Genomic DNA, 57,671 nt, shown 5'->3' with positions numbered 1-57,671 from the left:
TGCACGAGGACCCGTGGGAGCGTCTGGCGGCGCTGCGGGAGGCGATCCCGAACATCAACCTGCAGATGCTGCTGCGCGGACGCAACACGGTCGGCTACACCCCGTACCCGGAGATGGTCACCCGCGCGTTCGTGCGGGAGGCCACCGACACCGGCATCGACATCTTCCGCATCTTCGACGCGCTGAACAACGTCGACCAGATGCGGCCGGCGATCGACGCGGTCCGCGAGACCGGCACCGCCCTGGCCGAGGTCGCGATGTCCTACACCGGGGACCTGTCCGATCCCGGCGAGACGCTCTACACCCTCGACTACTACCTGCGCCTGGCGGAGCAGATCGTCGAGGCCGGCGCCCACGTGCTGGCGATCAAGGACATGGCCGGGCTGCTGCGCGCACCCGCGGCCGCCACCCTGGTCTCGGCGCTGCGCAGCAACTTCGACCTGCCGGTGCACGTGCACACGCACGACACCCCCGGCGGTCAGCTCGCGACGTACCTCGCGGCGTGGCAGGCCGGCGCCGACGCCGTCGACGGCGCCTCCGCCGCGCTGGCGGGCACCACCAGCCAGCCCGCGCTGTCGGCGATCGTCGCCGCGGCCGCGCACTCGGAGTACGACACCGGTCTGGACCTGCAGGCCGTGTGCGACCTCGAGCCGTACTGGGAGGCGCTGCGCAAGGTGTACGCGCCGTTCGAGTCGGGACTGCCCGCCCCCACGGGCCGCGTGTACACCCACGAGATCCCCGGCGGGCAGCTGTCGAACCTGCGGCAGCAGGCCATCGCACTGGGGCTGGGCGACCGGTTCGAGGAGGTCGAGGCCAAGTACGCCGCGGCCGACCGGATGCTCGGCCGGCTGGTCAAGGTCACCCCTTCGTCGAAGGTGGTCGGTGACCTCGCCCTGCACCTGGTGGGTTCCGGCGTCGGCAGCGACGAGTTCGCGGCCGACCCGGCCCGCTACGACATCCCGGACTCGGTGATCGGATTCCTGCGCGGCGAGCTCGGCACCCCGCCCGGCGGGTGGCCCGAGCCGTTCCGCTCCAAGGCCCTCGAGGGCCGCGGCGCTCCCAAGCCCGAGGTGCCGCTGACCTCCGAGGAGGAGAAGGCGCTCGACGACACCTCCAGCGAGCGGCGCACCACCTTGAACCGGCTGCTGTTCCCCGGCCCGACCCAGGCGTTCCTCGAGCACCGGGACCGCTACGGCGACACCTCGGAGCTGTCGGCCAACCAGTTCTTCTACGGTCTGCGCCGCGGTGAGGAACACCGGGTGCGCCTGGACAAGGGTGTCGAGCTGCTGATCGGGCTGGAGGCGATCTCCGAGCCGGACGAGCGCGGCTTCCGGACCGTGATGTGCATCCTCAACGGGCAGCTGCGCCCGGTGTCGGTGCGCGACAAGTCCGTCGCCAGCGAGGTTCCGGCCGCGGAGAAGGCCGACCGCAACAACCCCGGGCACGTCGCCGCGCCGTTCGCCGGCGCCGTGACCCTCCTCGTCGCCGAAGGCGACCGCGTCGCCGCCGGTGACACCGTCGCCACCATCGAGGCGATGAAGATGGAGGCCGCGATCACCGCTCCGCGTGGCGGCGTGGTCACCCGCGTCGCCCTCGCCGGCGTGTCCCAGGTGGAGGGCGGCGACCTGCTGGTCGTCGTGTCCACCGAGGAGAGCGCGGAGTGATCGGACGGTTCTCCGGGACGGTGCGATGACCCGGATCGTGGCCGGCCGGGCCGGGGGGCGGCGCCTGAAGGTGCCGCCCCGCGGGACCCGGCCCACCTCGGAGCGGGTCCGCGAGGCGCTGTTCAGTTCGCTCACGGCCCGGATGGAGCTCGACGGCGCGTCGGTACTGGACCTGTACGCCGGCTCCGGCGCGCTCGGGCTCGAGGCGCTGTCCCGGGGCGCCGCCCACGCCTTGCTCGTCGAGTCCGACGCGCAGGCCGCCGCCGTGATCCGCCGCAACATCACCGAACTCGGTCTGCCGGCGGTGCTGCGGGCTGCGCCGGTCGCCGCCGTGCTCGGCGGTGCCCCGGACCGGGTCTACGACCTCGTGGTCGCCGATCCGCCGTACGCGGTGACCGAGCAGGCGGTGTCCGCGATGCTCACCGCCCTCGTCGACGGGGGCTGGGTGGGGGAGGGGTCGGTGGTGGTGCTCGAACGCTCCTCCCGCTCGCCGGAGACGGCGTGGCCGCAGGCCCTCGAACCGGACCGCGTTCGCAAGTACGGCGAGACCCGGATCGAGATCGCTACCTGCTACGGTTCGGACTCATGAGCAGTGCGGTCTGCCCCGGTTCGTTCGATCCCGTGACCAACGGCCACCTCGACGTCATCTCTCGGACTGCCGTGCAGTTCGACGAAGTGACGGTGACCGTCGTGATCAACCCCAACAAGCAGGGAATGTTCTCGGTTCCCGAGCGCATCGAGATGCTCACCGAAGCCACCGCCCACCTGGGCAACGTGCGCGTCGACTCCTGGCAGGGCCTGCTGGTGGACTACGCACGTGCCCACGGCATCACGGCCATCGTCAAGGGCCTGCGCGGCGCCAACGACTTCGACTACGAGCTGCAGATGGCGCAGATGAACCACAAGCTCACCGGCGTCGACACCCTGTTCGTCGCGACCAACCCGGCCTTCAGCTACCTGTCGAGCTCTCTCGTCAAGGAGGTCGCCACCTACGGCGGCGACGTCGCCGACATGCTCCCGGCGACGGTGCACAAGCGGCTGCTCGCGCGGATCGCGGAGCGCACAGCGGCGAAGCGCTGATCCGGCACAGCGGCGAAGCGCTGATCCGGCACAGCGGCGAAGCGCTGATCCGGCACAGCGGCGAAGCGCTGATCCGGCACAGCGGCGAAGCGCTGATCCGGCACAGCGGCGAAGCGCTGATCCGGCTGATCCGGCACAGCGGCCAAGGCTGACCCCGCCTGTTCCATCGCCGACACACCGGGTCCGCGATGCGCGACTCCGGCGGCACCTGCGGCAGACTTGCATCCGGCGGCGGTCCACCGGCCGCGCCGGGACGACGATTGGGGTTGGGCGTGTACCGGGTATTCGAGGCACTCGACGAGCTGGTCGCGATCGTCGAGGAAGCACGCAGTGTCCCGATGACCGCGAGCTGCGTGGTCCCACGCGGCGACGTACTGGACCTGCTCGACGACGTCCGCGACGCGTTGCCGGCCGAACTGGACGACGCGCAGGACGTCCTGGATCATCGGGACAAGCTCATCGGCGACGCGCGGGCCCAGGCCGACAAGACCGTCGCGGACGCCGACGCGGAGGCCCGCGAGACCCTCGACAACGCCCGCGCCGACGCGGACCGCATGCTCGCCGACGCGAAGGCACAGGCGGACCGGATGGTGCAGGAGGCCCGCGCCCACGCCGACGATCTGCTGCGCGACGCCCAGGCCGAGGCCGACGACACGATCGCCGACGCCAAGGAGCAGTACGAGTCCGTGACGGCCCGTGCCCAGGCGGAGGCCGACCGCATGATCGAGGCGGGCAAGGCCTCGTACGAGCGGTCGGTCGCCGACGGCGAGGCCGAGCAGGCCCGTCTGGTGTCGCAGACGGAGGTCGTGCAGGCCGCCCACGCCGAATCGGCGCGGGTCATCGATGCCGCCCACGCCGAGTCGGATCGGCTGCGGTCGGAATGCGACGAGTACGTCGATTCCAAGCTCGCCGAGTTCGAAGACGTGCTCGGCACGACGTTGCGGTCGGTGGGTCGCGGCCGGCAGCAGTTGCGGACGGGCGCCGGTGTGCCCGACTACACGGAGGCCGAACGCCGGTCCGAGCGGCGCCGCTGACGCATCCGGCACCCCCACGCCGGGCGATTTCGCCGCGCCCGGGTCCGTCGCGTATCGTGGAGTGGTTGCCCAGTCGCCCCGTGGGGGCGACGCCCGTTACCTGGAAAGAGGAAGAAGCATTCCCGTGTCTGCCCGCCGTCACAGCTCCCAGCATCCCGACCGGGATTCGGGTCTCGTGCTGGACGTACTCTCGCTCGGACGCCGTCCGGGCTCCATGCGCACGGTCCACACGGTGGTACCTGCGCCGTTGCGGATCGGACTCGACGCGATCGCGATCGAGGAAGGCACGGATGTGGAACTCGATCTCCGGTTGGAAGCGGTGTCCGAGGGGGTCCTCGTCACCGGGACCGTGCGTGCCGATACAGTCGGCGAGTGCTCGCGCTGCCTCGAGCCCTTCGAGGACTCGGTGGAGCTGTACCTGACGGAGTTGTTCGCCTACCCGAACAGCGTCACGGAGCAGACCACCCACGAGGACGAGGTCTACCGCCTGGTGGACGACACGATCGACCTCGAGCCGGTCATCGTCGACACCGTCGGTCTGGAGCTTCCGCTGCGGCCGTTGTGTAGTGACGACTGCGCGGGACTGTGTCCCGAATGCGGCATTCGCCTGGCGATTGCGGAATCCGGGCACGGGCATGAGAGAATGGATCCTCGCTGGGCTGGGTTGGCAGCCGCTTTCGGCGCAGGCTCCGAAGAACCCAGCAGTGCATCCGACAGCAAGAACAACGAGGAGAAGTAGACGTGGCCGTCCCCAAGCGCAGAATGTCGCGTTCGAACACCCGGTCGCGGCGGAGCCAGTGGAACACCACTGCGCCGACGCTCGTCACCTGCCCGAACCGCGGCTGCGGCGAGAAGAAGCTGCCGCACGTGGCGTGCCCGTCGTGTGGCACCTACAACGGCCGTCAGGTGACCGCCGCCGTCTAGTTCTCGAATTCTGAGACATCGTGACGAGCGATTCGACCACCGCATCCGAGGGCGGCGAAGGGGAACACGCGTCCCTTCTCGCCGCCCTCGGTGTCGATGTGGATCGGGAGCTGCTGACGCTTGCGCTCACGCACCGCTCCTACGCGTACGAGAACGGCGGCCTGCCGACCAACGAGCGTCTCGAGTTCCTCGGCGACGCCGTCCTCGGCCTCACCGTCACCGAGAAGCTGTACCTGTCGCATCCGGACAAGTCCGAGGGTGAACTCGCGAAGATCCGGGCTTCGGTGGTGAACATGCACGCCCTCGCCGAGGTCGCGCGGTCCCTCGGTGACGGCGGCCTCGGCCCGCACCTGCTGCTCGGCAAAGGTGAGGAACTCACCGGTGGCCGCGACAAGCCCAGCATTCTCGCGGACGGCATGGAGTCGCTGCTCGGCGCCGTCCACCTGCAGCACGGTATCGACGTCGCACGCACCGTCGTGCTGCGCCTGTTCGCCGAACTCCTCGAGCGGGGTCCGCGCCTCGGCGCCGGTCTCGACTGGAAGACGAGCCTGCAGGAGCTGACCGCGGAGCGAGGCGTCGGCGTGCCGGCGTACGAGATCACCGCCACCGGCCCGGACCACGACAAGGAATTCACCGCGACCGTGATCGTCGCGGGCGACGCCCGCGGTGTCGGCGTGGGACGGACGAAGAAGGAAGCCGAGCAGAAGGCCGCCGCCGCGGCCTGGCAGAGCCTGTCCGACAGCGACGCCACCCCCACCGGCGCCGGCGCCGACCAGAACTGACCCGACGTGCCCGAACTGCCCGAGGTCGAGGTCGTCCGCCGCGGCCTGGACGCGCACGTCCGCGGCGCCACCATCGAGTCCGTCCAGGTGCTGCACCCGCGTGCGGTACGCCGTCACGAACCCGGCCCGCGGGATCTCGCGCTGCGGCTGACCGGGCAGACCGTGGCTGCGGTCCAGCGTCGCGGCAAATACCTGTGGCTCGTCTTGGGGCCCGCCGACGTCGCACTGGTCGTACATCTCGGGATGAGCGGGCAGATGCTGGTCCAGCCGCCGGCGGTGCCGGACGAGAAACACCTGCGCATCCGCGCCGTTCTCGACAACGGCGCCGACCTGCGGTTCGTGGACCAGCGCACCTTCGGGGGCTGGGCCCTCGCCCCGCTCGTCGAGGTCGACGGTGCCGTCCTGCCGGAGCCCGTCGCGCACATCGCCCGTGACCCCCTGGATCCGGCGTTCGACGCGGCCGCCGTGGTGAAGGTGCTGCGCGGCAAGCACACCGAGATCAAGCGCGTCCTCCTCGACCAGACCGTCGTGTCCGGCATCGGCAACATCTACGCCGACGAATCGCTGTGGCGGGCCGGCGTGCACGGCAACCGCGCGGCCGACCGGCTCGGGGGGCCGACCCTGCGGCGGCTGCTCGACGCGGCCCGCGACGTGATGGGCGAGGCGCTCGCCCAGGGCGGTACCTCGTTCGATGCCCTCTACGTCAACGTCAACGGCGAGTCCGGTTACTTCGACCGGTCGCTGAACGTCTACGGCCAGGAGAACCTGCCGTGCCCACGGTGCGGGACGCCGGTGCGGCGCGAGAAATTCATGAACCGTTCGTCGTTCAGCTGCCCCCGGTGCCAGCCGCCGCCACGGGGCGCGCGGCGAGCCTGACTTCGGCCGTCCTCCGCGTCCGTCGAAGCGGTGAATCCGCCCCGCGGTCCCTGCCGACCGTGCACAGTGGGAACGGCGGAGGAGGACGCACATGCGAACATCGAGGAGAGCCGTGCCGGCTGCCGCGGCGGCGCTGGTAGTGGCACTCGCGGTCGTCGGATGCGGCACAGACGACTCGTACCCCAGCGAGTCGGCGCAGACGACCACCGAGGCAGCCCGGGAAACGACCCGGCCGACCGGCACGGCCGAGTCCGAGCCCGGGCCGACGGGTACCGAGTCACAGGGCACCGAGACGACGGATGGAATCCCGGCCTATCAGCCGTCGACGCTCGTCAGCCGGGCGATCGGCTCGACCGTCCTGACGACGTCCGACCCGATCGAGCAGGTCAGCACCTTCTACCTCGACTTCGTGGACCGGGAGGGCTGGCAGACGATCTCCGAGAGCGTCACTCCCTACAGCACGAGTCTCACGATCAGGAAGCCGGGGGAGGGCGCCTCCATCTCGGTGTCCTCGGGCGGTGACGGGACGCTGGTCTCGATCAGCACCTATCCGTCACCCTGATCCGTCGCCCTGACGGGGCCGCCCGGCTGCCTCGGCTCGGATCCGGGCGCCGGGTGGGATACGGTGGAACCGGTGCGCCGGGAAGTCTGGTCGGCAGACGATGACTGCTGCCCGAAATCCGAGGACGATAGATGACGACACCCTTCTCCCGCCTGCCGTTGCTCTCCCGTGGATCGTGGGAGGAATCCAAGCGGGTGGCCGAGATTCTCCGCAAGGAGACCGTCGGTGGCGTCCTCCTGCTCATCGGCGCGCTTGCGGCCCTGGTCTGGGCCAACACCCCGTGGTCCGACGCCTATCACAGCCTTCGCGACACGACGGTGGGGCCGTCCGCGCTGCACCTGGACCTGTCGCTCGGGACATGGGCGGCCGACGGTCTGCTGGCCATCTTCTTCTTCGTCGTCGGCCTGGAACTCAAGCGTGAGTTCGTCGCCGGCGACCTGCGGGACCTGCGGCGCGCCGCCGTGCCGATCACCGCAGCGGTGGGGGGGATGGCGGTACCCGCGGCGGTGTTCGTCGCGGTGAACCTGCGCGGCGGAGCGGACGCGCTGACCGGATGGGCGGTGCCCACCGCCACCGACATCGCCTTCGCCGTGGCCATCCTGGCCGTCATCGGGACGCATCTCCCGGCGGCCCTGCGCACCTTCCTGCTCACGCTCGCCGTCGTCGACGACCTCCTCGCCGTCACCGTGATCGCGGTGTTCTACACCGACGATCTCGACCTGGCGTATCTCGGGCTCGCGATGCTCCCGCTGCTCGCGTTCGCTCTGGCGGTGCAGCGCGGCATCCGGGCCTGGTGGCTCCTGGTGCCGCTGGCGGTGCTCACGTGGTTCCTCGTCCACGAATCCGGTGTCCACGCCACCGTGGCCGGCGTCCTGCTCGGTTTCACCGTGCCCGTCGCCCGCAGGACGCGCACCGGCACGGAGGCCATGGCCGAGCAGTTCGAGCATCGGCTCCGGCCGCTGTCGGCCGGGGTGGCCGTGCCGATCTTCGCGTTCTTCGCCGCCGGCGTGACGATCGGTGGTCTCGACGGCCTGGGTGAGGCGCTGCGCGATCCGATCTCGGTCGGGGTCGTCGCGGGCCTCGTGCTCGGCAAGGTCGTCGGGATCTTCGGCGTCACCTACCTGATGGCCCGGTTCACCCGCGCCCACCTGGACGAGGGGCTGAGCTGGCTGGACGTGCTCGGCGTCGCGCTGCTCGGCGGCATCGGCTTCACCGTCTCCCTGCTGATCGGGGATCTCGCCTACGGTGCCGGCACCGTCGCGGCCGACCACGTCAAGGTCGCGGTCCTCGTCGGCTCCCTCACCGCGGCGCTCGCCGCCTCGGTGGTGCTCCGCTCCCGGAACCGCGCCTACCGCAGGATCGCGGAACTCGAATCCCTCGACGAGGATCAGGACGGCATCCCGGACGTCTACCAGCGCTGAACCCGGGCGCGGCCTGCACGATCCCGTTCTGCGCGGGAGGAATCTGCGCCGGTCGGCGATTCCCTGGGCGGAGTGATCTCCCCCACCTAGAATGGGTGGACGGACATCGCGGCCGCATCGTGTGGACTCCGCCCCGTCCACCGGCCGCCGCGGTATATGCGGGCGATCGGAGGTGGCCGTGCATCCCTCCGAACCAGGGCGGTTGCTGCCGCGCCGGGCGCATCGGGCGATCGTCGCCTTTCTGGTCCTCTTCGCTCTGCTCGTCGCCGGCCCTCGGCTGATCGCGGTGTACACCGATCGGCTGTGGTTCGGCGAGGTCGGCTACCAGGACGTGTGGGGCACCATCATCGTGACCCGGTTGGTGCTGTTCGCCGGGGTGACGCTGGTGGTGACCGGTCTGCTCTTCGGGGTGACGGCGTGGGCATACCGATCGCGACCGTTGTTCGCCGTCGGCCCGGACGATCCGATCGAGCGGTACCGGATCGTGGTGCTGAGGCGCCCGAAACTGTTCGCGATCGGTATCCCGTTGCTGCTGGGACTGTTCTTCGGCCTGAGCGCACAGAGTCAGTGGGCCAGAGTGCAGCTGTTCCTCCACGGCGGATCATTCGGTAGCGTCGACGCGGAGTTCGGGTACGACGTCGGGTTCTACGTCTTCGACCTGCCGTTCTACCGGCTCGTGCTGACGTGGTCGTTCCTCGCGCTGTTCCTGGCACTCGTGCTCTGCACGGCCACCCACTACCTTTTCGGTGGACTACGGCTGCCGTTCGCAACCGGCGCCGGGGACCGTCGTGGTGCCACCGGCGCGGCGGGTGCGACGACGCGCGCCGCCCGAATCCAGATCGCCGTGCTCGCCGGGAGTTTCGTCGCGCTCAAGGCGGTCGCGTACTGGTTCGACCGCTACCAGCTGCTGTGGAGCGGCCGGAAGGAACCGACGTTCACCGGGGCCGGATACACCGACATCAACGCGGTGCTGCCGGCGCGCCTGATCCTCGTGGCGATCGCCGTGCTCTGCGCGGCAGCGTTCTTCGCCTCGATACTGCTGGACGACCTGCGGGTGCCGTTGATGGCCACCGCGCTGTTGGTCCTGTCGTCGATCGTCGTCGGTGGGATCTTCCCGGCCCTCACGGAACAGTTCTCGGTGCGCCCGAACGCGGCCGATCGCGAGAGCCCGTACATCGAGCGCAACATCGCCGCGACCAGGCAGGCATACGGGATCGAGGCCGATCGCGTCGAGTACCGGGACTATCCCGGGGTCGGAACTCGGCCGCCACGCGAGATCCCGGCCGACATCACCACGATCGCCAACGCCCGGCTGCTGGACCCGAACGTGCTCTCCAGGACCTTCACCCAGCAACAGCAGCTGAAGAACTTCTACGGTTTCACTCCGCAACTGGACATCGACCGGTACACCATCGACGGGAAGGTCGGCGACTACATTGTCGCGGCCCGGGAACTGTCTCCGAAGAGCCTGAGCGGCAATCAGACCCAATGGATCAACCGGCACACCGTCTACACCCACGGCAACGGATTCGTGGCGGCGCCGGCGAACCGGGTCAACGCCGCCGTCCGGGACGCGGCCGCGGCCGGAAGCGGCAGCGACAGTGGATACCCCATTTACACGGTCAGCGACATCGCATCCCAGGGCTCCGGTCGGCAACTGATCCCGGTCGAGCAGCCGCGCATCTACTTCGGCGAGCTGATCGCCGCGTCGGACCCGGACTACGCGATTGTCGGCGGGTCCGCCGGTGCGGCGCCGCGCGAGTACGACACGGATACCTCGCAGTACACCTACTCCGGCAGCGGGGGAGTGCCGATCGGAAACTGGATCAACCGGCTGGCGTTCGCGGTCCGGTACGGCGAGCGCAACATCCTGTTCTCCGGCGCCATCGGAGCGGACTCGAAGATCATCTTCGATCGCGATCCGAAGACCCGCGTGGAACGGGTCGCGCCGTGGCTCCGCACCGACGGCAATCCGTACCCGGTGGTCGTGGACGGACGGATCGTCTGGATCGTCGACGGGTACACCACCCTGGCGCACTACCCGTACGCCCAGGCCGGTGTGCTGCCTGGGGCCGGCGTCAGCGAGACCGGCCGGCTGCTTCCGGGTCAGTCCGTCTCCTACATCAGGAACTCGGTCAAGGCCACCGTGGACGCCTACGACGGCACCGTCACCCTCTACCAGGTGGACACGAACGACCCGGTTCTCGAGGCGTGGATGGGGGCGTTTCCCGGCGCCGTACAACCGCCGGAGTCGATCACCCCGGAACTGCGCTCCCACTTCCGCTACCCGGAGGACCTCTTCGGTCTTCAACGGGACCGGCTCGCCAAGTACCACGTCGACGACCCGCGGGAGTTCTTCACCAACAACGCGTTCTGGTCCGTCCCCAGCGACCCGACCTCCGAGGCCGTGGGGTCGCAGCCGCCGTACTACGTGCTGGTCGGTGACCGGGAGGGCGCGGCACCGTCCTTCCGCCTCGCCAGTGCGATGGTCGGGTTCAACCGCGAGTTCCTCTCCGCCTACATCTCGGTGAACTCGGACCCGGACGGCTACGGCCGGATGGAGGTGCTGCAGCTGCCGACCGACACGCAGACCCAGGGGCCGCAGCAGACCCAGAATTCGATGATCTCCGACACCCGGGTGGCCTCCGAACGCACCCTGCTCGAGCGGTCGAACCGGATCCACTACGGCAATCTGCTGACGCTGCCGATCGCGGACGGCGGGGTTCTCTACGTCGAGCCTCTGTTCACCGAACGTCTCACCAACACCGCCGACGGTTCGACCTTCCCGCAACTGTCGCGGGTGCTGGTCAGCTACCGCGAGCCCAGCGCCGGTGGCGTCCGCGTCGGATACGCACCCACCCTCGCCGAGGCCCTCGACCAGGTCTTCGGTGCGGGGACGGGCCGAGCGGCGACCGCGCCCGGCGGTGATGCCGCGACCCCGCCACCCCCTGATCCTGCGGCGACCGCTCCGCCCCCCGAGGAGGGCGCCACGGTGCCGCCGCCCACCGCGCCGCCCGCAGAGCCGACCCCGGAGCAGCTCACCGCTGCGGTCCTCGAACTGAACAGCGCCCTGGCGGATCTGCGCGACGCCCAGCGCACCGGCGATTTCACGTCGTACGGCGCCGCACTCGACCGGCTCCAACGTGCCATCGATGACTTCCTGGCCGCAGGGGGCAGCCTCAACTGAGGTGTAGCTATCCGACGCTTCTAACGTGTCAAGCGGCCGCGGTGCGCCGTGAGTCGTCCGTGCGGTCGCTTCGTCGTAGATGGTGTGATGAGGTAGATGGTGTGGTGAGCAGGACAACCGTGGAGAATGCCGACGAGGCGGTTCGCCAAAGCACGATGTGGTGGGTGGCGCCGCCGGCACGGTGCCGGTCGTAATAGGCGCGGGCGCCCGGCAGAGGCCTTCAGTGCAGCGAAGGCCTGCTGATAGAGCGCACCAGCCAACCGTCGGTTCCGGGCGAGCACGACCCGTTTGATGCCGGAGACTCGGGTCACCGGCGCCATGGCTGTCGGCCGGCTCTGCGGAGCAGGGCTCTCGACTCGCGTGACGGTGAATGCGAGCCCCTGCTCCGGGCTGGGTGCGACGGACAGCACGGCGTGGGCGTCACGTCCGGCCAGGTCGTAGAAAGCAGCCACCGAGTACTCGCGCAGCATCGACCGGGTCATGGCCGTGTTGCGCCCCCGGGTCCAGATCGTCCCCCTCGGCGCCCCTCGGACTCGGACTATTGGCCAATCCGATGAGCACGAGACAAGTCCGAAACCACCCAGTTCGTGTTCCACCAAACGCCCCGGTTCCGGAATCGATCAGCGGACCGCCCATCCGGGATCGTTGCACGTCAGCGTTCCGGTCCGCGCCCGACTTCCAGGACCCTGGGAAAGGAGGGAGGGATCACCGTGCGATACGACGACTGGGGCGCCCGGTCGCCGCAGTGGGCGGGGTTGCGCAGCGTGTCGACGAGCGTGTGCGGCGTGCCCGTGCACTATGTCCGAGCGGAGCCCGCGTCGACCGCGCCTCCCGACGCGCCAGTTCACCTGCTGGTGCCCCCGATGACCGGTAGCGCGAGCATGTGGCTCGATCTCGTTCCTCCCCTGCGCCAGCTCGGGCCGGTGATTTCCGTCGACCTCCCGGGGACGATTGTCGGCCACACCGGTGATCCGTATCGGCATGGGCCACGCGCGGACCTGGACGCTCGCTTCGTGGCGGCCTTCGTCCGGCAGCTCCGCCTCGAGAGTCAGGTGCTGCTGCACGGCTGGTCGACGGGTGGCCCGGTGGCGGCGCTGGCCGCCACGATGATGCCGGAGAAGACTCGGGGAGTCGTCTTGGTGGCCCCGGCGCTGCCGTGGCGCCGGACGTCACCAGCTGAGGCGTTCGGGTGGCAGACGCTGGGACGTCTCGTCGTCGCAGCCGGCCCGCCCACGACACGCCTGGTGCTGCGACTGGCGGGCCGGCGCATACTGGACGCCAAGCGAACCGCGATCGAAGACGCGGGCTCCATCTCCGGTGGCCGGACCGACCCCCTCGGTGGAAACCCGGGCCGTGTCTCACGAGCGCAGGTCGACCTGTGGCTCGATGGCCTCGAGGCGGCCCGCGAGCACCCGGAACGGCTCGCGGGCACGGCCACGGCGTTCGCGTCGATCGTCAAAGCCATGTTCATCACGCAGAAGCTGACGAACGAGGCTCTCGATTCCGTGCAGATGCCCGTACTTGTGCTGTGGGGAAGGGACGATCACCTTGTCGACCCCACGTCGCTCATGCAGCACGCCCGACGGCCGGGCTGGACACCCCGCCCCATCGAGGACGTCGGCCACCTGCTTCCCGTCGAGGCGCCCGACCTCTACGCGCAGGCAGTCTGCCAATGGCTCTCCGACAGTTTCGAGATTCCCGGATTCGGGCGTCCTACGTAGATGGGTGTCTTCCCGACCCAGCAGTAGGGCACCGCGGAGACCAGTTCCTCACGGCTCGGGGATCGGCTTACGCGATAGCGGCCGGGCTGAGGATTCCGACAAGGTCGTGAGAATCAGGCACTGACACGACGTTGAGAACCCGCAGCTCGGAAGCACCAATAAGTGACACCGAGCAGTGGAATCTACATGAGGGCCCTGCCGTCATCCGGCCCGCGGCCCGCGCGTCGTTCGGCCGGAGCCGCGCCCCACAGCCGCCCTCCGCCCTCCGTCAGGCGGCCGCCCGACACGGTGGTCGCCGGGTACACCCGTTCGGCGAGGTCCGTCTTGCCCCGATGCAGGCGATGCACGTCCTCGACGGCGCACCCGCCGCCGCGCAGCGGCGCTCCGGGTGGTCACCGGAACGCGCAAGGTGCCGGTGAGATCCGGCCGCGATGAGCGACCCGTGCTTGTCAACCGTCCGGCTGCTCGTGGTCGGTGATACCGACAAGCCGGTCCAGTGTGTCGGTCGTGGTGGTGGCCGCCAGCGCGAACGGGTCGAGAACAAGGTCGGCGCCGGCGGTGAGGAGCCGTTCGGAGTCGTGGCTGCCGTGGGCGGTGACGGCGACCTTGCCGTGGAACCCGTGGTGACGCAGTCCGTGCAACAGCGCCAGAGTCGTGTCCGGGACAGGGATCGTGCTGATCACGTACCGCACCGTCGACAGTGGGAGGGTTTCGAGGAAGTGGGCGTCCTCGGCACTGCCGTAGACGGCCGTGATGCCGGGGCGACGGTTCGTCGACACGCGGTGCGGGTCGAAGTCCACCGCGAGCACGCGGTGACCGGTCTCGCTCAGCCGGTCGGCGAGGTGCCCACCGAAGCGGCCCAGACCGTAGATGATGCCGTCGACGTCGGCGTCGGGCCCGCCGAGGTCGACACGGCGGACGTCGGAACGCTCGAAGACGCGCAGGCCGCCCTTGATGCGCTCGTAGATCCGGTGCGAATACAGGATCAGGTAGGTGGACCCGCCGATCGTGACCACGCCGACGACGGTGATCAGGCTGACCGTTGCGTTGGTGATGTGCCCCAGGCTCAGCCCGAGCGCCGCCAGGATCAGGGAGAACTCGGAGATCTGCGCCACCGTGAGGCCGGCGAGGAAGCCCACCCGGACCGGATACCGCATGAAGGCCATGATCGCCACGACGATCAACGGGTTGCCCACCAGCACGAAGACCGAGAACACGATTGCCGGCACGATCTGTTGCCCGGCGTCCGTGAAGTCGAGCCGGGCGCCCAGATCGAGGAAGAAGAACAGCAGCAGGAAGTCCCGCAGGCTCACCATGCGGGCACCGAGGGCGTCGCGGTACGGCGTGCTCGCCAGCGACACACCGGCGAGGAAAGCGCCCACCTCCGAACTGAATCCCAGCCACTCGCTGAAGGCAGCTACCGAGACCGCGTAGGCGACACCGAAGAGCACCAGTAGTTCCTGGGAACGCGCGACGTGGCCGAGCAGCCACGGCAGGACATAGCGCATCAGCACGACGATGCCGGCGAGCAACCCGAGGCCCTTGACGAGCACGAGTGCAACCCCGACGGTCACGTGGCCGTCCGTCGGCTGCCCGAAGGCGGTGAGCGCGATCATCACCAGCACGACCACAATGTCCTGAACGATGAGGAAACCCACGGCGATGCGGCCGTGCAGCTGCTCGAGTTCGCGCTTGTCCGACAGCAGTTTGACGATGATGATCGTCGACGAGAAGGTGAGTGCGACGGCTACGTACATCGCCGATACCGAATCCATGCCGAGCGCCAGTGCGATGAGGTAACCGACCACCGACGTGAACAGGACCTGCCCGAGTCCGGTGGCGAGCGCGACGGGACCGGTGGTGCGAACGAGGTGCAGGTCGAGCTTGAGTCCCACCAGGAACAGCAGGATCGCGATTCCCATCCGGGCCAGCAGCTCGACGGTACTGTCCGCGACGACCCACCCCGTGCCGGTCGGACCTACGAGGATGCCGACGCCGATGAACGCGACGATCATCGGCTGCCGCAGCCGGGTCGCGAGCAAACCTGCCAGCGCAGCGAGGGCGAGAATCGCGGCGAGGAGCGGGAAGGAGTGCAATTCCACGGGGGTCACCTACTCACTATTCGTCCGGTGCGGCGAGGGACCCGGCCGCCGGCGAGGTCCCTCGTGTGGCCCGGGCGCGCAGGAACTTGTCGACGGCGACGACGAGCACCGCGAACGTGGCGAGGCCGACGATGCGCAACCATGCGCCGGCGTCGATCGGAGCGGTCTGGAAGAGGGTGTTCATGGCGGGCACGTAGGTGATGGCCAGCTGCGCGACCGTCTGGACGAGCACCCCGACGAGGATCCACCGGTTGCCGAAGAACCCGATCCGCCACACCGACGCCGTGAGCGAGCGGCAGCTGAAGAGGTAGAACAACTCCACCGCGACAACGAGATTGACGGCCGAGGTTCGTGCCTCGGCGAGGTCGGCACCGATACCGAGCTCCCACTCGAACAGCCACCACGCGCCGCCCACGATGAGGCCGGACACCAGCAGGATCCGGGTGACGAGCGCGCCGGTCAGCAGCGGCCGCGTGGGATCCCGTGGGGGCCGGGTCATCGTGTCGGGTTCCTTCGGCTCGAACGCCAGCATGAGACCCAGTGCGACGGCGGTGGTCATGTTGATCCACAGGATCTGGGTGGGCAGGATCGGCAGGGTCGTCCCGAAGACGATGGCGGCGAGGATGACCAGGCCCTGACCGAGGCTGGTGGGAAGCACCCACACGATGAACTTCGTGAGGTTGTCGAAGACGCCGCGGCCCTCCTCCACGGCGGCCTCGATGGTGGCGAAGTCGTCGTCGGTGAGCACCATGTCGGCGGCCTCCTTGGCCACTTCCGTTCCGCCGTGGCCCATGGCCACCCCGATGTCGGCCTGCCGCAGGGCGGGAGCGTCGTTGACGCCGTCGCCCGTCATGGCGACGACGTGGCCACGTTCCTGCAGGGCCCCGACCAACCGGAGCTTCTGTTCGGGGGAGACCCGTGCGAACACCCGGGCTCGGTCGACCGCGTCCGCGAGTTCCTCGGCCGGGATCACGTCGAGATCCTGCCCGGTGAGCACGAGTCCGTCGTCGGCCTCGCCGATCAACCCGAGCTGCCGGGCGATCGCCGCTGCGGTGGCCGCATGGTCGCCGGTGATCATCTTGACCGCGATGCCGGCGACGTGGCACGCACGTACGGCGTCCACGGCGGCCTGCCGGGGCGGATCGAGCATCGCGTGCAGGCCGGCGAACACCATCTCGCCGGAGACCACCGACAGGTCGAACTCCGCCTTCTCATCAATCGTGCGGACGGCCGTAGCCAGCACACGCAGCCCTTGCCGCGCCAGGTCCTCGGCGGCCCGGTGGACCGAGTCCCGGTCCAGGGGAAGGAGGCTGCCGTCGGAACCCATGCCGTAGCGGCAACGTTCGAGGATCCGCTCGACGGCACCCTTGGCAAGCACGACCCGCTCACCCGTGCGGGGCTCGACGTGCAGCGTCGCCATGAACTGGCGTTCGGAACTGAAGGGGATGGTGCCCATGCGGGGATGCCCGGCGCGGACGTCCTCGGGTGCTAGGCCGGCCTTGCCCGCGACGACGAGCATCGCGGCCTCGGTGGGATCACCGACGACGGACCACCGCCCCTCCCGCCGGTCGAGGTGTGCGTCGTTGCATCCGGCACCCGCCACGATCGTCCACCGCAGGGCCTCGTCCGAATCGGGCGCGGCCACGGCGCCGGCGGAATCGTGGACCACGCCCTCGGACGCGTATCCCGAACCGGTCACGGAATACAGGGAGTGCACCGTCCACAGGTGGCGCACCGTCATCTGGTTCGCGGTGAGTGTTCCGGTCTTGTCCGAACAGATGACGGTCGTGCTGCCGAGCGTCTCGACGGCGGGCAGCCGGCGGATCACCGCCCGGCGCCGGGCCATCCGGGCCACACCGATGGCCATCGTGATGGTGACGACCGCGGGAAGCCCTTCCGGGATCGCGCCGACCGCAAGCGCCACCGCGGCGGTGAACGTTTCCGGCGCGTCCTGACCGCGGACGAGACCGATCGCGAAGGTCGCCGCCGCCAGCACGACGATCGCCACGGTCAGAACCCTGCTGAACGAGGCCAGTTTGGCGGTGAGCGGCGTGGCCAGCACGTCCGCGGCCCCGACGAGGCGATGGATCTCCCCGAGTTCGGTCCGGTCGCCGGTCGCAACGGTGACCCCGGCGCCCGCCCCGGCCGTCACCAACGTGCCCGAGTGCACCATGTTGCGGCGATCCGCCACCGGCGTGGCAGGCGGCAGTACCACCTCGTCCTTGGCGACCGGAACAGACTCCCCGGTCAGTGCGGACTCGTCGATCTGCAGTTCGGCGACGCGGATCAGGCGCAGGTCCGCGGGAACCTTGTCGCCGGCCTCGAGGACGACGAGATCGCCGGGTACGAGGTCGTCCGACGGCAGGGTCTGCTGGCGGCCGCCACGGATCACGCGCGTCTGTGTGCGCACCATGGACCGGAGTGCGTCGAGCGCCGCTTCGGCCTTGGACTCCTGGACGAAGCCGACGGTGGCGTTGACCAGTACGACCGCGAGGATGACGGCCGAGTCGACGTATTCGTCCAGCCACAGCGTGATCGCCGCTGCGGACAGCAGCACATAGATGAGGGGATTGTGGAACTGGCGCAGAATCCGCCGCAGCAACCCGTGGCCCGAGGCCGCCAGCAGCACGTTGGGCCCGAATCGTTCCAGCCTGCGGGTGGCCTCGTCCACGTCGAGGCCGCGATGCGGATCGGTCTCGTGCAGGAGTACGACCTCGTGGACCGACAGGTCGTGGTGCGTATTGACGAGCGACGGATCGACGGGCAGGACCATGATGCGACCTCCGGCATCGGTTGCGGGCGCGACGGGAGCAGGAACGGGATCAGTCCGGCACGCGCCGGATGCAGAGCAGTCGGTCGTCGGCTCCGATGGTGGCGGCCTCCGGCGATCCGACGTGCAGCCGCCGGCCGTCACGGACGATCCCGAGCACGATGTCGGTCAGGTGGCGGGGGGATTCGCCGATCTCGGCGGCCTCGGCCGCCCGTTCGGTGATGGCGAACCCGGCCTCTGGGGTGAGCAGGTCTTCGACCATCTGCACCACGCCGGGTGTGGCCGTCGCGACGCCCAGCAGCCGGCCGGCGGTTTCGGAGGAGACGACCACGGTGTCGGCCCCGGACCGGCGGAGGACGTGGGTGTTCTCGGACTCGCGGACGGCGGCGACGATCCTTGCAGCGGGCGCGAGTTCGCGGGCGGTGAGGGTGACGAGCACTGCGGTGTCGTCGCGATTGGCGGCGACGACGATAGAGGTGCAGTGCGGAACCCCGGCCAGGCGCAGCACGTCCGATCTCGTGGCCGAGCCCTGCACCGTAACCAGACCCTGTCCGGCGGCGACCTCGAGCATCAGCGGGTCGGTGTCGACGACCACGATCTCGGACGGCGGGAGGCCGTCCCCGAGCATCGCGTCCACTGCGGCACGGCCCTTGGTGCCGTAACCCACGACGACCGTGTGGTTGCGCGCCCGGCGTCGCCACTGCTGGATACGGAACGCCTGCCGCGAGCTCTCGGTCAGAGCCGAGAGCGTGGTGCCGACCAGGACGATGAGGAAGAAGATCCGTAGCGGAGTGATGATCAGGATGTTGACCAGGCGAGCCTGTTCGGTGATCGGAGCGATGTCGCCGTAGCCGGTGGTCGACAGCGACACCGTCGCGTAGTAGATGCAGTCCAGCAGGGACAGCTCGTCGTCCTGGCTGTCGGTGTAGCCGTCGCGGTCCAGGTAGACGACGAGCACCACCAGGGCCAGGGCGATCAGGGCGTAGCCGATCCGGCGGACGATGGCCCGGCCGGGACTGGTCTGCAACTGCGGGACCCGCAGGACGCCCACCAGCGCGAAGCCCGGGCGTTCGGTGAGCACGTCGGCGCCCGTCAATCGAGCACGCCACCTAGCCGGCATCGTGAAACCTGTGCATGCGTGGCCGCGCGGTGTTCGATGTGCTCATCCGCCGAGTCCCCGGCCCGGAACCCCGACCTGCGAACGTCCCCTGGTCCACGGTGCCTCCCTGGTCGTGAAATGCGAACGTCACTCGCCGACCAGACTTCCCGGCACTCCGGGCATCACCCTATCGTGCGGGTGGTCCGGATCGAAGGGACTTCGGTCCCTTCGGGAGTCCTAGTGCACGAGGGTGAGCCGCCGCCACGACCACAGCGTCAGGCCCGACGAGACGGCAGGAACGACGAGGGCGAGCGCGAGTTGCGGACCGGTGACGGAACCGGCCTGCGGTCCCGCCGCCCACAGGCCCGGAGCCGAGAACGGGAACCAGCCGCCCGCTCCCGCCATGACCGCCATCTGGGCGACGACCACCACGGCGATGATCGTCCCGACCGCGGGCAGGTATCCCCGGGCCACGGTGGCAACCCAGGCGCAGGGGAATGCGAGCCCTGCGGTGAGCAGGGCGACGGCGAGGAATCTGCCCACGAGCGCAGGCGTCCCCGGGGCGAGGGGATCGTCGTCGACGAGCGTTCCCGCCACCACTACCAGTGCCGCGCCCAGTGCGAGGCTGGTGGCGACCGCCCACGACAGCAGGATCAGCAGCTTTGCGGCGGCAACGGCCGGGCGGGAGACCGGCGCGGCCCACAGACCGCTGATCGTTCCGTCGGTGAACTCGCGGCCGAAGACCCAGCCGATGACCACACCGAATCCGAGAAGTCCCCCCACCGAGACGATGGTGTCGGCTGCGGCGAACAGGCCCGCTCGGCCGCCGTCGCCGACGATGGTCTGCGCCTTACCCGCCATCACCGCGTTGGCGCCGCGCACGGACTGCAGGGTCAGCACGCACATGGCCACCACCCCCGTCGTGAGAAAGGCGGTGGTGACCCATACGGGGCGCGCCCGCCGGAACTTGGCCCACTCGACCGCCAGCGCGGCCCGGATCTGCTCGGATGTGGTCATCGTCGCGCCTCGCTGTCGCGGTACACCAGGTCGAAGAACTGCCGCTCGAGATCGATTCCGTCCGGATCGAGGGAGCCGACGACGCGTCCCTCGTTGACGGCTGTGATGCGGTCGGCCACGCGGGCGACCTCGTCGAGATGGTGGCTGGACACCAGCGTCGCCGCGCCGCGCTCCCGGCTGCGCTGCAGCAGGGTGCGCAGCAGCATGATCCCGGCCGGATCGAGCGCATTGGTCGGCTCGTCCAGGATCAGCACATCCGGGTCCGCGATCAGCGCCGCGGCCAGACCCAGCCGCTGCCGGTTGCCGAGGGAGAGCTTCCGTGCGCTGGTCCGCGCCCACCGGGACAGGACCAGTTCCTCGAGCCACCGGTCGGCCGCGGCCGTGGCGCCCGCCGCGGACAGGCCGGCGAGGCGGCCCGCGATGCGCAGGTTCTGCGCGACGGTCAGTTCGGGATAGGCCAGCGGTGTTTCGACAAGGTGCCCGACTCCCGTCCAGTGCCGCGCCGGCATGGTCGACGGCGGCAGGCCCCGGACGCGCACGATTCCGTCGTCGGGCTCGATCATGCCGAGGAACAGACGCATCAACGTCGTCTTCCCCGCCCCGTTGAGGCCCACGAACGCGTGCACCTCGCCCGCCCGCACCTCGGTGGTGACGTCCTCGAGTACCGGCGCGGAGCCGTAGCGTTTGCTCACGTTCCGGCACTCGAGCACGACCTCGCCGACCTCGGTCATGGCACCTCCCGTGGCTGCCGTGAGGGACTGGCCTCCGGTGCGAGCTGGTGCAGGGCCGACGCAATCCGGTTGCCGAGAGCCTCGTCGCCGGTCTCTGCCCAGTCCGTCAGCGCCGCCATGAGTGCGCCCATGCAGGCCCCGGCCGCCACTGCGGCCTCGAGTCGTCGTGTCCCCGGTTCGGCGAGCGCGGCCGCGACGGCCTCCTGGGTGCGCAGCGTGTTCTCCCACATCCGCGCGCGCAGCCGCGGATGCGCCGCGACGATCCGCAGGCGAGTGCGCACGTCCCCGAGGTCCGTCTCGGGAATCAGCGCCCAGGCGTCGAGGATCCCCCGGCACGCCCGTTCCAGCGGGCTCCGGTCCGCCGGCTGCGCGGCCACGGCCTCCGCAATGACAGGGTCGTAGGGATCATCAAGCAGGACAGCGTCTTTGGAGGGAAAATAGCGGAAGAACGTCATGTGCGACACCCCGGCGGCGGAGGCGATCCGGTCGACGGTGACGGCGTCGTAGCCGTCCTCGGTGAACAGCCGCACCGCCGTCGCCTGGATGCGCTGCCGGGTCCGCTCGGACTTGGACACCCCGTAATGTTAGCCACTAACAGTACGGGCGATCAAGGGGTGTGCCGCCGCTGCCCGGGCCACCCGGCGGGTTCTCACGCACTCACGACGTCGCGCTTCCGGAACGCGGCCAGCCCTGCCGCCGTGACGAGCGCGGCGAGAACGACGAGAGCGACGAAGGAACCCGCGGCGAACGGTTCGAGCGGCATCTGCCGGACATGGTTCAGCGGGGAGAGGACGCCGGCGCTGTCGGGCAGATCGAGGATCGGTCCGAAACTGCCCACCAGGTAGCCGTAGACGACCAGTACCCAGACCAGATCGAAGGCGCGGGGGGCGAGACCGAACAGCGCCGCTCCGATCGCCGCGATGCCGAGCACGGCGGGAAGGTAACCGAGATGCGCCCATACCGATGCGGGCACCCGAGTCGGCTCCCCGGTGGACGCCGCGGCCCCGAGCCCGGTCCCAAGGCCGGCGAGGGCGAGGAGCGCCACCACGCCCAGGGCGGTCACGGACAGCCCCGCTGCCATCCATCCGGCACGGCTCGTAGCGGTCGCCAAAACGGGTTCGATCCGGCCCGACTGCTCCTCGCCCCGCAAGCGGCGGACGGACAGGATCGCGAAGCAGGAGGCGAGGAAGGCCATCGTGTATCCGGTCAGGCCCAGGAAGCCGTCGACGAGATTCGCGGCCGAACCACCCATGAGCACAAGAATGTCCTCGGGCAGGTTCGCAAAGCTCTCGGCGATCGAGCCGGTCAGGGAGCCGTAGAACAACCCCATCAGCGCCAGGCCCGCGCCCCACCCGGCGATGCTGCCGCGCTGCAGCCGTAGCGCCAGGGCGAACGGGTTCGCCAGCGCCGGCGCCGCCTCGGCCCGGCCCGGCCGCGGCGGCACCAGTCCGGCGCCGAGGTCGCGACGGTCCACGACGCGGTACGCGGCCGCCGCGGCGACCGCCGCGAACCCGAACGACAGGGCCAGCGGGCCCCATCGCGGATCGACGAATGCTCGCGTCTGCTGCGACCAGGCGATGGGGGACAGCCAGGACACCGCGCTGCCGTGCCGCTCCAGGACGTCGCCGACGCCCCGCACGACGAAGGCCGTTCCCAGCGCCGCTGCGGCCAGTCCTGTGGCGGTGCGCCCGTGTTCGCACACCTGGCACACCAGGGCGGTGAGCGCGGCGAAGAACAGCCCCAGCGCCGCGAACCCGGCGGCGAACAGCACCGCCCCGCCGGCGTCCACCCCGGCGGCCGTCATTGCCGCGCCGCCCGCCACGACGAGGGCGGCGTTCGCGACGACTGCGGTCGCCAGGGCCGCGGTCAGCGGGGCGCGCCGCCCCACCGCGCCCGCCAGGACGAGTTCGGTGCGACCGTTCTCCTCCTCGCCCCGCGTGTGCCGGACGACGAGGAGAATGTTCATGAACGCGGCGGCGACCAGCAGGTACAGCCCGTACTGGTTCGCGACGAACGCCTCGAGCGTGGGGTCGTCCATGCCGTAGCCGGGACCCGACATCATCACCCCTGCCGGGTTGTCGGCGAAACCGGCCACGCTGCGGAGGTCCTCGGCGGCCGGGTACGCCAGCTGCAGGGCCGCGACGAAGTACGCCGCCAGGGCCGAGATGCCGATCACCCACAGCGGCAGCTTGATCCGGTCCCGGCGCAGGTCGAAGCGGACCAGGGACGCGGTCCCGGCGAAGGTGTTCATCGCCCGCCGCCCACGCCGGCGACCTGTCGATCGCTGCCGTAGTGGCGCAGGAACAGCTCCTCGAGCGACGGCGGTGCGCTCTCGAGGCTGCGGACGCCGTACTCCGCGAGCCGGCGGACCACCTCGTCGAGGTGGCCGTTGTCGACCTCGAACACGGTGTGCCCGTGCTCGTTTCGCAGCGCGTGCACGCCCTCGGCCTGCGCCAGGCCGGACGCGTCGAGGTCGGTGCGGACCGTGATCGTCGACCGGGTGAGATGCCGCAGCTGGGCCAGTGACCCGGATTCCACGGTACGGCCGTCCCGGATGATGGTCACGGTGTCGCAGAGCTTTTCCACCTCGGCGAGGATGTGACTCGACAGCAACACCGACGAGCCACGCCGCTTCGCTTCGGCAACACAGTCCTGAAACACCCGTTCCATCAACGGGTCGAGGCCGGACGTCGGTTCGTCGAGGACGAGGAGATCCACGTCCGACGCGAGTGCGGAGATCAGCGCCACCTTCTGGCGGTTGCCCTTGGAATAGGCGCGGCACTTCTTGCGAGGGTCGAGTTCGAAGCGTTCGACCAGCTCGGTGCGACGTGCACGGTCGGCCCCTCCCCGCAGGCGGCACAGGAGGTCGATGGCCTCGCCGCCGGTGAGCGACGGCCACAGGTTGACGTCGCCCGGGACGTACGCGAGGTGCCGGTGCACTTCGACGGCGTCGCGCCACGGATCGAACCCGAGCACGGATGCGGAGCCGCCGTCGGCGCGCAGAAGCCCGAGCAGGATCCGGATGGTCGTGGACTTGCCGGCACCGTTGGGGCCGAGGAAGCCGGCCACTTCACCGCGGCCGACCTGCAGGCTGAGACCGTCCAGCGCGGTCGTGGCGCCGAACGTCTTGGTGAGGTCGTGGACCTCGACGATCGTGTTCATGACTGTGTCCTGGGTAGGCGGATTCCGGATCAGGAAGGGGGAGCGGTGGATTCGCCGCCCCCGGCGCCCGCCGGCGGGTCCGGGACGTACATCAGGTAGTCGTCGAGCAGCTTGCGGCTGGTGAGCAGACCCTCGGAATACAGTTCGAGGGCCGGTGCGGTGACGGTGTCGGTCAGGTGCCGGAAGAACCCGGTGAAGTCCCCACCCCGCAGGAGTTCCGGGTGCAGGGACATCTGCAGCAGCATCGACCCCACGCTCATGCCGGTGAGCAGGCGGGCCCGGGCGCGGCTGTCCCGGGACGGCCGGATCAGCCCGTTGTGTTCGCCCTCTGCGAGGTAGTCGACCACGTCGTCGACCAGGTGATCGAAGAACTCCGCCGCGCTTTCGCCGCCGGCCTGGAAGGTGCGGGCGACGTAGACGGCGAGCGGAGCGTACTGCTCGGCCCGGCCGAGTTGCGCCAGCCACGGACCGGAGTCGCCGGTGGCGAGGGTCGTCCGCTTGGAATCGCGGATCTGTCCCAGGACCCACTCGTCGCACGCACGTCGCAGGTCCTTCTTGGACCCGAAATGGTGCACGATCAGCGCCCCGCTCACCCCCGCGTCCGCGGCGATGGTCCGCAGGCTCGCGTCGAAGCCGTCGCGAGCGAAACGGAGGATCGCGGCCTCCCGGATGCGCGCGGCGGACGTGAGGTCCCGGCGATCGGCTGCCGAGAGACGACCCGGCGTTGAACTCATGATCAGCATATTAACCGCGTGTTCAATCCTCGGCAAGAGCCGGGAGGACCCCCCACCCGATGCGCCTACGGCGGACCCTTCACACGGGCGTTGTCGAGCATGCGCATCACCCTCGTCGCGCTCACCCCGTGCACGAGGACGGACAGGACGACGGTGAAGGCGACGGCGGCCCACAGCTCCTGCTCCTGCGCGATGTCGAGCTCCGCCGCCGCGTACGCGAGGTAGTAGACGGAGCCGATCCCGCGCACGCCGAAGAAGGCCGTGACGCGGCGTTCGCGGACATCCATCTCGTCACAGCCCAGGAGCGAGAGCCAGCCGACCACCGGCCGGATCACGAGGACCAGGGCGGCGCCGACGAGAACCGAACCCCACGACAACTCGGCGAGCAGACCGGTGGTGAGGCCCGCCCCCAGCAGGAGCAGGACCGCGAGCGTAAGGACGTGCTCGAGCTGCTCGATCAGGCTGTGCATCTCGGCGTGGTACTCGTGTGCGCGTTCGATGCGCCGCATGGCCACGGCACACACGAAGACGGCCAGGAAGCCGTAGCCGCCGACCAGTTCGGCGATTCCGTACACCGCGAACGTGGCGGCGAGCGCGACGATCGGTTCGCCTCGGTCGGCCAGCCGGACGTGCTCGACGGGGAAGTGGAACACCGCCCGCCCGACGAGATGGCCCGCCAGCCCTCCCACCACGGCGCCCAGGACGATCTTGCCGAGCAGCTCCCACAGGACCCAGGAGGCGATCCAGTCCTCGATCGGTCCCTTCGTGAACATGAACAGCGCGAGGTAGACGAACGGGAACGCCAGCGCATCGTTGAGGCCGGCCTCGGAGGTGAGCGCGAACCGCACTTCGTCGTCTTCGCGGTGGGAACCCTCCCCGGAAGTGGGGCCCTCGACCTGCACGTCGGACGCCAGGACGGGATCGGTGGGGGCGAGGGCGGCCCCGAGCAGTACGGCGGCCGCGGGGGTGAGGGCCGCGGCCCACCAGCCCAGCACCGCGACGGCCCCGATGCCGAGGGGCATCGCGATCAGCAGCAGCCGCCGGGTGGACTTCCACGACCGCCACCCGAGGGGACGGTCGATCGCGAGGCCCACGCCCATGAGCGCGACGATCACGCAGACCTCGCTGAGGTACTCCGCCACGGCCGGGTGCCCGTCGGGGGTGAGAGCTTCGGCGTTGTCGAACAGCAGCCCCAGCACCGCGCCGGCCACCAGCACGATCATAGGTGCCGAGATCGCCCGGTTGTGGAACAGCCGCGGCACGGTGACGGCGAAAAGCAGCGCGAGCCCGGCGGAAACGTAGATGATCGCGGTGTCCAGTGCCGTGGCCTTCGTTCGCTGCGACGTGGTCGGCGCAAGGATGCCCAGGCGACCGCCGTCCGAAACGCGCGCCCCCGCGCCACCCGGCTCCCGGTCAGATGTCGAAGAACACGGTCTCGATCCCGCCTTCCGGGGTGTCCTGCAGGCGCACGTCGAAGGTGTAGACCACCTGGCCGTCGCGTTCGGAACGCTTCGCGATCAGCGTGTCGCGGCGGACCTCCCACTCGATCCCGTTGAGTACGGGGTCGGCGGCGTTGGCGTCGGCCTCGTCGTCGAAGTAGACCCGGGTGTGCAGGCCGATGTTGATGCCCCGTGCGAACAGCACCATGAGGATGTGCGGGGCCTGGATCCCGCCGTCGTTCGCCGGCACCGGTCCCGGCTTGACCGTCTCGAAGGTGTAGACGCCGGTGTCGAAGTCGCCGCCCGTGCGGCCCCAGCCGCGGAAGGTCGGATCGATCTCCCTGTCCTGGGTGTGGCCGTCCTGGGTGTCGCCGGGGTGGGCGTACCTGCCCGCGGCGTTGGCCTGCCAGATCTCGATCAGCACGTCGCGCACGGGGGTGCCGGTGCCGTCGAAGACGCGGCCCTCGAGGGTGATGTGCTCGCCCTTCGTCTCCGGGGCGGTCAGCACGTTGCCGAAGTTGTTGTCGAAGATGTCGAACCCGGCCTGCTGCGGTGCGAGCCCGATGTGGACGTACGGGCCGCCGGTCTGCGAGGGGGTCTCCGGGCGGCGCTCGATCATGCTGTGCGGGGAAAGGCTCATCGGGGGGCTCCGGGGAGGTTGACGTTGTCGAAGAAGGTGGCGCGGCGGCCGCGCAGGGTGAGGTCGAAGCGGTAGGTACGCGCGTCGAACGGGGCGTTGTTGGCGGGATCCTCCTGCGCGATCAGGCTGCGCAGCTGGTCCAGCGTCGGGATGGTCTTCGCGATGGGGCAGCGCTCGATGAGCGGGTCGCCCTCGAAGTACATCTGGGTGATCAAGCGTTGCGCCCAGCCGGTGCCGTTGATCGAGAAGTGGATGTGGGCGGGCCGCCAGGCGTTGGTGCTGTTGGCCCACGGGTACGGCCCGGGCTTGATGGTGCGGAAGAAGTAGTAGCCGTTGTCGTCGGTGATCATGCGGCCGCAACCGCCGAAATTCGGGTCGATCGGCGCGAGGTAGCGGTCCTTCTTGTGGCGGTAGCGGCCGCCGGCGTTGGCCTGCCACGCCTCGACCAGGGCGCCCTTCACCGGGTTGCCGAACTCGTCGCGGACGTAGCCGTGCACGATCAGGCGCTCGCCGATCGGCAGGCCGTCCTTGGCGAAGTTGAGGATGAGGTCGTTGTCCTTCTCGCCCAGCTCGCGACGGTCGAAGACCGGTCCGGTCGTCTCCGAGAGCGTGTTGCGCGGCGCGATCAGGGCATTGCGCGGGGAGCGCAGCACCGACGTGCGGTATCCGGGGGTGAGGGCGGGCGGGTGCTGAGTGTGGTCGCGTTCGACGAATTCGCCGGACGCGGCGCCGGGGGCGGCGATGATCATGAGGCGGTACTCCTGGGGACTGTCGCACTGCGACGGACTGGATGTGATCCACGTTATGGGTGAGCAGGAGTCATGTAAATTGACGGTTTCGGGGGAATTTCATAACCTTCAGTGATGGAACACGGTTTCGTGCCCCCGGTCGACCGGGTGTCGCGACTCCTGGATCGCATCCGGTTGCGCCACCTCACGTGCTTCGTCGCCGTCGCCCAGGAGGGCAACCTCGGCCGGGCCGCCGGCCGGCTGCACCTGAGTCAGCCGGCGGTCACCAAGACCCTCAACGAACTCGAATCCCTGGCCGGGCTGCGCCTGGTGGACCGCGGGCGGCACGGGGCCCGGCTCACCCCCGCCGGCGAGGAGTTCCTGAGCCACGCCGTCGAGGTCACCGACGCGCTGGCGTCCGCCGCCCGTGCCCTCTCCGGGACCGGGCAGCCGGCCGTGGCCCCGGTGCGGGTCGGCGCCCTGCCCACCGTCGCGAGCACCTTGCTGCCCGGTGCGGTCACCCGGCTGCGGGACCGGCGTCCGCACGTCGGTGTGCAGATCCGCACGGCCCCGAACACCGCACTTCTGGGCGCGGTGCGCGCCGGCGAGCTCGACTTCGTCCTCGGCCGGATGGCCGACCCGGAGACCATGCAAGGGCTCTCGTTCGAACTGCTGTACGCCGAGTCGCTGGCCCTGATCGTGCGCCCGGGGCATCCGCTGGCCGGGGGTCCGGTGTCGGTGCCGGCGGTGCTGAACCATCCCCTCGTCGTCGCCACCGCCGGTACCGTGCCGCGGCACCACACCGAGGGCTTCCTCGCCCGGCACGGCCTGCGGCTGCCGTCCGGCAGCGTCGAGACCCTCGACGTCTCGGTTGCGCGCGGGCTGGTGCGCGCCGGCGACGCGGTGTGGCTGACACCCGAGCGGGTGCCGCAGGACGACCTCGACGACGGCACGCTCGTGCGGCTGCCGGTACCGACCCCGGGCACCGCCGAACCCGTCGGACTGCTGCGCCGCAGCAGCGCGGACACCCCCGTCGTCGCGGACGAGCTCATCGGGATCCTGCGCGAACTGGCCGTCGGGTGATCATGGCAGGATCTCCCGCATGGCTGAACAGACTTCCGACACGCCGACGACCGAACTGTGGGTCGAGCGCACCGGCACCCGCCGCTACACGGGCCGCAGCTCCCGAGGTGCCGAGGTCCTGATCGGGTCGGAGACCGTCGAGGGTGTCTTCACCCCCGGCGAGCTGTTGAAGATCGCGCTGGCGGCCTGTTCGGGGATGAGCTCGGACTTCCCGCTGTCGCGCCGGCTCGGCGACACCTACGACGTCACGATCCGTGTCTCCGGCGCCGCTGACCGGGAGAACGAGGTGTACCCGCACCTCGTCGAGGAGATGGCGCTGGACCTGAGCGAACTCGACGAGGAGGCGCAGCGGCGCCTCGTCGCGCTCGTCGAGCGATCCGTCGACAAGGTGTGCACCGTCGGCCGTACCCTCGAGGCCGGCACCGAGGTGACGCTGAAGATCGTTCCGGACGCGTGAGCGGCGGACCTCGGCAGGGAGGGCGGATGATTCGTACAGCGGCCGGACTCGCGCTCGCCGTCGGGTTCCTGGCGGGCGGGGCGCCGGCGACGGCCGCGCCCGCCCCGGCGGACTGCGCGCCGTGGCGGGTGGACGTCGTCGCGTCCGGGCTCGGCGTGCTCGAGAATCTCGCGTTCGACGGTCGCGGCCGGCTGCTGGCCTCGGCGTCCACCCCGGCCGGCGGCGGGTCGCTGCTGGCCCTCACGCCCGAGGGGCGGGCCGACACCGTGGTGGCCGAGGTCCCGGCGCCCGGCGGCATCGTCGTCGACGACGGCACGGCGTACTTCACGACCGGCAACGGCACCGTCTCCGGGCTGCTCGGCCGCACCGACGGCACCCTGGAGGCCGTCGATCTGGACACCGGGACGCGGCGCACCGTCGCGTCGGGTCTGACCATGCCCAACGGTCTCGTCCGCCTGCCCGACGGGGACTTCCTCGTCAGCCGGAACCTGGGCAGCCCCCCGGGCCTGACGCGCGTGCCGGTCGAGGGTGGGGCTCCGGAAACGATCCGCACCGACCTCGGCTCCGTCAACGGACTCGCCGTCGACGACGAAACCGTTTATGCGGCTACGACTTTCGATCCGACCACCCGGATTCACGCGTTGAATGCCGGCGACCTGTCCGGTCCGGTCCGGACCCTGGACCCGTCCGGGCCCGGGCCCCTCGAGACCGCCGACGATCTCGACGTCGGACCCGACGGGGCGTTGTACGTCCCGCTCAACGTCGCCGGGAAGATCCTGCGGGTCGACCCGGTCACCGGCGCCGGCTGCACGGTCGCCACGGGGGTGCCCTTCGTCTCCGCGGTCGCGTTCGGCGAGGGTCCCGGCTGGGACCCGGACGTCCTCTACACCACCGGCTTCGACGGCGCCGTCCACGCCGTCCGTCCGGTCCGCAGTTCGGGGGAGCAGCCGTGACGCAGTCGCCGCCGGACGCCGTCCGGCTCACCGCCTGGGTGCACGGGCGCGTGCAGGGTGTGGGGTTCCGCTGGTGGACGCGGTCGCGAGCCCTCGAACTCGGCCTCGTCGGTCACGCCACCAACCATCCCGACGGGCGCGTGCTCGTCATCGCCGAGGGCCCCCGCGACGCCCTCGAGCGCCTCCTCGCCGCGCTGCGCTCGGGCGAGACCCCGGGAGAGGTGCGGCTGGTGGTGGAGAGCTGGGAGCCGACGCGCGGTGACCTGACCGGCTTCGTCGAGCGGTGACGGCCCGCCGGTAAGGTTTTCGCACATGTATTTGAAGGGTCTGACGCTCAAGGGCTTCAAGTCTTTCGCGTCCGCGACGACTCTGCGGTTCGAACCGGGGATCACGTGTGTCGTGGGGCCGAACGGTTCCGGCAAGTCCAACGTCGTCGACGCCCTCACCTGGGTGATGGGGGAGCAGGGCGCCAAGGCGCTGCGCGGCGGCAAGATGCAGGACGTCATCTTCGCCGGGACCGCCGGCCGGCAACCCCTCGGCCGTGCCGAGGTCACCCTCACCATCGACAACTCGGACGGCGCGCTGCCCATCGAATACTCCGAGGTGTCCATCACCCGGCGGATGTTCCGCGACGGCGCCGGCGAATACGAGATCAACGGGAACTCGTGCCGGCTGATGGACGTGCAGGAACTGCTGTCCGACTCCGGCATCGGCCGCGAGATGCACGTCATCGTCGGTCAGGGCCGCCTCTCCGCCATCCTCGAGTCCCGGCCGGAGGACCGCCGCGCATTCATCGAGGAGGCCGCCGGAGTCCTCAAGCACCGCAAGCGCAAGGAGAAGGCGGTCCGCAAGCTCGACGCGATGCAGGCCAACCTCGCGCGCCTGACCGACCTCACCGCCGAGCTGCGCCGGCAGCTCAAGCCGCTCGGCCGCCAGGCCGAGGTGGCGCGCCGCGCCCAGACCATCCAGGCCGACCTGCGCGACGCCCGACTGCGGCTCGCCGCCGACGACCTCGTGACCCGGCGCTCCGAGTTCGCCGACCAGGACGAGCAGGAACGCGTCCTGCGCGAGCGACTCGACCACGTCTCCGCCGAGCTCGACGACGCCAACGCCGAACTCGCCCGCCACGAGGAAGCGGTCGCGCGACTCACCCCCGGCGCCGAGGCCGCGTCGCAGACCTGGTTCCGGCTCTCCGCGCTCGCCGAACGCCTCGGCGCCACCGTGCGCATCGCCCAGGAACGCGCCCGCCACCTCGACACCGCCCCGGCGGTCCGCGACGGCCAGGACCCGGACGAGATGGAGGCCCGCGCCGACCGCATCGCCGAAGAGGAGGCCGAACTCCTCGAGGCCGTCGAGATCGCCCACGGCACCCTCGAGGCCGCGAAGGAGCAGCTCGCCGTCCAGGAGGAGGCCGCCGCGGCCGCCGAGCGGGCGCACCTGGCCGCCGTGCGGGCCGTCGCCGATCGGCGGGAGGGACTCGCTCGCCTGGCCGGACAGGTCGACACCGTGCGCACCCGCGCCGAGTCCATCGACGCGGAGGTGGCCCGGCTGACCGTCGCCATCGAAGAGGCCCGGCTGCGCGGTGTCGCCGCCCAGGCCGAGTTCGAGACGGCCCAGGCCCGCATCGACGACCTCGACGCCGGCGAGATCGACGCCGACGCCCAGCACGAACGTGCCCTCGAGGCGCTGCGGCTCGCCGACGCCCGCCTGAAGGAACTGCAGGACGCCGAGCGCGCGGCCGGCAAGGAGGTCGCGTCCCTCGGGGCGCGCATCGAGGCGCTGTCGATGGGTCTCGAGCGCAAGGACGGCGCCGCCTGGCTTCTCGAGCACCGCCCCGATCTGGGACTGTCGGGTCCCCTCGCGGAACGCGTCCGGGTCGAGGCCGGTTACGAGGTTGCCGTCGCAGCGGCGATGGGCCCGGCCGCGGACGCGCTGGCCGCGGACTCGGTCCCGGCGGCCGCCGCGGCCGTCGCCGCGCTGGTGGACGCCGATCAGGGCCGGGTCGCGTTCGTCGCCGGGGGCACCACCGCGCCGGCCGAGCCGGTGAGGCTGCCCGACGGGACGCGCTGGGTGCGGGACGTGATCGACTGCCCGCCGGAACTGCGCGGCGGACTCGACGCGCTGCTGGCGCGCACCGTCGTCGTGGACGACCTGCCCTCTGCGATCGAACTGTGCCACGTGCGCCCCGAGCTGCGGGCCGTGACCCGGAGCGGTGATCTCGCCGGCTCGGGCTGGGTCGTCGGGGGATCCGGGCGCGCGCCGAGCACCCTCGAGGTCCAGGCCGCGATCGACGCGTCCCGCGCCGACCTCGACCGCGCGGTGCGGCGCTCCGAAGAACTCTCGGCGGCCCTCGCCGGCGCCCTGGCCGAACAGGCGGCCCGCGCCGAGGTGGCCGAACAGACCCTCGCGGCCCTCAACGAGTCCGACGCCGCGATGTCGGCAGTGTACGAGCAGCTCGGCCGGCTCGGGCAGGCCGCGCGCGCCGCCCACGCCGAGTCCGAGCGGCTCGCGGCGCAGCGCACCAAGGCCGAGACGGAGCGTGACACGGCCCGCCGCGAGGTCGTCGAGCTCGAGGAGCGGCTGCGGCTGGCCGAGCAGGAACAGAGCGACGCGGGCGCCGATCCGGGCACCGACTCGACGGCCGTCGACCGGGAGGTCGCCGCCGCAGCCCTCGCCGAGGTCCGCGCCGTCGAGATGGAGGCGAGGCTCGCGGCCCGCACCGCGGAGGAGCGCGCCCAGGCGCTGCGCGGCAAGGCGGACTCGCTGCGCCGCGCAGCCCAGGCCGAGCGCGAGGCGCGGGCCCGGGCCGAACGGGCGCAGCGCGCCCGCAAGCAGGCCGCGGCCGTCGCCGCGGCCGTTGCCGAGTCCGGTGCCCGGGTGGCGGCCCACCTGGACGAGGTGGTCGCCGCGGCCTCCGCCCACCGCGACGAGCTGACCCGTCAGCGCGCCGAGCGGGCCGAACAGCTCGACAAGGTCAAGGAGCGGGTGCGCGACCTCTCCGCGCAGCGGGCCCAGCTCACCGACGCAGTGCACCGGGACGAGGTCGCCCGCGCCCAGGCGGCGCTGCGGATCGAGCAACTCGAGCAGGCCGTCGTCGAGCAGTACGCCATCGCTCCCGACGATCTGCTCGCCGAGTACGGCCCCGAGGTGCCGCTGCCGCCGTCCGAACTCGAGATCGCCGAGTTCGAACAGGCGCGGGAACGCGGAGAACAGGTCGTCGCGCCGCAGCCGCAGCCGTACGACCGCGCCACCCAGGAGCGGCGCGCCAAGCGCGCGGAGAAGGACCTGACGACCCTCGGCAAGGTCAATCCGCTGGCGCTCGAGGAGTTCGCCGCGCTCGAGGAGCGGTACAACTTCCTCGCCACGCAACTCGAGGACGTCAAGAACGCCCGCAAGGACCTGCTCGGCGTGGTCGCCGACGTCGACGCCCGCATCCTGCAGGTGTTCACCGAGGCGTACGCGGACGTCGAGCGCGAGTTCGAGCAGGTGTTCGCCAAGCTCTTCCCCGGCGGCGACGGTCGCCTCGTGCTGACCGATCCGTCGGACATGCTCACCACAGGAATCGAGGTCGAGGCCCGGCCGCCGGGCAAGAAGGTCAAGCGGCTGTCGCTGCTCTCCGGCGGCGAGAAGTCGCTGACGGCGGTGGCCATGCTCGTCGCGATCTTCCGGGCCCGGCCGTCCCCGTTCTACGTCATGGACGAGGTGGAGGCCGCTCTCGACGACACCAACCTGCGCCGGCTCATCGGTCTGTTCGAGCAGCTTCGGGAGAAGTCCCAGCTCATCGTCATCACCCACCAGAAGCCGACGATGGAGATTGCCGACGCCCTGTACGGGGTCAGCATGCGCGGCGACGGCATCACCCGCGTCATCTCGCAGCGGATGCGTGGTCAGGATCTTTCTCGCCCAGAGCTGAGCGCGGCCGTTGCGCCTGACAGTATGGGGGCGTGAGTACCGGAGCCTGGATAGCCATCGCGGCGGCACTTGCCGTCCTCCTCGTCGCGCTCGTCGTCGGCCTGACCCTGTACCGGAGACGGCAGGTGTCGCTGACGGCCGAGCAGACGCCGGAGCTCGGCACCGCCGAGCAGAAGGACCGTTCCGGCGGTTACAAGGCCGCGGGCGGCTTCAGCTTCACCCAGGGGGCGACCGCGACGGCGCCGCCCCAGCCGGTCGAGCGGCCGGCCCCGAGACCGCCGGTGGTCCCGGAACCGCCGGCGTCCCCCAAGCCGCCGGTCGCTCCGGAATCGACGGTGGTGCCGGAACCGAAGGTCGTGCCGGAACCGAAGGTCGTGCCGGAACCGAAGGTCGTGCCGGAACCGAAGGTCGTGCCGGAACCGAAGGTCGTGCCGGAACCGAAGGTCGTGCCACTGCCCAAGGAGGTATCGGAGGCTCCGGCGCCGACGGTCGAGCCCCGGGTGGAGCCCGAGCGGGCACCGGAGGCCGGCGCCGCGCCCACCGTGGAACCGGCCCCCAGGGTCGAGCCCGTCCCGGGCGTCGAGCCGGAGACCGCCCCGGCGCCGTCCGAGGTCGTCCCGCCGTCCGAGGTCGTCCCGCCGGTCGAGGAAGCTGCGCCGGTCGAGGAAGCTGCGCCGGCACCCGCCGTCGAGGTGGCCCCGCCGCCGACCGTCGAACCCGAGGTTGCGGCTGTCCCGCTCGTTCCCCCGATCGAGGAGATCGCCCCGACCGAGGGCCGGCTGGACCGCTTGCGCGGCCGTCTCGCCCGGTCGCAGTCGGCGGTGGGCAAGAGCCTGCTCGGCCTGCTCGGCGGCGGCGACCTCGACGAGGACTCGTGGGAGGAGATCGAGGACACCCTGCTGATCGCCGACCTCGGTGCCGCCACCACCACCCAGATCGTCGAGCGGCTGCGGGTGCAGATGGCCGCCCGCAGTGTGCGCACCGAGGCCGAGGCCAGGGCCGTCCTGCGGGACGTGCTGGTCGAGGCGCTGCACCCGGAGCTGGACCGGTCGATCAGGGCGCTGCCGCACCAGGATCACCCGGCGGTGCTGCTCGTCGTCGGGGTCAACGGCACCGGTAAGACCACCACCACCGGCAAGCTCGCCCGGGTCCTCGTCGCCGACGGCCGCCGCGTCCTGCTGGGCGCCGCCGACACCTTCCGTGCGGCCGCCGCCGACCAGTTGCAGACGTGGGCCGAGCGGGTCGGCGCCGAGGTCGTGCGCGGCAAGGAGGGAGGCGACCCGGCCGCGATCGCCTTCGACGCCGTCGCCAGGGGCACCGACCAGGGTGTGGACGCCGTGCTCATCGACACCGCCGGCCGGCTGCACACCAAGACCGGTCTGATGGACGAGCTCGGCAAGGTCAAGCGGGTCGTGGAGAAGAAGGCCGCGGTCGACGAGGTGCTGCTCGTGCTCGACGCGACGATCGGGCAGAACGGCCTGATGCAGGCGCGCGTGTTCGCCGAGGTCGTGGACATCACCGGCGTGGTGCTGACCAAGCTCGACGGCACCGCCAAGGGCGGGATCGTCTTCCAGGTCCAGCACGAGCTCGGGGTCCCCGTGAAACTCGTCGGTCTCGGTGAGGGCGCGGACGACCTCGCGCCGTTCGAGCCGGGCGCATTCGTCGACGCGCTGCTGGGCTGACCTTCCGCCACCGCACTACCGCCAGCTCACCACCGACACCGGCCACCCGGCCTCCGACCGGGTGGCCGGTTTTGGTCACGGAAAGGTCACAAATCGTCACTCGGTTCCCATCTGCCACTCCGGTTCGGTAGAAACAGGTGCCGGACGGATCCCGCGGGGCGGGTGGCGACGGGGAAGCAGCGACGAGAGGCTCCTGCGGGAGCTCGCCGCGCTGGCCACCCGGCTCCGCCGGGTCCGTCCCGGCTCGGGTCGCGATCCACCCCGATCCACCCCGATCCACCCCCTCCCGGCTCTCCGCGAGCACCGCCGCGAAACGCCGTGCGACGGACCCGGTTCGGCGGCCGGCGCCGGTGGATGAGCCACGAAACAGGAACGAAACACATGTCCGATTTGCGTTCACTCCGCTGAAACAGCGCGGCGCTCCGGCCGAAACATCACCACAGCATTCTTCTCTCGACGACGCGCTGACCGGCGCGGCCAACAGGGAGGTTGCAAGTGGAGGAAGTGGTGAACACCGGCGACGCGGCATGGATGCTGATATCGGCGTCCCTGGTGCTGTTGATGACGCCCGGTCTGGCGTTCTTCTACGGCGGCATGTCGCGCACCAAGGCCGTCCTGAACATGATGATGATGTCCTTCGGGGCAATGGCGGTCATCGCGGTGATCTACGTGCTGTGGGGCTGGTCGATGTCCTACGGCACCGAGGACATCGGGGGCATCTTCGCCAACCCGTTCCAGATGTTCGGTCTACAGGGCGCCATCTACGACGACGCCGGTGAGTTCCTGCCCGGCCTCGGCGACTACCCGCAGATCATCGACATCGGCTTCCAGGTCACGTTCGCGGTCATCACCACCGCTCTCATCAGCGGTGCCCTCTCCGAACGCGTGAAGTTCGGCACCTGGCTGGCCTTCGCCGGAATCTGGGTCACCCTCGCGTACTTCCCCCTCGCCCACATGGTGTGGGGCGGCGGCCTGCTCTCCGGCTCCGAGGACGGCCTCGCCGCCAAGATCTTCGGCACCTCCGACGACGGAGAAGGCGGGCTCGTCGCGACCGTCGCGCCCATCGACTTCGCCGGCGGCACCGTCGTGCACATCAACGCCGGCATCGCCGCGCTCGTCCTGGCGCTGATCATCGGCAAGCGCGCGGGCTTCGGTCGCACCGCCTTCCGCCCGCACAACCTGCCGTTCGTCATGCTCGGTGCCGCCCTGCTGTGGTTCGGCTGGTTCGGCTTCAACGCCGGTTCCGCGTTCGCCGCCGACGGTGTGGCCGGCCTGGCCTGGGTCAACACCACCACCGCCGCGGCCGCCGCGATCCTCGGCTGGCTCCTCACCGAGCGCATCCGCGACGGCAAGGGCACCAGCCTCGGTGCCGCCTCGGGTGCCGTCGCCGGCCTCGTCGCCATCACCCCGGCCGCCGGTGCGCTCAGCCCGGTCGGTTCGATCGTGCTCGGCGCGATCGCCGGCGTCCTGTCCGCCCTGGCAGTCGGCCTGAAATACAAGTTCGGCTACGACGACTCGCTCGACGTCGTCGGCGTGCACCTCGTCGCAGGCCTGTGGGGCACCATCGCGATCGGGTTCCTCGGCACCGAGACGGGCCTGTTCTACGGCGGCGACTACAAGCAGCTCGTGATCCAGATCGTCATCGCAGTCTCCGCCCTGGTCTACACCGGCATCATCACCGTGATCGTCGCCTTCGCGCTCAAGCCACTCGGCTGGCGGGTGTCGGAGGAGGAAGAGGCACGCGGCATCGACGAGGCCGAGCATGCGGAGTCGGCATACGACTTCGCCGCCGCCCTCAAGTGATAAGAAGACATCAGGGCACTGGAGACTGGGAAGGGATGAGGATATGAAGCTGATCACGGCAATTGTCAAGCCGTTCACCCTCGAGGACGTCAAGGCAGGCCTCGAGCAGGCGGGTGTGCTTGGCATGACCGTCAGCGAGGTGCAGGGATACGGTCGCCAGAAGGGCCACACCGAGGTCTACCGCGGAGCCGAGTACTCCGTCGACTTCGTTCCCAAGGTCCGCGTCGAGGTCGTCGTCGACGACGCCGCCGTCGACAAGGTGGTCGAGACCATCGTCGAGGCCTCCCGCACCGGCAAGATCGGCGACGGCAAGGTGTGGGTCACCCCGGTCGAAACGGTCGTCCGAGTGCGCACCGGTGAACGAGGCGCCGATGCACTCTGACCCGAAGGGGTCCGGAACTCGCGGCCCTGGTCCCGCTGCCTCCGCAGCGGGATCGGGGCCGCCGGTGTCTCCGGGGCCGGCCGGAGCCGGCACCGCCGCCACCGACCTCGCCCGGGCTCGTACCCAGTTGCTCGCCGGCGGCACCCGCAACCGCCGGCTCGACGCCCCCGCCCTCCGCCACGCCCTCGTCGATCTCCACGAGTTCTGGCTCGTCACCAAGGGAACCGAACTCGGTATCAAGCCCGACTGCGGCTTCGCCATCGTCGCCGTCGGCGGCCTCGGCCGCCGCGAGATGCTTCCCTACTCCGACCTGGATCTGGTCCTGCTCCACGACGACATGGACCCCGCTGTCGTGTCCCGGGTCGCCGACCGGCTCTGGTATCCGCTGTGGGACGCGCACATCAAGCTCGACCACAGCGTCCGGACCGTCCCGCAGGCCCTGCAGGTCGCCGCGTCCGACCTGACCGCCGCGCTCGGCATGCTCGAAGCCCGGCACATCGCCGGCGACCTCGAACTGAGCAACCTGCTGATCGGCGGCGTGCGGCGGCAGTGGCGCACCGGCATCCGCAGCCGGTTCGACGAGCTCATCGCCCTGACCGAGGCCCGGTGGGAGCGCAGCGGGCAGATCGCGCACCGGGCCGAACCCGACCTCAAGAGCGGCCGCGGCGGGCTGCGGGACGTGCAGCTGCTCAACGCACTGTCCGTCGCGCAGCTCACCGACGGCATGCCCGGGCTCGGGCCCGACGTTCCCGGCGGCGGGCTCGCCGCCGCGCACCGCCGCCTGCTGGACGTGCGCACCGAGCTGCACCGCGTCGCCGGCCGGGCCCGCGACCAGCTGCGCGCCCAGGATGCCGACGAGATCGGCGCCGCCCTGCGCATCGGGGACCGATTCGACCTGGCCCGGGTGCTGACCGAGGCGGCCCGGACCGTGAGCTACTCGGTGGAGGTCGGGGTACGCACGGCAGGAAACTCGCTGCCCCGCAAGGGCCTGTCCCGGCTGCGCCGCGTCCCCGTCCGGCGCCCGCTCGACGAGGGTGTCGTGGAACACGGCGGCGAAGTCACGCTGGCCCGCGACGCGCACCCGCGCAAGGACCCCGGCCTGATCACGCGGGTCGCCGCGGCCGCAGCGCAGCACGACCTGCCGATCTCCGCGTCCACCCTCGGCCGCCTGGCCGACAGCGCCCCGGAACTGCGGGAACCGTGGCCGCGCACCGCGCTGAACGACCTGCTCGTGCTGCTCGGCTCGGGAACCCGCGCGATCGACCCGATCGAGGCGCTCGACCGGACGGGACTGTGGGGCCGGCTGCTCCCCGAATGGGGAGCGGTGCGGGATCTGCCCCCGCGCGATGCCGTGCACACCTGGACGGTGGACCGGCACCTGGTGGAGACCGCGGTCTACGCCGGCGGTCTGACCACCCGCGTCGCGCGTCCCGACCTGCTGGTGCTCGGGGCGTTGCTGCACGACATCGGCAAGGGTCGCGGCGGCGACCACAGCGTCGTCGGCGCGGAACTCGCTACCCAGATCGGCCGCCGGATGGGCCTGTGGCCGTCCGACGTCGCCGTGCTGTCCGCGCTGGTCCGCCACCATCTGCTGCTTCCGCACACCGCGACCCGCCGTGATCTCGACGACCCCGCCACGGTGGAGTCCGTCGTCGAGGCCATCGACGGCGACCCGGTGCTGCTCGAGCTGCTGCACGCCCTCGCCGAGGCGGACTCGCTCGCGACGGGCCCGGGGGTGTGGGGCGACTGGAAGGCGGCGCTCATCCGGGAGCTGGTCCGGCGCTGCCGGCTGGTGATGGCGGGGGAGGAGCTGCCGAGACCCGACCCGATCGACCCCCAGCTCGCCGAACAGGCGGAACAGGGCGGCATCCACGTCGAGCTCCAACCCGGCGAGAACCCGCACGCCTACACGGTGACGGTGGTCGCGCCCGACGAGCCGGGCCTGCTGTCCGACGCCGCCGGGGTGCTGGCCCTGCACGGCCTGCGTGTGCTGTCCGCCTCGGTCGGCAGCCACGCCGGTAGTGCGGTCAACAGCTTCGCCGTCGCGCCGCTGTTCGGGGCCCCGCCGCCGGCGGGTCTGCTACGGCAGGAACTCATCCGGGCTCGCGCTGGGGACCTCGACCTGCTCGCCACGCTCGACGCGAAGGAGCAGGCGGCGCGGGAGGCGCAGCTGCCCGAACGCCCGGAGCGGGCCGTGCCGGGCACCTACGCGCAGGCGCCGCCGCATCTGATCTGGATCGACGCCCCGGATCCGGGGCAGGCGATCCTCGAGCTGCGCGCCGAGGACCGGCTGGGCATGTTGTGCCGGCTCGCGGACGCGTTCGAACGGTGCGGCACCGACGTGCGCTGGGCCCGGGTTTCCACCCTCGGCCGCACCGTCGTGGACGCGTTCTGTATCGACCTGGGAGGTTCCGACACCCGGGGGAACCGGGAGCGGGTCGAGCGGGCGGTGCTCGCCGTGGTGCCCGCTCCGGAGCCGAAGAAACCCGAGGACAACGGCTGAGGGCGGGGTGGCCGCTCGTGCACGTGCGAGAACTCGTCCCGCGAGCGGCTACCCTGGAACGCAGAACTGTCCGCATCTTCGCCAGACCCAGGAGCGCATTCGGTGTTCGAATCCCTTTCCGACAGGTTGACCGGAGCCCTCAAGGACCTGCGCGGCAAGGGGCGCCTCTCCGACGCCGACATCGACGCGACCGCCCGGGAGATCCGCCTGGCGCTGCTCGAGGCCGACGTTGCCCTGCCCGTGGTGCGCTCGTTCATCGCCAAGATCAAGGAACGAGCCAAGGGCGCCGAGGTGCACGGCGCGCTGAACCCCGCCCAGCAGGTCGTCAAGATCGTCAACGAGGAGCTCGTCGGGATCCTCGGCGGCGAGACCCGGCGGCTGCAGTTCGCCAAGACCCCGCCCACGGTGATCATGCTCGCCGGTCTGCAGGGTTCCGGTAAGACCACCCTCGCCGGCAAGCTCGCCAAGTGGCTCAAGGACCAGGGTCACACCCCGCTGCTCGTCGCCTGTGACCTGCAGCGGCCCGGCGCGGTCACCCAGCTGCAGATCGTCGGTGAACGCGCCGGTGCGTCCGTGTTCGCCCCGCACCCCGGCACCTCCATCGGCGGCGGCGAGAACCCGCTCGGCATCACCGCCGCCGACCCGGTGAAGGTCGCCCGCGACGGCGTCGCGGAGGCCCGCGCCAAGCACTACGACGTGGTCATCGTCGACACCGCCGGCCGCCTCGGCATCGACGAGGAGCTGATGGCCCAGGCCGCCGGCATCCGCGACGCCGTGCAGCCCGACGAGACGCTGTTCGTGCTCGACGCGATGATCGGCCAGGACGCCGTGAGCACCGCCGAGGCGTTCCGCGCCGGTGTCGGCTTCACCGGCGTGGTGCTCACCAAGCTCGACGGCGACGCCCGCGGCGGTGCCGCGCTCAGCGTCCGCGAGCTGACCGGTCAGCCGATCCTGTTCGCGTCGACCGGCGAGAAGCTCGAGGACTTCGACGTCTTCCACCCCGAGCGCATGGCCAGCCGCATCCTCGGCATGGGCGACGTGCTCACCCTCATCGAGCAGGCCGAGCAGGTCTTCGACGCCGAGCAGGCCGAGGCCACCGCCGCGAAGATCGGTTCCGGTGAACTCACCCTCGAGGACTTCCTCGAGCAGATGATGGCCGTGCGGAAGATGGGCCCGATCGCGAACCTGCTCGGCATGCTGCCGGGTGCGGGACAGATGAAGGACGCCCTCGCGAACGTCGACGAGAAGCAGCTCGACCGGATCCAGGCGATCATCCGCGGCATGACGCCGGCGGAACGCGCCAACCCGAAGATCATCAACGCCTCCCGGCGGCTGCGCATCGCCAACGGCTCCGGCGTCAAGGTCTCCGACGTCAACCAGCTCGTCGACCGGTTCTTCGAAGCCCGCAAGATGATGGCCGCGATGGCCGGGCGCATGGGCATGCCCGGGTCCCGCAAGCCGCAGCGCGCGAAGAAGGGCAAGAAGGGCAAGAAGGGCGGCCGCGGACCGACCCCGCCGAAGATCAAGGGCGGATTCCCCGGCGGCATGCCCGCCGGCATGCCCGGCATGGGTGGGATGCCCGCCGGGTTCCCGGACCTGTCGAAGATGCCGAAGGGCCTCGACGAGCTGCCGCCCGGTCTCGAGAACTTCGACCTCTCGCAGCTGAAGTTGCCGAAGAAGTAGTCCGCCGTGGCGTTCACCCTGCGCGGACGGTCCCTGCCGGACGGCGAACCGATCGAGCTGTGGATCGGCGACGACGGCACGTTCGCCGCCGAGCCGATCCCCGGGGCCGAGCTGCTCACCGCCGAGGGCTGGATCCTGCCCGGTCTCGTCGACGCCCACTGCCACGTCGGGATCCGCTTCGGCGGCGGCGCGGAGGACTCGGACGGGCTGATCGCGCAGGCCGTCACCGAGCGCGATGCCGGGGTGCTGCTGCTGCGCGACGCGGGATCCCCGGTCGACACCCGGCACCTCGACGAGCGGGCCGACCTGCCGCGGATCGTGCGCGCGGGACGGCACATCGCCGCCCCCAAGCGCTACATCCGCGGGCTGCCCGTCGACCTCGAAGACGAATCGCAGCTGCCGGACGAAGTGGTTCGCCAGGCCCGCGCGGGCGACGGCTGGGTCAAGCTCATCGGCGACTGGATCGACCGCGGTACCGGCGATCTCGCACCGCTGTGGTCGGACGGGATCCTCGTCGAGGCGATCGCCGCGGCCCACCGCGCGGGAGCGCGCGTGACCGCCCATGTGTTCGGGGAGGACGCGCTGCCCGGCCTGCTCGCCGCCGGCATCGACTGCCTCGAACACGGCACCGGGCTGACCGACGACACCATCGCCACCATGGCCGCGCAGGGCACGGTCCTCGTGCCGACCCTGGTCAACATCGAGAACTTCCCGGAGATCGCCGACTCGGCCACCCGGTTCCCGGTCTATGCGGCGCACATGCGGGACCTGCACGCCCGTGTCGCGGACACCGTCGGCGCCGCCCACGACGCCGGGGTCCCGATCTACGCCGGCACCGATGCCGGCGGCTCGGTGCGGCACGGTCGCATCGCAGACGAGGTCGCCGCCCTCGGCAAGGTGGGGCTGACCCCGACCGAGGCGCTCGGCGCCGCCAGCTGGACGGCCCGTGCCTGGCTGGGGCATCCGAGCCTCGAGCCGGGCGCCCCCGCCGACCTGACGGTGTACGAGGTGGATCCGCGGACCGGGCCGGACGTGCTGGCCCGGCCGGGCCTGGTGATGCTCCGGGGTGCCGTCGTCACCCGCCGCGCCGCCTTCGCATGACCGTCCCCGAGCCACCCGACCCGGAGACCGCCGCGGCCCCGCCCCCGCCCGCGCCGTCGCGGCCCGCGCACCGGTGGGGCATCCCGGCTGCGCTGGTGGTGCTGGCCGTGAACCTCGCCGGCTTCACGCTGGGACCGGTCCTGGCCGGGGAGGGCTTCGTCGCCGAGACATACGTGCTCGCCATCATGGCCCCCACCCTGCTCGCGGGGGCGGCGGCCGTGGCGTTCAGCGTGTGGCGTGGCTGCGGACCCGTCGCCGACTTCGGACTGCCGCGGTCGTGGCCCGAGTTCCGCAACCAGCTCGGAATCGGCCTGCTCGGCGGGGGAATCGCGCTGCTCGGCGCGCTGATCCTGGCAGCTATCCTCGTCGTCGCCCTCGGCATCGACGCCGCCGATTCCCCGCTCACCGCCCTGGTCGGGTTGCCCACGGTGTGGAAACTGCTGCTCGTGGCCTGGGTGTGGTTCGGCGCCCCGCTCGGCGAGGAGCTGATGTTCCGCGGCATGCTCTGGGGGGCGCTCGAACGCCGGCCCGAGCGATGGTGGGGACGCCCGATCGGCGTCCTGACGATCACCACCGTCGTGTTCGCCATGTGGCATCAGGAGTGGTGGCGGCTGCCGGTCCTGTTGTGGGGCGGAGCGGCGATGGGGTTCGCGCGGCTGCGCGGCGGGTCGGTGTTCTCCTCCTGGGTGGCGCACTCGCTCAACAACACCCTGCCTGCGCTGAGCCTGCTGTTTCTGCTCTGACCTCCCGTTTTCGTCCCGGCGGGCGGATCTGGCAGAATAGATCGCTGTCGTCGCATCCGGTTACGTACCGCGCGGCGGTCACAGGATAGAGGCAAAACCGGGCGTGCCAGAAGGGCGCGTCGTCCGAATTGCACGTGACAGGCGTATTTCGCATGCGCCGAAGGAGATTCACAGCAGTGGCTGTCAAGATCAAGCTCACCCGTCTCGGCAAGATCCGCAACCCGCAGTACCGCATCGTGGTTGCCGACTCGCGCACCCGCCGCAACGGCCGCGCCATCGAGACCATCGGCAAGTACCACCCGAAGGAAGAGCCCTCGCTGATCGAGATCGACTCGGAGCGGGCCCAGTACTGGCTCGGAGTCGGTGCGCAGCCGACCGAGCCGGTCGAGAACCTCCTCAAGATCACCGGCGACTGGCAGAAGTACAAGGGCCTCCCCGGCACCGAGGGCACCCTGCGTAAGGCCGAGCCCAAGCCGTCCAAGCTCGAGCTGTTCCAGGCCGCCCTCGCGCAGGCCGAGAACGCGCCGGCTGCCGAGGCCGTCACGCCCAAGAAGAAGAAGGCCGCCAAGGAAGACACCGCGGAGGAGTCCTCCGTGTCCACCGAGGCTGCCGAGTAATGAGCACCGTTGTCGCCGATGCCGTCGAGCATCTCGTCCGTGGGATCGTCGCCAACCCCGACGACGTGCGTGTCGAGCTGATCACGGGCCGTCGGGGGCGCACCGTCGAGGTGCACGTGCACCCCGACGATCTCGGCAAGGTCATCGGCCGCGGCGGCCGCACCGCGACCGCCCTGCGGACCCTCGTCTCCGGTATCGGTGGCCGCGGGATCCGCGTCGACGTCGTCGACACCGACCAGTAGGCGCGCCGCGGTGGAGCTCGTGGTGGGCCGTGTCGCCAAGTCGCACGGCATCAAGGGTGAGGTGGTCGTCGAGGTTCGTACCGACGAACCCGAGGAGCGCTTCGCCGTCGGCGCCGTGCTGCACGGCCGCAAGCCCCGCGAGCAGAACCTGCAGACGTACACGGTGGAAGCCGCCCGGGAACACTCCGGGCGGCTTCTGCTGCGCCTGCGGGGGATCGCCGACCGCAGGGCCGCCGACGCCCTGCGCGGCACCCTGTTCCTCGTCGACAGCGCCGATCTGCCGCCGTCCGACGACCCGGACGAGTTCTACGACCACGAACTCGAGGGCCTGGCCGTACGCATCGTCGCGGGCCGGCCCGACGCCGGCACCGAGATCGGCACCGTTCGCGAGGTGCTGCACACTGCCGCCGGCGAACTGCTCGCCGTCCGTCCGGCCGGCGACGAACGGCGCGAACTGCTGATCCCGTTCGTCACCGCGATCGTGCCGACGGTGTCGCTCGCGGACGGCGTCATCGAGATCGATCCGCCGGAGGGTCTGCTCGACCCCGACTTCGGCTCGGAGACATAATCTCCCGTGCGATTCGACGTCGTCACCATCTTCCCCGAATACCTCGAGCCGCTGCGCGTTGCGCTGCTCGGCAAGGCCATCGACAAGGGCCTCGTCTCCGTCGGGATCCACAACCTGCGGGACTGGACCCACGACGTGCACAAGGCCGTCGACGACTCCCCGTACGGCGGGGGACCGGGCATGGTCATGAAGCCCACGGTGTGGGGGCCCGCCCTCGACGACGTGCTCGCCGGCCCCGACGGCGAACCCGACCCCGACGTGCTGCTCGTCGTCCCCACCCCGGCCGGCGTGCCGTTCGACCAGGCCACCGCGCAGCGCTGGGCCGGCGAGAAGCGCATCGTGTTCGCCTGCGGCCGCTACGAGGGCATCGACCAGCGCGTCTTCGACGACGCCGCCCGCCGGGTCCGGGTCGAAGAGGTCAGCATCGGCGACTACGTCCTCATCGGCGGCGAGGTCGCCGTCCTCGTCATGACCGAGGCCGTCGTGCGGCTGCTGCCCGGCGTCCTCGGCAATCAGCAGTCCCACCAGGAGGACTCCTTCTCCGACGGCCTCCTCGAGGGGCCCAGTTACACCCGCCCCGTCAGCTGGCGCGGCCTCGACGTGCCGCCGGTGCTGCTGTCCGGGGACCACGCCAAGATCGCCGCATGGCGCCGGGAGCGGGCGCTCGAGCGCACCCGCGAACGCCGACCCGACCTGCTCGCCGACTGACCGACCACGGTCAGTGCGCGCCGGCGCCGCCGAACACCGTGCGGACCACCTCGGTGACCGTGTCCCGCGCGTGCTGCGCGCTCGCATCCCCGGTCACGTCGAACAGTGCCGTGTCCGGCAGATCGGCCCACCGGTCGTCGCCGTCGTCGTAATGCACGAGTTCGCGGGCGAGCACCACCAGCACATACCGCTCGTCCTCGCCGACGAACCCCGTGGACAGGTGGATCCAGCGCCCGTCGAGGCAGCACATCCAGCCCTGCTTCACGCCGAGTCCCGTCGTGTCGGCCAGCCCGTCCGGCAACCCGAAATGCTGGTCGTACCCGTCGGTGCCGACAGGAGCGGCGGCACGCAGGTGCCCGACGATCGTCGCGCGGCCCCACTCGTCCAGCCCGCCCGTGCCGTCGAGCAGGTCCGCGTACCAGGTGATCAGGTCCGACGCGGTGGTGACGGTGTTCCACCACAGCCCGTCCGCGGGCGCGACGGTGCCGGTGAGCGCGTGCCGCGCGGCGGTGCGCTCGACGATCTCCGAGTCGCCGTGCCGGAACCACAGGTCGTTCGCCGCCGAGTCGTCCGACGACTCGAGCATCGCGGTGATCCGGTCGTAGTCACTGCCGCCGAGCGGCAATTCGCCGGTCGCCGCCCGGTACAGCAGGTCGTCGGCGATGAACAGCTTGGCCACCGACGCGGTCTCGATCGGCACGTCGACGCCCCCGACGACCCGGCGCCCGGTCCGACGATCGAGCGCGGCGAGCGTCACGTCGGCGCCGCGTCCGGCGGCGGTCGCCGCCGCGGCCGTCATCCGGTCGGGCAGCGAACCGAGCGGTTCCAGCGGGCCCGGGGACTCGACGGCGGCGGCCGGCAGGGCGACCGGCGACACGACCGGCTCCGGGCCGCACCCACCCACCGTCGCTGCCGTCAGCAACGACAGCGCCAGCACCGCCCAGCGGCCGCCGCGCACCCGGGACATTCCCACGCTCCTGTAGTCGATTGTCGGGCGAACTCGCCCCACCGTCCACCTCGGAGGCGGGCGCGCCCACGCGCGTCACCGAGGGCGGAGGAAGGATAACGGTAGGGTCGACCGCTGTGACGACCGCTCTCAAGACCGTGAATCAGCGCATCGCCGAGGAACTCGACGTCCGGGAAGGTCAGGTCGCCGCGGCGGTCGACCTGCTCGACGGCGGCGCAACGGTGCCGTTCATCGCGCGCTACCGCAAGGAGGTCACCGGCGCGCTCGACGACGCCCAGCTCCGGCAGCTCGAGGAACGCCTGCGATACCTGCGAGAGCTCGACGAGCGCCGCACCGCGGTGCTCGAATCCATCGAGTCGCAGGGCAAGCTCGACGACGAGCTGCGCACGCAGATCCTCCTCGCCGACACCAAGGCCCGGCTCGAGGACATCTACCTGCCGTTCAAGCCGAAGCGGCGCACCAAGGCGCAGATCGCGCGGGAGGCGGGCCACGAGCCTGTCGCCGACGCCCTCATCGGCGACCCCGCCACCGATCCCGCGCAGTACAGCGCCGAACAGCTCGACGGCGCCCGCGCCATCCTCGTCGAACGCTTCGCCTAGGACGCCGACCTCGTCGGCGAACTGCGTGACGCGATGTGGACCCGCGGACAGCTGAAGTCCACCGTGCGTCCCGGCAAGGAAACCGAGGGCGCCAAGTTCGCCGACTACTTCGGCTTCTCCGAGCCCTTCACCGACCTGCCCTCGCACCGCATCCTCGCGGTGCTGCGCGGCGAGAAGGAAGAGGTGCTCAGCCTGTCGCTCGAGCCGGACGCCGAGGAACCCGAGCCCGGGCAGCGCACCTACTTCGAAGGCCGCATCGCCGCCCGCTTCGGCATCGCCGACGAGGGCCGGCCCGCCGACAAGTGGCTCCTCGACACCGTCCGCTGGGCGTGGCGCACCAAGCTGCTGGTCTCCCTGGCCCTCGACACCCGCATGCGGCTGCGGCAGTCCGCCGAGAAGGACGCCGTCGACGTGTTCGCCGCCAACCTGCGCGACCTGCTGCTCGCGGCCCCCGCCGGCACCCGGCCGACGATGGGACTCGACCCCGGCTTCCGCACCGGCACCAAGGTCGCCGTCGTCGACGCCACCGGTAAGGTCGTCGCGCACGACACCATCTACCCGCACCAGCCGCACAACAAGTGGGACCAGGCCCTGGCCACCCTCGCGCGGCTCGTCGCGCAGCACGGGGTGGAACTGATCGCGATCGGGAACGGCACCGCCTCCCGCGAAACCGACGCCCTCGCCACCGAGCTGATCGCCAAGTCCGGCGCCACGAATCTCACCAAGATCGTGGTGTCCGAGGCCGGCGCGTCCGTGTACTCGGCGTCGGCGTACGCGTCGAAGGAACTGCCGGACCTCGACGTGTCGATCCGCGGTGCGGTGTCCATCGCCCGGCGCCTGCAGGACCCGCTCGCCGAGCTCGTCAAGATCGATCCCAAGTCCATCGGCGTCGGCCAGTACCAGCACGACGTGTCCGAGACGATGCTCGCCCGCTCCCTCGGCGCGGTCGTCGAGGACGCGGTGAACGCCGTCGGCGTGGACGTCAACACCGCCTCGGTGCCGTTGCTCGCCCGGGTGTCGGGCATCGCGTCGTCCCTCGCGGAGAGCATCGTCGCCCATCGAGATCAGCACGGCCCGTTCCGCACCCGCAAGGCCCTCACGGACGTGCCGCGCCTCGGCCCGAAGGCGTTCGAGCAGTGCGCCGGCTTCCTGCGGATTCCCAACGGCGACGACCCGCTCGACACCTCGAGCGTGCACCCCGAGGCGTACCCGGTGGTGCGGCGCATCGTCGAACGGAACGGCGGCGACGTGCGCGAGCTCATCGGCAACACCGCGGTGCTGCGCCGGCTGCGGCCGGCGGAGTTCGTCGACGACCGCTTCGGCCTGCCCACCGTCACCGACATCATCGCCGAGCTCGAGAAGCCGGGCCGTGACCCGCGCCCGGAGTTCAAGACCGCGACGTTCGCCGCCGGCGTGGAAAAGGTCGCCGACCTGAAGCCCGGCATGGTGCTCGAGGGTGTGGTCACCAACGTCGCGGCGTTCGGCGCGTTCGTCGACGTCGGGGTGCATCAGGACGGCCTCGTGCACGTGTCCGCGATGTCCCGCAGCTTCGTCCAGGACCCGCACGACGTCGTCAAGTCCGGCGAGGTGGTCAAGGTCAAGGTGCTCGACGTGGACGTGCCCCGGCAGCGGATCAGCCTGACGCTGCGCCTCGACGACGAGATCCCCGCCCCCGATGCCCCCGCCGGCGGTGCCGACCCGCGCGGTCCGCAGGACCGCGGCGGGCGCCGGCCCGGCGGCCAGCGGCAGGGTGGGAAGCGGCAGGGCGGACAGGGACAGGGCGGACAGGGGCAGGGCGGCCGTCGCGGCGACCGTCGCCAGGACGCCGCGCCCGCCGCCGGATCGATGGCGGACGCGCTGCGGCGCGCCGGATTCGGCAAGTAGATGCTCCCCGGGCCGCGCCGACTACCGGCGCGGCCCGCTTCCTGACATCCTCGGGAGCATGCAGCCCACGGTGACGACCGGCCGCGCGCCGAAGGACCCGCTCCGCCTCGTCGACGGCGTTCCGAGGGCGATCACGCGGTGACTGCGGTGACCGAGTGGCTGCAGCGCGAGATCATCGAGCGCGGGCGGCTGCCGCTGCTGTTCTTCCTGCTCGGCTTCCTCCTCGCGTTCCTCTTCATCCGGTTCAGTGTCCGCATGATCCGCGCCCAGGTGCGCTGGTGGCCCGGCAATGTCACCCCCGGCGGGCACCACGTGCACCACGTGGTGTTCGGCGTGGTCACCATGGTGATCGCGGGCGGGTCCCTGATCGCGGTCTACGAGGACGGCACGCAGACCACCGGAGCCGCCCTGGCCACGCTCTTCGGCATCGGGACCGCGCTCGTGCTCGACGAGTTCGCCCTGATCTTCTATCTCAACGACGTGTACTGGGAGCAGGAGGGACGCGTCTCGGTGGATGCGGTCTTCGTCGCGATCGCCGTCACCGGCCTGGTGCTGCTCGGCCTGCAGCCCCTCGAATTCGCCGACGTCACCAACTTCCGGGAGGACCCGTCGTGGGTCACCCGCACGCTGATCGCCCTTTCCGCGCTCGCAAATCTCGCCCTCGCGGCGGTCGTGCTGGCCAAGGGCAAGATCTGGACGGGCCTGATCGGCCTGTTCGTCTTCCCGCTGCTGCTGATCGGTGCGGTGCGCCTGTCGCGGCCCGGTGCCCCCTGGGCGCGGTGGCGCTACAGCGGCAAGGTCCGCAAGATGCGCCGCGCGATCGAACGCGAGAGGCGCTATCGGCGCCCGGTGATCCGGGCGAAGATCTTCGTACAGGACCTCGTCGCGGGCAAACCGACGATGGACACCGTGCACGGGGCCGTCGAGCACTCCCGCGTCGCCGCCGAAGCCGAACTGGCCCGCACGGTGCACGCCGCGCCCCCGCCGATTTCCGCCACCCCGGCACCGTCTGGCACAATTGACGGGTTGCCCGGCTCGGGCACGCATACCTGACCTGGGCACGAACCAGTCGAGCACCGCCTTCCGGCGGATGCCGCTCGGTTCCTCTGCTCATGCGAACAAGCGAGGATGACAACCGATGAACACCCTGGACTTCCTGGACGCCAAGTCCCTGCGCGACGACATTCCGGACTTCCGTGCCGGCGACACCCTGAACGTGCACGTGAAGGTCATCGAGGGCTCCAAGGAGCGCGTGCAGGTCTTCAAGGGCGTCGTGATCCGTCGCCAGAACGGTGGCATCCGCGAGACCTTCACCGTGCGCAAGGTGTCGTTCGGCGTCGGCGTCGAGCGGACCTTCCCGGTGCACAGCCCCAACCTCGCGAAGATCGAGGTCGTCACCCGCGGTGACGTGCGTCGCGCCAAGCTGTACTACCTGCGTGAGCTGCGTGGCAAGGCCGCCAAGATCAAGGAAAAGCGCTGACCTCGTCGCGCTGACCGCCAGGCCCCGAGTAGCCCGGTCCGGATTCGTTCCGGGCCGGGCTACTCTGATTCGGTGGCAGATTCATCGCGAGACCCGGCCGTGCCGGAGATGCAGCAGCGCAGCACCGACGACACGCCCGAACGCGATCGGAAACAGGACAAGAAGGAGAAGTCGTTCCTGCGGGAACTGCCCGTCCTGATCCTCGTCGCACTTGTGCTGAGCTTCCTGCTCCAGACCTTCGTCGCGCGGGTCTACCTCATCCCCTCGGAATCGATGGAACCCACGCTGCACGGCTGCCCCGGCTGCACCGGCGACCGGATCGTCGTCGAGAAGATCGGCTATCGCTTCGGCGACCCCCGGCCCGGCGACGTCGTGGTCTTCCGTGGCCCCGACTCCTGGTCCACCGGCTACGTCTCCACCCGCTCCGACAACGTCGTGATCCGCGGCGTGCAGGAGGTCGGATCCCTCGTCGGACTCGTCCCGCCCGACGAGAACGACCTCGTCAAGCGTGTGATCGCCGTCGGCGGGCAGACCGTCGAATGCTGCGACGACCAGGGCCGCGTCCTCGTCGACGGCAAGCCCCTCGACGAGCCGTACATCGAGATGGACTTCCCGTTCACACCCGGCGTGGTCACCTGCGAGACCGAGGTGCGCTCGGGCCGGTGCTTCGGGCCGGTCACCGTGCCGGACGGTCACATCTGGGTCATGGGCGACAACCGCTCCAACTCCGCGGACTCCCGCTACCACGTCGCCGACGAGAACCAGGGCACCATCCCGATCGACAACGTGATCGGCAAGGCCCGGTTCATCGTCCTGCCGCCGTCGCGGTGGGGCACCATCGATTCCCCGGAGATCCAGCAACCGTGACGTCGTGGCCGCCGCGTGCCGTGATCCGCAGGTCCGCGGGCCTGCGCACCATGGAATCGACGCTCGTGCGGTGCGGGCTCGGGCCGGTCGCGGGTGTCGACGAGGCGGGCCGCGGCGCCTGCGCCGGGCCGCTGGTCGTCGCCGCCTGCATCCTCGATCCCAAACCGCACCCGTCGCTCGCGCGCCTCGACGACTCCAAGAGGCTCACCGAGAAGACCCGCGAGGAGTTGTTCCCGATCATCCGCCGTCGCGCGGTGGCGTGGAGCGTGGTGATCGTGCCGGCGGCCGAGATCGACGGCATCGGCGTGCACGTGGCCAACATCGAGGGCATGCGCCGTGCGGTGATGCGGCTGTCCGTCGCGCCCGGGTACGTCCTCACCGACGGCTTCCGGGTGCCCGGCCTGCCGGCACCGTCACTGCCGGTCATCGGCGGCGACGCCGCGGCGGCCTGTATCGCGGCGGCGAGCGTGCTCGCAAAGGTCACCCGGGACCGGATCATGGTCGACCTCGACGGCGAACTGCCCGGCTACGGCTTCGCCGTCCACAAGGGCTACAGCACCCCCGCGCACATGGCGGCATTGCGGGACCTCGGCCCCAGCCGGGAGCATCGGCTGCGGTACGCCAACGTTGCCGCCCTCCTCGGCGACGACCCCGGCCACGGCCGATTCGGCTCCGACGAGGCGGATGCGGGATGATGGATCAACACACCAGAACGGGAGGACACCGAGACCGATGAGTGCCGAGGATCTCGAGAAGTACGAAACCGAGATGGAGCTCTCGCTGTACCGGGAGTACCGGGACATCGTCGGTCAGTTCGCGTACGTCGTGGAGACCGAGCGACGGTTCTATCTCGCCAACGCGGTCGAACTGCTGCCGCACAACTCCGGGGGCGAGGTGTACTTCGAGGTGCGCATGTCCGATGCGTGGGTGTGGGACATGTACCGCCCCGCCCGCTTCGTCAAACACGTCCGGGTCATCACCTTCAAGGACGTCAACATCGAAGAGCTCGACAAGCCGGACCTGCGCCTGCCCGACAAGCTGGGGTAGCGCCCCCTACATCCGGCACGTGGCCGAATGTCACATTCCTTCGATCCGATCGAAGCGGTGTGACATTCGGCCACGTGCCGTTCCGGGCCCTATCCGCGTCGGCCGAAGTTGTCCACACCCGGCGAGTTCATCCACAGATTTCGCGATCCGGCCCGGTGCGGACCGCGGAGGACCTTCGCGTGGCGCACAGTGGTCGCCACACAGGGAGGGACGGGGATGGGACGCAATCAGCAGGTGGGGGCGATGGGGGAGGACCTGGCGGCCGAGTTTCTCGAGTCGGCGGGCATGGTGGTGCTCGCGCGGAACTGGCGCAGCCGGTACGGGGAACTCGATCTGATCGCCGAGGACGGCGACACGGTGGTGTTCGTGGAGGTCAAGACCCGCACCGGCCTCGGATACGGCACGCCCGCCGAGGCGGTGACCGCGGTGAAGGCGGACCGGATCCGCCGGCTGGCCGCGTTGTGGTTGTCCGGCCGGCAGCAACGGTGGCGGCGGGTGCGGGTCGACGTGGTCACGGTGCTGCTCCCACAGCGGGGTGAACCCTTGATCACCCACCGGCGGCAGGTGCTGTGATGGCGCTGGGGAAGGCGTACTCGGTGGCCGTCACGGGGGTGGACGGGCAGGTCGTGGAAGTCGAGGCCGACATCGGCCGCGGCCTGCCGGGAGTGAAGATGGTGGGCCTGCCCGACACCGCGCTGCAGGAGTCCCGGGATCGGGTGCGCGCGGCGGTGACGAATTCCGGTGGTGAGTGGCCGGATTCGCGGGTGGTACTGGCCCTGTCGCCGGCGACGCTGCCGAAGGTGGGCAGCGTCTACGACCTCGCCCTGGCGTGCGCGGTGCTCAATGCTGCCAAGTCGATTCCGCCCGAGGGGGTTTCGCGGACGGTTCTGCTCGGAGAGCTGGCGCTCGACGGCCGGGTGCGGTCGGTGCGCGGGGTACTGCCGGCGGTGCTGTCCGCCAAACGCGCCGGGTGGGAGCGGGTGGTGGTCCCGGCCTCCACGATGTCCGAGGCCGGGCTGGTCGACGGCATCGACATCTACGGGGCGGACACCCTCACCGAGGTGGTGCTGTGGCTGCGCGGAGACGGCCCCCTCGAGCGGCCCGGTCCCCGGCCGGTGGGGGAGCGGCCGGGGCGGGCGGACATGAGCGAGGTGGTCGGTCAGCACGAGGCGCGACGGGCCATCGAGATCGCCGCCGCCGGCGCGCACCACCTGATGCTCACCGGCCCACCCGGCATCGGGAAGACGATGCTCGCCCAGCGGCTTCCCGGGGTGCTGCCGGAGCTGACGGAGGAACAGGCGCTCGAGGTGACCGCGATCCACTCCGTCGCCGGAACCCTGTCGGCGGACCGGCCGCTCATCACCGACCCGCCGTTCATCGCTCCGCACCACACCGCCTCGGTCAGCTCGCTCGTCGGTGGGGGCAGCGGCATGGCCAAACCCGGTGCGGTCAGCCGTGCACACCGTGGTGTGCTGTTCCTCGACGAGGTCGCCGAGATGGGCACCAAGGCGCTCGAGGCGCTGCGGACCCCGATCGAGGACGGCGAGGTGCGGATCGCCCGCCGCGACGGCGTCGCGCGCTATCCGGCGCGGTTCCAGCTCATTCTCGCCGCCAACCCGTGCCCGTGTGCCCCGCCGCGCGACGCGGACTGCGTGTGCCCGCCCACCGCCCGACGTCGCTACCTGGGCAAGCTGTCGGGTCCGCTGCTGGACCGGGTGGACCTGCGGGTCCGGATGGAATCGGTGGCCACCGGCGCCCTGATGGGGGAGGCGGGCGAGAGCACCGAGGACGTGCGCGCCCGGGTGGCCCGCGCCCGGGCCGCGGCGGCGGACCGGTGGGGCGCGCACGGATGGAGCACCAACGCCGAGGTGCCCGGCCCTGCACTCCGGCAGAAGTTCCGCCTGCCCGCCGCGGCGCTCAAGCCGGTCGAATGGGCGCTGCGGAAGGGGGCGATCACCGCCCGTGGGGCCGATCGGGCGTTGCGCGTCGCCTGGACGTTGGCGGACCTGGCCGAACTGGACGCACCGGGTGAGGTGCAGGTGGCGGCGGCGCTGGATTTCCGGGATCGGGGGACGGCGTGAGCGCGGCGGAGGCGCGCCGGCTGGCGTGGGCGTATCTGTCGACGGTCGCCCAGGGGGCGTCGCGGATGCTGAATGCTGCGATCGAGGCTGACGGCCCGGAGGCGGTCGCCGCGGCCGTGCGCGACGGCTCGATCGGCGGCGCGTTACGCCGGCGCACCGCCGCACGTGCCCATCTCGACACGGCGGCGCAGGATCTGGAACTCGTCGCGCGGCTGGGTGGACGGTTGGTGACGCCGGACGACGCGGAGTGGCCGGCGTGGCAGTTGCTGGCGTTCGACGGGCTCGACGGCGCGGACACCGACGCGGCGCCGGTGGCGTTGTGGGTGGTGGGTCGGCGGCGCATCGACGAGCTGGTCGAGCGGTCCGTCGCCGTGGTCGGCACGCGTGCGGCGAGCGGCTACGGGGAGAACGTGACCGCGGAGATCGCCGGGGACCTGGCGATGGACGGGTGGGCGGTGCTGTCGGGGGCGGCCTTCGGGGTCGATGCCGCGGCGCATCGGGCGGCGCTGGGGGTCGGCGGCGCGACCATGGCGGTGCTCGCGTGCGGGGTGGACCGGGCGTATCCGGCGGCGCACACCGGGTTGCTGCGGCAGATCGCCGAGCACGGGGCGGTGGTCAGCGAGTATCCGCCCGGGACGGTGCCGGCGCGGTTCCGGTTCCTGGCCCGCAACCGGCTGGTCGCCGGGCTCGGCGGAGGTGTGCTGGTGGTGGAGGCGGGGTGGCGCAGCGGGGCGCGGAACACGGCGGCGTGGGGGCGGCGGCTGGGGCGGCCGGTGCTGGCGGTTCCGGGGCCTGTGACGTCGGCGGCGTCGCAGGGCTGTCATCGGATGATCCGGGAGCAGGAGGCACGGCTGGTGGGCACCGCGCGCGAAGTGGTCGAGGAGATCGGCCCGATGGGCGTGAGCGACGACGGCGACGGGCGGTGGGCGCGTGCGCTCGACGGGCTCTCGGGCGACATGGCGGCCGTGTACGAGGCCCTGCCGGCGGTGGGGGCGGTGTCGGCGCAGCAGCTGTCGGAGGCGTCGGGGCTGCTCGTGGAGCGGGTGCGGGCGGCGTTGCCGCTGCTCGAGCTGGAGGGACACGTGCAGCGGGAGGGGGCCGGATGGTCGCGCAGCGCGTGAGGGTCAGGACTGCTCGTGCCCGCGCAGCTCCTCGGCTTTGGACAGGATGGGCTTGTAGTACTTGTCGCCGAGCACCTTCGTCACCTGGGCCGCGAGCTCGGTCTCCCCGGTCTGGAGCAGGATGTACTCGAGTTCGGCCAGCTGTGCGCCGATCGTCTCGCGCCGGCGGTCCGTGTCCTCGAGGGCGCCGACCAGGCTGGTCAGGTACTGCGACGTGACGGTGTTCATCGTTTCTCGCATACCGCAACGATGGCGGAATTCCGTCGCGATTTCGGCGGATCGGGCGATCCCGGTGGTGCCACCGCGAGGCGGTGCTGTGGCTGCGGCCAGCCGGCACGCGTAGGCTGCAATAGTTAGGTAAGCCTGAGCAAATACGGAGGTGGGCGTGGCCCCGAAGACCCCGCGATCGACGACCCTGACGGTGACGGGCAGCGAACGCCTGACCCCGCACCTGGTGCGGGTCCACCTCGGCGGTCCCGGGTTCGATGAGTTCGAACCCGGCCCGTACACCGACTCGTACGTCAAACTCGAGCTGGACGCAGGCGGCGAGACGGTCCTGCGCACCTACACGGTGCGGGCCGTGGACCCGCGGGCCAGGCAGATCGCGATCGACTTCGTCGTCCACGGCGATCACGGTGTCGCCGGACCCTGGGCGGCGTCCGTCCGGCCGGGGCAGACCGTCGTGGTCCGCGGGTCGGGCGGCGCCTACCGCCCCGATCCGGAGGCCGACTGGCACCTGCTCGCCGGTGACGAGACCGCGATACCGGCCGTCGCCGCGGCGCTCGACGCCCTGGCGCCGGACGCGCTGGGCCGGGTGTTCCTCGAGGTCGCCGGCGCCGCCGACGAAATCGACCTCGCGGCGCCCGCCGGGGTCGAGGTCACCTGGCTGCACCGCGGCTCCGGCGCCGGGGCCGTCGGGTCGGACCTCTCCGGCGCGAACGCGCCGCTCGTCGCCGCGGTGACCGGCGCCGAGTGGCTTCCGGGAGATCCGCACGTGTTCATCCACGGCGAGGCGGAGACCGTCATGCACCACCTGCGGCCGTACATCCGCAAGACCCGCGGGGTTCCGGCGGCACGCGCGTCGATCTCCGGGTACTGGCGGCGCGGCCGCAGCGAGGAGGGCTTCCGGGAGTGGAAGCGCGAACTCGCGACGGTCGAGGCGCGGTGAGGGTGCTCAGGCGCGCTCGCGGGTGAGGGTGAGCAGCGCGGTCATGGACAGCGCGGCCGAGATCGCTATCGCCAGCGCCATCGGCAGCGCGGTGTCCTCCCCGCCGAGCCCGACCAGCGGCGACACCAGGGCGGCCAGGCCGAACTGGGACGCGCCCATGACCGCCGAACCGGTGCCCGCGGCCTTCGGTACCTGCCCCTGCGCCAGCGCCGTCGCGTTGCCCATGACGAAGCCCAGGCTGGAGACGACGAGGAACAGCAGCGGCAGCACCAACCAGCGGTTCGTGTCGGCCACCAGGACCGCGAGCACCAGCAGCACCCCGGCGGCCAGCATCTGGGTCACGCCGT

The 57,671-nt window shown here is 70.9% G+C and carries 52 protein-coding genes and 2 pseudogenes (2 of these 54 cut by a window edge); 38 read left to right on the top strand and 16 right to left on the bottom strand.

Annotated elements, in window-relative coordinates; translation table 11 throughout:
• The 11 genes from ACWPOB_RS19290 to ACWPOB_RS19240 all read left to right on the top strand — a co-directional run.
• Positions 1-1,664: the end of a pyruvate carboxylase gene (locus tag ACWPOB_RS19290; protein ID WP_455401808.1), read on the top strand. Its footprint begins 1,738 nt before the window's first position; only the last 1,664 of its 3,402 coding nucleotides appear in the window; its start codon lies beyond the left edge, outside the window; it ends in the stop codon at positions 1,662-1,664.
• Positions 1,567-2,253 (top strand): 16S rRNA (guanine(966)-N(2))-methyltransferase RsmD, encoded by a 687-nt coding sequence (rsmD, locus tag ACWPOB_RS19285; protein WP_455401807.1) that lies wholly within the window; start codon positions 1,567-1,569, stop codon positions 2,251-2,253. The genes ACWPOB_RS19290 and rsmD overlap by 98 nt, the downstream gene beginning before the upstream one ends.
• The gene (coaD, locus tag ACWPOB_RS19280; RefSeq protein ID WP_100058472.1) at positions 2,250-2,744 is read left to right on the top strand and encodes a pantetheine-phosphate adenylyltransferase; all 495 of its coding nucleotides are present in this window, start codon (positions 2,250-2,252) and stop codon (positions 2,742-2,744) included. Before rsmD ends, coaD begins: the two co-directional genes overlap by 4 nt.
• 272 nt (positions 2,745-3,016) lie before the next feature.
• On the top strand, positions 3,017-3,778 hold the full coding sequence (locus ACWPOB_RS19275) for a DivIVA domain-containing protein (RefSeq protein ID WP_006933622.1): 762 nt from the start codon (positions 3,017-3,019) through the stop codon (positions 3,776-3,778).
• A 124-nt stretch (positions 3,779-3,902) separates the two neighbouring features.
• Complete coding sequence (locus tag ACWPOB_RS19270; RefSeq protein ID WP_100058473.1) at positions 3,903-4,517, top strand: YceD family protein; 615 nt, start codon at positions 3,903-3,905, stop codon at positions 4,515-4,517.
• Positions 4,518-4,519: 2 nt separating this feature from the next.
• Positions 4,520-4,702 carry a 50S ribosomal protein L32 gene (gene rpmF / locus ACWPOB_RS19265; RefSeq protein WP_003939052.1) on the top strand — a complete coding sequence of 61 codons (183 nt, stop codon included), beginning with the start codon at positions 4,520-4,522 and terminating at the stop codon, positions 4,700-4,702.
• A gap of 20 nt (positions 4,703-4,722) precedes the next feature.
• Complete coding sequence (gene rnc, locus ACWPOB_RS19260) at positions 4,723-5,484, top strand: ribonuclease III (RefSeq protein WP_100058474.1); 762 nt, start codon at positions 4,723-4,725, stop codon at positions 5,482-5,484.
• Between the two features lie 6 nt (positions 5,485-5,490).
• A complete protein-coding gene (gene mutM / locus ACWPOB_RS19255; RefSeq protein WP_006933632.1) occupies positions 5,491-6,360 on the top strand; it encodes a bifunctional DNA-formamidopyrimidine glycosylase/DNA-(apurinic or apyrimidinic site) lyase in 870 nt (289 codons plus the stop codon).
• A 112-nt stretch (positions 6,361-6,472) separates the two neighbouring features.
• Positions 6,473-6,922 (top strand): hypothetical protein, encoded by a 450-nt coding sequence (locus tag ACWPOB_RS19250; RefSeq protein WP_455401806.1) that lies wholly within the window; start codon positions 6,473-6,475, stop codon positions 6,920-6,922.
• A 194-nt stretch (positions 6,923-7,116) separates the two neighbouring features.
• Positions 7,117-8,343: a Na+/H+ antiporter NhaA gene (gene nhaA / locus ACWPOB_RS19245; protein ID WP_455401818.1), complete on the top strand. Its 1,227-nt coding sequence runs from the start codon at positions 7,117-7,119 to the stop codon at positions 8,341-8,343.
• Between the two features lie 172 nt (positions 8,344-8,515).
• Entirely contained in the window at positions 8,516-11,530 is a 3,015-nt protein-coding gene (locus tag ACWPOB_RS19240) for a UPF0182 family protein (protein ID WP_455401805.1), read from the top strand.
• Between the two features lie 20 nt (positions 11,531-11,550).
• Here the strand turns inward: ACWPOB_RS19240 and ACWPOB_RS19235 are convergent.
• A pseudogene (locus tag ACWPOB_RS19235) lies at positions 11,551-11,847 on the bottom strand (hypothetical protein); the annotation flags it as partial.
• 270 nt (positions 11,848-12,117) lie between these two features.
• Between ACWPOB_RS19235 and ACWPOB_RS19230 the strand changes: the two are divergent.
• A complete protein-coding gene (locus ACWPOB_RS19230) occupies positions 12,118-13,251 on the top strand; it encodes an alpha/beta fold hydrolase (protein ID WP_455401804.1) in 1,134 nt (377 codons plus the stop codon).
• Positions 13,252-13,700: 449 nt separating this feature from the next.
• Here the strand turns inward: ACWPOB_RS19230 and ACWPOB_RS19225 are convergent, their stop codons facing one another.
• From ACWPOB_RS19225 to pcaH, 12 genes are all read right to left on the bottom strand, one after another.
• A complete protein-coding gene (locus ACWPOB_RS19225; RefSeq protein ID WP_455401803.1) occupies positions 13,701-15,362 on the bottom strand; it encodes a cation:proton antiporter in 1,662 nt (553 codons plus the stop codon).
• Positions 15,363-15,369: 7 nt separating this feature from the next.
• Complete coding sequence (locus tag ACWPOB_RS19220; protein WP_455401817.1) at positions 15,370-18,120, bottom strand: cation-transporting P-type ATPase; 2,751 nt, start codon at positions 18,118-18,120, stop codon at positions 15,370-15,372.
• 55 nt (positions 18,121-18,175) lie between these two features.
• Positions 18,176-19,243 (bottom strand): potassium channel family protein, encoded by a 1,068-nt coding sequence (locus ACWPOB_RS19215; protein ID WP_455401802.1) that lies wholly within the window; start codon positions 19,241-19,243, stop codon positions 18,176-18,178.
• Positions 19,244-19,459: 216 nt separating this feature from the next.
• The gene (locus ACWPOB_RS19210) at positions 19,460-20,239 is read right to left on the bottom strand and encodes an ABC transporter permease (protein WP_455401801.1); all 780 of its coding nucleotides are present in this window, start codon (positions 20,237-20,239) and stop codon (positions 19,460-19,462) included.
• A complete protein-coding gene (locus tag ACWPOB_RS19205; protein WP_455401800.1) occupies positions 20,236-20,970 on the bottom strand; it encodes an ABC transporter ATP-binding protein in 735 nt (244 codons plus the stop codon). Before ACWPOB_RS19205 ends, ACWPOB_RS19210 begins: the two co-directional genes overlap by 4 nt.
• Positions 20,967-21,545 carry a TetR family transcriptional regulator gene (locus ACWPOB_RS19200; RefSeq protein WP_455401799.1) on the bottom strand — a complete coding sequence of 193 codons (579 nt, stop codon included), beginning with the start codon at positions 21,543-21,545 and terminating at the stop codon, positions 20,967-20,969. Before ACWPOB_RS19200 ends, ACWPOB_RS19205 begins: the two co-directional genes overlap by 4 nt.
• Positions 21,546-21,619: 74 nt before the next feature.
• Positions 21,620-23,221 (bottom strand): ABC transporter permease, encoded by a 1,602-nt coding sequence (locus ACWPOB_RS19195; RefSeq protein ID WP_455401798.1) that lies wholly within the window; start codon positions 23,219-23,221, stop codon positions 21,620-21,622.
• On the bottom strand, positions 23,218-24,132 hold the full coding sequence (locus ACWPOB_RS19190; RefSeq protein ID WP_455401797.1) for an ABC transporter ATP-binding protein: 915 nt from the start codon (positions 24,130-24,132) through the stop codon (positions 23,218-23,220). The genes ACWPOB_RS19195 and ACWPOB_RS19190 overlap by 4 nt, the downstream gene beginning before the upstream one ends.
• Positions 24,133-24,161: 29 nt before the next feature.
• Positions 24,162-24,866, bottom strand: a complete 705-nt coding sequence (locus tag ACWPOB_RS19185) for a TetR family transcriptional regulator (protein ID WP_455401796.1) — start codon at positions 24,864-24,866, stop codon at positions 24,162-24,164.
• 65 nt (positions 24,867-24,931) lie between these two features.
• On the bottom strand, positions 24,932-26,170 hold the full coding sequence (locus ACWPOB_RS19180) for a cation:proton antiporter (RefSeq protein ID WP_455401816.1): 1,239 nt from the start codon (positions 26,168-26,170) through the stop codon (positions 24,932-24,934).
• A gap of 109 nt (positions 26,171-26,279) precedes the next feature.
• Complete coding sequence (gene pcaG, locus ACWPOB_RS19175; RefSeq protein ID WP_455401795.1) at positions 26,280-26,945, bottom strand: protocatechuate 3,4-dioxygenase subunit alpha; 666 nt, start codon at positions 26,943-26,945, stop codon at positions 26,280-26,282.
• Positions 26,942-27,694 (bottom strand): protocatechuate 3,4-dioxygenase subunit beta, encoded by a 753-nt coding sequence (gene pcaH, locus ACWPOB_RS19170; protein ID WP_455401794.1) that lies wholly within the window; start codon positions 27,692-27,694, stop codon positions 26,942-26,944. Before pcaH ends, pcaG begins: the two co-directional genes overlap by 4 nt.
• 114 nt (positions 27,695-27,808) lie before the next feature.
• Between pcaH and ACWPOB_RS19165 the strand changes: the two genes are divergently transcribed.
• The 16 genes from ACWPOB_RS19165 to trmD all read left to right on the top strand — a co-directional run bounded on the left by ACWPOB_RS19165 (position 27,809) and on the right by trmD (position 46,110).
• Positions 27,809-28,756, top strand: a complete 948-nt coding sequence (locus tag ACWPOB_RS19165; protein ID WP_455401793.1) for a LysR substrate-binding domain-containing protein — start codon at positions 27,809-27,811, stop codon at positions 28,754-28,756.
• A gap of 19 nt (positions 28,757-28,775) precedes the next feature.
• A complete protein-coding gene (locus ACWPOB_RS19160; RefSeq protein ID WP_100057865.1) occupies positions 28,776-29,213 on the top strand; it encodes an OsmC family protein in 438 nt (145 codons plus the stop codon).
• Positions 29,214-29,239: 26 nt separating this feature from the next.
• On the top strand, positions 29,240-30,166 hold the full coding sequence (locus ACWPOB_RS19155; protein ID WP_455401792.1) for an SMP-30/gluconolactonase/LRE family protein: 927 nt from the start codon (positions 29,240-29,242) through the stop codon (positions 30,164-30,166).
• Complete coding sequence (locus ACWPOB_RS19150) at positions 30,163-30,453, top strand: acylphosphatase (RefSeq protein WP_100058818.1); 291 nt, start codon at positions 30,163-30,165, stop codon at positions 30,451-30,453. The genes ACWPOB_RS19155 and ACWPOB_RS19150 overlap by 4 nt, the downstream gene beginning before the upstream one ends.
• Positions 30,454-30,478: 25 nt before the next feature.
• Positions 30,479-34,114 carry a chromosome segregation protein SMC gene (gene smc / locus ACWPOB_RS19145; RefSeq protein WP_455401791.1) on the top strand — a complete coding sequence of 1,212 codons (3,636 nt, stop codon included), beginning with the start codon at positions 30,479-30,481 and terminating at the stop codon, positions 34,112-34,114.
• Entirely contained in the window at positions 34,111-35,760 is a 1,650-nt protein-coding gene (ftsY, locus tag ACWPOB_RS19140; RefSeq protein ID WP_455401790.1) for a signal recognition particle-docking protein FtsY, read from the top strand. The genes smc and ftsY overlap by 4 nt, the downstream gene beginning before the upstream one ends.
• 495 nt (positions 35,761-36,255) lie before the next feature.
• Entirely contained in the window at positions 36,256-37,563 is a 1,308-nt protein-coding gene (locus ACWPOB_RS19135; RefSeq protein ID WP_072635080.1) for an ammonium transporter, read from the top strand.
• 43 nt (positions 37,564-37,606) lie between these two features.
• A complete protein-coding gene (locus ACWPOB_RS19130; protein ID WP_006933679.1) occupies positions 37,607-37,945 on the top strand; it encodes a P-II family nitrogen regulator in 339 nt (112 codons plus the stop codon).
• Entirely contained in the window at positions 37,935-40,448 is a 2,514-nt protein-coding gene (locus ACWPOB_RS19125; RefSeq protein WP_455401789.1) for a [protein-PII] uridylyltransferase, read from the top strand. The genes ACWPOB_RS19130 and ACWPOB_RS19125 overlap by 11 nt, the downstream gene beginning before the upstream one ends.
• Positions 40,449-40,550: 102 nt before the next feature.
• Positions 40,551-42,131 carry a signal recognition particle protein gene (gene ffh / locus ACWPOB_RS19120; protein WP_100058392.1) on the top strand — a complete coding sequence of 527 codons (1,581 nt, stop codon included), beginning with the start codon at positions 40,551-40,553 and terminating at the stop codon, positions 42,129-42,131.
• A 6-nt stretch (positions 42,132-42,137) separates the two neighbouring features.
• A complete protein-coding gene (locus tag ACWPOB_RS19115) occupies positions 42,138-43,232 on the top strand; it encodes an amidohydrolase family protein (RefSeq protein WP_455401788.1) in 1,095 nt (364 codons plus the stop codon).
• Positions 43,229-43,975, top strand: a complete 747-nt coding sequence (locus ACWPOB_RS19110) for a CPBP family intramembrane glutamic endopeptidase (RefSeq protein WP_455401787.1) — start codon at positions 43,229-43,231, stop codon at positions 43,973-43,975. The genes ACWPOB_RS19115 and ACWPOB_RS19110 overlap by 4 nt, the downstream gene beginning before the upstream one ends.
• 176 nt (positions 43,976-44,151) lie before the next feature.
• Positions 44,152-44,592, top strand: a complete 441-nt coding sequence (gene rpsP, locus ACWPOB_RS19105) for a 30S ribosomal protein S16 (RefSeq protein ID WP_006933690.1) — start codon at positions 44,152-44,154, stop codon at positions 44,590-44,592.
• Entirely contained in the window at positions 44,592-44,834 is a 243-nt protein-coding gene (locus ACWPOB_RS19100) for an RNA-binding protein (protein ID WP_006933693.1), read from the top strand. The genes rpsP and ACWPOB_RS19100 overlap by 1 nt, the downstream gene beginning before the upstream one ends.
• A gap of 10 nt (positions 44,835-44,844) precedes the next feature.
• Positions 44,845-45,402, top strand: a complete 558-nt coding sequence (rimM, locus tag ACWPOB_RS19095) for a ribosome maturation factor RimM (protein ID WP_455401786.1) — start codon at positions 44,845-44,847, stop codon at positions 45,400-45,402.
• Between the two features lie 6 nt (positions 45,403-45,408).
• Positions 45,409-46,110 (top strand): tRNA (guanosine(37)-N1)-methyltransferase TrmD, encoded by a 702-nt coding sequence (gene trmD, locus ACWPOB_RS19090; protein ID WP_455401785.1) that lies wholly within the window; start codon positions 45,409-45,411, stop codon positions 46,108-46,110.
• Positions 46,111-46,120: 10 nt separating this feature from the next.
• Here trmD and ACWPOB_RS19085 read toward each other — a convergent pair whose 3' ends face one another.
• Positions 46,121-47,077 carry a hypothetical protein gene (locus ACWPOB_RS19085; RefSeq protein ID WP_455401784.1) on the bottom strand — a complete coding sequence of 319 codons (957 nt, stop codon included), beginning with the start codon at positions 47,075-47,077 and terminating at the stop codon, positions 46,121-46,123.
• Positions 47,078-47,193: 116 nt separating this feature from the next.
• Between ACWPOB_RS19085 and ACWPOB_RS19080 the strand changes: the two are divergent.
• From ACWPOB_RS19080 to dprA, 9 genes and pseudogenes are all read left to right on the top strand, one after another.
• Positions 47,194-49,560 (top strand): annotated as a pseudogene (locus ACWPOB_RS19080) (Tex family protein).
• Positions 49,561-49,707: 147 nt separating this feature from the next.
• Positions 49,708-50,613, top strand: a complete 906-nt coding sequence (locus ACWPOB_RS19075; protein WP_006944315.1) for a hypothetical protein — start codon at positions 49,708-49,710, stop codon at positions 50,611-50,613.
• 85 nt (positions 50,614-50,698) lie between these two features.
• Positions 50,699-51,040, top strand: a complete 342-nt coding sequence (rplS, locus tag ACWPOB_RS19070) for a 50S ribosomal protein L19 (protein WP_003939017.1) — start codon at positions 50,699-50,701, stop codon at positions 51,038-51,040.
• Between the two features lie 108 nt (positions 51,041-51,148).
• Positions 51,149-51,907, top strand: a complete 759-nt coding sequence (gene lepB, locus ACWPOB_RS19065; RefSeq protein WP_050036344.1) for a signal peptidase I — start codon at positions 51,149-51,151, stop codon at positions 51,905-51,907.
• The gene (locus ACWPOB_RS19060; protein WP_100058188.1) at positions 51,904-52,602 is read left to right on the top strand and encodes a ribonuclease HII; all 699 of its coding nucleotides are present in this window, start codon (positions 51,904-51,906) and stop codon (positions 52,600-52,602) included. The genes lepB and ACWPOB_RS19060 overlap by 4 nt, the downstream gene beginning before the upstream one ends.
• Positions 52,603-52,639: 37 nt before the next feature.
• The gene (locus ACWPOB_RS19055; RefSeq protein ID WP_003939014.1) at positions 52,640-52,954 is read left to right on the top strand and encodes a DUF2469 domain-containing protein; all 315 of its coding nucleotides are present in this window, start codon (positions 52,640-52,642) and stop codon (positions 52,952-52,954) included.
• Positions 52,955-53,170: 216 nt separating this feature from the next.
• On the top strand, positions 53,171-53,527 hold the full coding sequence (locus ACWPOB_RS19050) for a YraN family protein (RefSeq protein ID WP_455401783.1): 357 nt from the start codon (positions 53,171-53,173) through the stop codon (positions 53,525-53,527).
• Positions 53,527-55,035, top strand: a complete 1,509-nt coding sequence (locus ACWPOB_RS19045) for a YifB family Mg chelatase-like AAA ATPase (RefSeq protein WP_455401782.1) — start codon at positions 53,527-53,529, stop codon at positions 55,033-55,035. Before ACWPOB_RS19050 ends, ACWPOB_RS19045 begins: the two co-directional genes overlap by 1 nt.
• Entirely contained in the window at positions 55,032-56,156 is a 1,125-nt protein-coding gene (dprA, locus tag ACWPOB_RS19040; protein WP_455401781.1) for a DNA-processing protein DprA, read from the top strand. The genes ACWPOB_RS19045 and dprA overlap by 4 nt, the downstream gene beginning before the upstream one ends.
• A 3-nt stretch (positions 56,157-56,159) precedes the next feature.
• Here the strand turns inward: dprA and ACWPOB_RS19035 are convergent, their stop codons facing one another.
• The gene (locus ACWPOB_RS19035) at positions 56,160-56,396 is read right to left on the bottom strand and encodes a hypothetical protein (protein WP_455401780.1); all 237 of its coding nucleotides are present in this window, start codon (positions 56,394-56,396) and stop codon (positions 56,160-56,162) included.
• 145 nt (positions 56,397-56,541) lie between these two features.
• Here ACWPOB_RS19035 and ACWPOB_RS19030 point away from each other — a divergent pair, with 145 nt between their 5' ends.
• Entirely contained in the window at positions 56,542-57,324 is a 783-nt protein-coding gene (locus ACWPOB_RS19030) for a siderophore-interacting protein (protein WP_455401779.1), read from the top strand.
• A 6-nt stretch (positions 57,325-57,330) separates the two neighbouring features.
• Here the strand turns inward: ACWPOB_RS19030 and ACWPOB_RS19025 are convergent, their stop codons facing one another.
• A protein-coding gene (locus ACWPOB_RS19025; protein WP_455401815.1) for a multidrug effflux MFS transporter crosses the window boundary here: on the bottom strand, positions 57,331-57,671 show its 3' end. The gene runs 820 nt beyond the window's last position; the window shows 341 of its 1,161 coding nt (coding positions 821-1,161); its start codon lies beyond the right edge, outside the window; it ends in the stop codon at positions 57,331-57,333.

This window comes from Rhodococcus sp. 2H158 (assembly GCF_053764755.1).
Note: the sequence above shows the minus strand (reverse complement) of the source record. Positions and strands in the feature narration are given on the sequence as shown.

Bases quoted from the DNA above. Each gene is read 5' to 3' on its own strand.
- ACWPOB_RS19215 (WP_455401802.1), bottom strand. From the start codon at position 19,243: ATGCCGGCTAGGTGGCGTGCTCGATTGACGGGCGCCGACGTGCTCACC.
- pcaG (WP_455401795.1), bottom strand. From the start codon at position 26,945: ATGAGCCTTTCCCCGCACAGCATGATCGAGCGCCGCCCGGAGACCCCC.
- ACWPOB_RS19210 (WP_455401801.1), bottom strand. From the start codon at position 20,239: ATGACCACATCCGAGCAGATCCGGGCCGCGCTGGCGGTCGAGTGGGCC.
- ACWPOB_RS19100 (WP_006933693.1), top strand. From the start codon at position 44,592: ATGAGCACCGTTGTCGCCGATGCCGTCGAGCATCTCGTCCGTGGGATC.
- pcaH (WP_455401794.1), bottom strand. From the start codon at position 27,694: ATGATCATCGCCGCCCCCGGCGCCGCGTCCGGCGAATTCGTCGAACGC.
- ACWPOB_RS19165 (WP_455401793.1), top strand. From the start codon at position 27,809: ATGGAACACGGTTTCGTGCCCCCGGTCGACCGGGTGTCGCGACTCCTG.
- ACWPOB_RS19110 (WP_455401787.1), top strand. From the start codon at position 43,229: ATGACCGTCCCCGAGCCACCCGACCCGGAGACCGCCGCGGCCCCGCCC.
- ACWPOB_RS19085 (WP_455401784.1), bottom strand. From the start codon at position 47,077: ATGTCCCGGGTGCGCGGCGGCCGCTGGGCGGTGCTGGCGCTGTCGTTG.
- ACWPOB_RS19055 (WP_003939014.1), top strand. From the start codon at position 52,640: ATGAGTGCCGAGGATCTCGAGAAGTACGAAACCGAGATGGAGCTCTCG.
- ACWPOB_RS19190 (WP_455401797.1), bottom strand. From the start codon at position 24,132: ATGAACACGATCGTCGAGGTCCACGACCTCACCAAGACGTTCGGCGCC.
- coaD (WP_100058472.1), top strand. From the start codon at position 2,250: ATGAGCAGTGCGGTCTGCCCCGGTTCGTTCGATCCCGTGACCAACGGC.
- ACWPOB_RS19205 (WP_455401800.1), bottom strand. From the start codon at position 20,970: ATGACCGAGGTCGGCGAGGTCGTGCTCGAGTGCCGGAACGTGAGCAAA.
- ACWPOB_RS19160 (WP_100057865.1), top strand. From the start codon at position 28,776: ATGGCTGAACAGACTTCCGACACGCCGACGACCGAACTGTGGGTCGAG.
- ACWPOB_RS19195 (WP_455401798.1), bottom strand. From the start codon at position 23,221: ATGAACACCTTCGCCGGGACCGCGTCCCTGGTCCGCTTCGACCTGCGC.
- ACWPOB_RS19185 (WP_455401796.1), bottom strand. From the start codon at position 24,866: ATGAGTTCAACGCCGGGTCGTCTCTCGGCAGCCGATCGCCGGGACCTC.
- ACWPOB_RS19035 (WP_455401780.1), bottom strand. From the start codon at position 56,396: ATGCGAGAAACGATGAACACCGTCACGTCGCAGTACCTGACCAGCCTG.
- smc (WP_455401791.1), top strand. From the start codon at position 30,479: ATGTATTTGAAGGGTCTGACGCTCAAGGGCTTCAAGTCTTTCGCGTCC.
- ACWPOB_RS19155 (WP_455401792.1), top strand. From the start codon at position 29,240: ATGATTCGTACAGCGGCCGGACTCGCGCTCGCCGTCGGGTTCCTGGCG.
- ACWPOB_RS19125 (WP_455401789.1), top strand. From the start codon at position 37,935: ATGCACTCTGACCCGAAGGGGTCCGGAACTCGCGGCCCTGGTCCCGCT.
- ACWPOB_RS19130 (WP_006933679.1), top strand. From the start codon at position 37,607: ATGAAGCTGATCACGGCAATTGTCAAGCCGTTCACCCTCGAGGACGTC.
- lepB (WP_050036344.1), top strand. From the start codon at position 51,149: ATGCAGCAGCGCAGCACCGACGACACGCCCGAACGCGATCGGAAACAG.
- ACWPOB_RS19045 (WP_455401782.1), top strand. From the start codon at position 53,527: ATGGCGCTGGGGAAGGCGTACTCGGTGGCCGTCACGGGGGTGGACGGG.
- rplS (WP_003939017.1), top strand. From the start codon at position 50,699: ATGAACACCCTGGACTTCCTGGACGCCAAGTCCCTGCGCGACGACATT.
- ACWPOB_RS19050 (WP_455401783.1), top strand. From the start codon at position 53,171: ATGGGACGCAATCAGCAGGTGGGGGCGATGGGGGAGGACCTGGCGGCC.